Genomic DNA, 55302 nt, shown 5'->3' with positions numbered 1-55302 from the left:
GCGGTCTCGAGCCGGGCCGCCGATATCGCTTCCGGGCCTGCTCCGACGGCGAAACCGCTGTTCCCGGCCGTACCTGGGTGACTCGACGCCCGGGAACTCCGGAGGTCACGGGCGTTTTCCTGACCGCGCCGCCACCGCCGGGGCGACTGCTGCGCACGATCGCCCTCGCCAACGACCTGCACTGGGGCGAGGACCGCAGCGGCTTGATCGTCGCCGGGCTGCCGCCGGGTCTGCGCCACGACGACGGCCACTACCCGCAGGTGATGACCGAGGCACTGCTGCACGACATCCGCCGACCCGAGCGCGCGGCAGATCATCTGGTGGTCGCGGGCGATCTCACCGATTGTGGCACCGCCGAACAGTGCGCGGGCATCGCGGCGCGTCTGGACGCCTGGGGCAGGGCGGGCAGCGATCACCTCGTCTGCCGTGGCAATCACGACGTTCCGCGCGGCGCGCATGATCACTGGGGCCAGGTGTTTCAGCCGTTCGGGCAACTCACCTGCCATGAGCTGGGTGGCTTGCGCCTGATCGGTCTCGACACCACGCGCAGGCGTGGTTCCGGCGGCACGATCCACGCCGACCAACTCGCCGAGCTCCGCGCGACCCTCGCCGCCGACCCCGACCGCCCGACGCTGATCTTCGGCCACCACCCCGCGACCCGCTATGCGGCACTGAGCAACCCCGGCGGCCCCGGTTTCGTTCTCGATCGTGCGAGCGTGGCCGCACTGCAAGCCTGCTACCGAACGGCCCCTGGCGTATTCCTGCACCACAGCGGCCACACCCACCGGAATCGCCGCAGCCGCCCCGATTCCGGCCGCGTCGAATACCTGGAGGTAGCGGCCGTGAAGGAATACCCCGGGGGCTACGCCCTGCTGCGCATCTACGAACACGGCTACACCGTCCACTTCCACCGTATCGCCGCAGCGGCGGCGCTGGCCTGGACGAGCAGGACCCGCAGGCAATACTTCGGCCTTCACCCCGACCACGCTCTCGGCAGCCTTTCCGATCGCAATCACCATGCACCCCAGGACTTCTCGGGAGTCACCGCGCTGCGTTGAGGCAGTCGACGGACCTCGCTCATGAGCTCGTCGAAATCGACTTCGGCATCCACGCTTCGACCGCCGGTGGCGATCAGAACATCCGCACCGCGACCAAGCGCCAGCTGTCCTTGGTCGACTCGATGCGGCCGGCGATAGCGAGAGTTCGCGGCCCACGCTGATACGAAGCGAAGACTTCGGCGGCACCCTCTTGTGTCGCGGTCAGTTTCACGCGGGTCAGGGTGGCGCTGCCCAAGCCCCGGCCGGGGACCAAGTCCTGCGCGAGCATGGTGTTGATGGCGGCGAGTACGCGCGCGTCTGTGTGAGCGCGCAGGTGAGTCGACGATCTGCGCCGATCGACCACCTCCAAGAGCAGCCGGAGCACCTGCTCGGCAAATCGTTTTGCGGTCGCGACAGATTCGCCTGTCGGCGCTGCCTGCGTGCAGGAGGCGCGCACTGCCCTGCGGATACTCGCCGGCGTTCCGCCCGCGGCCCTCGGTCGACCGGAACCAGTAACCCGGTGGGGCACAGCGGTATTCACGGCGACAGAACGCGGCACCTCTTCCCCACCCTCCAACCGCGGCTCGCAATGCGGCGCGGGCGACAACACAGTTCCCTCCGTAGACATGCTCGTCCCCTTCGAGTCAGTCCACCCACTCCCCAGTGGTGGCGCACAGCATGACACGGAGCTCCGACAAGTGTCCGCGAAATCAACGCAGGTCACCTCGAGATGTCCGCTCTGAGCGCACTTGAAACCTGGAACTGTCCTGTGGCTGCGCGTTCAGTGTGGTGTCGGTGGCCTGTGTCACACTCGCTGATGATGAGCCGCCACACGACTGTCGAACGCGGTCCGCAATGTAAGCGGATCGGGTTTCCCCGTTGCGAGAGTAAGGGCAAAACTGTCCCGTCGTTTCGGCTCCGCGGCATCCAGGCGAAAACCGGGCGGGCGTCTGTCCGGGTCGGTGACCACGACACAGCGCGGTCAGTGACTCTGCCGGGGTCAGCCTGACTACCGAATCGTCCGCTCTGCATCCGGCGCACCGTCATGAGCCGCGTGAAAACAGTGATTGCCAGGGTTGGGTCGGGATCGACCGCGCCGCGTTGTGATCACGATCTGCGCTGAACCCACACTCGCAGAGGAACACTCGATCCGCCAACGGCAGGGCCGCACTGATCGTTCCACAGGCAGAGCACCGTTTTGCGAGAAAACGACTTCGCCAGGTGTCGTTCCTGACTCAGCCCAGCGGCCAACGGTTCAGGAGCGGTATCGCAGCGGGCGACCTCCACCCCGTCGGCAATAGCGGCGACAGCAAATACTGTCAGCCCGACGACGCCCGAGAAGGGCGGTGCCTGAAAACTATCGGAGTTTCCAGACATGCTGTAAGAATGGTCCGTGCCGTTCACACCTGTGGTCACCTGCCTGCCTTCGCGCGCCCGGGGCGGTGGTCTGGCATGACGATCGAATCCGGTCTCGAGGACGACGTCAGCCAGCTCGCCCAGCGAGTCGAACGTGCCCGCGGGCGTCTCGCTTACCAATTCGATCCGGCCCTCACCGACGCGCTCTCCGAAGATGAGCTGCGCGCCGAACGCGAACTCGCCGAACGCATCCGTGAACAGGATCGCGAACAGCGCTGGAAGCACACCCAGGCGATGGCGTCCGCATCGGACCGCAGCCGACAGACCACCGAAGCGATCGAGAAGGCCGACATGCGAGATCTGCTGCTCGCCAGGAAGGCGATGGCGTCCCAGCGTCGCGAATCGAGCCCGCACGCGAAGCTCGCTTCGCTGTACCGGCACCGGTCGTGGTCGCTGAAGGCACTGGCCGGCGTGGTCGGCGCGGGCATGCTGTGGTCCGCGGTGAACGTGCAGCAGAACATCGCGCCCGGTGGGCCGAGCGATCCGCTGTTCTGGTTCAGCTATCTGCTCGAAGCGATGATCAGCGTGTGTCTGATCATCATCATGGTCGGGACGAACAAGGTCGCCGAGTGGGGCGTGATCGACAACCGCCGCCAGGTCGCGCTCGCCGAGCTCGCGCTGCTGGGGCTCACCGTCACCCTCAACACCTATCCCTACGTGCGGGAAGGGCGGTGGTACGACGTTGCCGTGCACGCGGTCGCGCCGGTGATGATCGGTGTCGCGCTACTGATCCACGACGCGGTCAGCGCCCGGTACGGCTTGGCCATCACCCGCGCGACCAGCCAGGTCAGGGACCTGCCCGACCCCGCCGACAACATCCTCGGCCGCCAGGCCACCGAGGGTATCCGCCTCACCTACACCCCGCCGATGACGGGCGCGGCTCGCGCCGAGGCGATCGCTGCCACCGAAACGGCCGCTACCACGCCGATCACCCGCGAACCCGCCTGGACCCCCACCGAGCCGGTTGCCAACGGCAACGGCCGCTCGCCGGAGAAGCGCAAGCGCTTCGGCATCGGCAAGCCGTCTTCCGCGGACAAGGCCACCGCCAAGAAGTCAGCTCCCGCGCCCGTGGTGGCACCGGAGCCCGCCAAGGAGCCGGCCAAGCCGGAGCCGGCCACCGATTCGGTTCCCGCCGCCCGCAAGAGCGCCATCTCCGACATCGAGGCCCGGGTCGAAAAGGCTTTCGCCGAAGCCAATTTCGGCTACGAGGCGATCGAGCCGACCAGCATCTACGACACGGGCCAGTTCCGCATCGCGGAGAGCCTGGAACAGGAACTCAACGACATGCGTGAGGCCCGCCGCCAGGCCCGCAAGGAGCGCGCGAACTAGCAGGCAGGACACAGGCCGATACCCGCGACCGCGCGGGTATCGGCCTTTTCCGTGTTCGGGTCAGCCGAAGATGCTGCCGCCGGTGCCCGCTTGCTGGCCGCCGCCGGTGCCGCCGATGAGGCCGCCCGGGGGAAGTTCGGAGGGCTGGACGATGACGAAGCCGCGGCCGGAGAAGGCGAGGGTGCTCGCTTCGCCGGTGCTGCGGCCCATCAGTCGGCCGAGGCCGAAGGAGTCGTTGCGCTTGATGCCGGTCTGCAGGCTCGACGACCACGCTACGGCGGCGTTCGGGTCGGCGTAGGTGGCCTGGTCGACGGTGAGGACGACCGGGGTGCCGTGGGTGGTGATGGCGATGCGGCCGCGGCCGGTGAAGACGCAGTTGAACAGGCCCGCGTTGGAGGCGTAGCCCGCGGCGCCCTGGACGCGGCCGATGTCGTAGCGCAGCGTGGAGTCGAAGGCGAGGACGTTGGCGCCGTTGATGGTGAGCCCGTCGGTGCCGTCGAGGTCGATGATGTGCACGTCGGCGGCGCTGTTGGCCAGGAACAGGTCGCCGCGGCCGGTCACCTTCATCAGCGGCACGCCTTCGCCGGTGAGATGCTGGCGGATGGCGCGGCCGATGCCGCCGGAGCCGAGCGCCTCGAACTTCAGGTCACCCTGGTAAGCCACCATGGACCCGGATCGCGCCATCACCTCCCCGTTCATGCCGACCTTCACCATCTTGCCGCCCTGCTTCTGGATACCGAGGCCGTTGACCTCGGCATGCGAGGGGTCGAACAGGTCGCTGTGCACGGGCTGGGCTCCTTGCTGAGATGCATACGTTGGCTGTTGAGCGGGTCCGCCGGGCTGTCCGTAGGCGGGTGGCGGGTAGGCCGGTGTGGGCGCGGCCGGGTAGGCAGGTGCGCCCGGCGGGGGTGCGGCCGGGTAGCCGGACGGCGTCCCCGGCTGACCCGGAACAGGGGGTGCCCCAGGGGGCGGCGCGAATTGACCGGGTGGCATCGGGGCGTGGGAACCGGGAGGGTGCGGCGGCAGGTGACCTGGGCCGGGTGCGCCTCGGGAGTCGCCGACAGTGCCCGCCACGGCACCGGAATTACCCTGCGCCGCAGCGGGTTCGGGGTCGTCGTCGAGGTTCACCCCGTAGGCCGATGCGATGCCCGCGAGCCCGTCGTCGTACCCCTGACCGATCGCGCGGACCTTCCACGCGCCGTTGCGGCGATAGATCTCCACACACACCACACCACTCTCGGTGGTGAGTCCGGGGATCGGGAAAGTCAGTGCGGTGGAGCCGGATTCGATGGTGGTGGTCAAGGTGCCGACGGCGGCGAACGTCGCGGGTCCGCGACCGTCGAGGCTCGCGGTGACCACCACCTTGTCCACATCGGCGGGCAATGCCGAGGTCTGCACGCCCACCACGTCGGGTCCGCCGTTGCCGTGCCGGTACACCACGCCCGGCCCGGTCGGCTGATTGAAGAAGACGAAGTCGGCGTCGGAGCGCACCTTGCCCGCCGCGTTCACCAGCAGGGCCGACACGTCGACCGACGCCGAACTCGCGACCGTGACGGTCAGTTGGTCACCGGGCGCGGGCCGGTTCTCGCCGGGAGCCAGCGCGGTCACGACACAGCGCCCGAACGTCGCGCGATTCGCAAGTGTTCCACGCGTTCGATAGTGCCGTGTATGCCGTCACCGCGCCAGCAGGGAACCGTCAGACCGGCTGTTGATCGCCGCGATCCAGCGGAATCTCCAGGTGCACCGTCTGGAAGCCGCCGTGTGGCCCTCGGGCATCGCACACGATGTGGCCGAAGGTCAGCCAGAATTCGAGCGCACCGGGTGTCCGGGCGTCGGTGTGCAGATACAGCCGCTCGAAAGCCGGGGTGGCGCGCACGTGCTCGACCGCCGCGGTGACGAGCCGGGTGGCCAGTCCGCGTCGATGGTGCTCGGGCCGCACATAGACCCGGAACAGCTGCGCGGTGGTCTCGTCGGGGTAGCGGCGCGCGAGCTCGGCCGGATGTGGGGGATGGATGGGCCCCTGCGCCCGGATCGCGGTGGTGCCGACGATGACGCCCTCGTGCGCGGCGACCCACAGCCGGTGGCGCGGATGCCGCAGATAGGCGGTGTCCGGGTCGATCACGTCCTGGTGATATTCGGGCAGATAGCCGATGCCGAACACCTGGTAGAAGGTGTCGAGCATGACGCTGCGCGCGCCCGCGAGATCCGCGGTGCCTGCCTCGCGGACGAGGTAGCCGGTGGTGGCGGCGGTCATCGCAGCTGCGCCAATTCGCGGTCGAGCACTTCCAGACCCTCGACGGCTACCGGTCCGGGCCCGGTGTAACCGAAGGGCGCCACGATGATCCGGTTCTCCCGAATCGCGCGCAGCCCGGCCAGTTCGGGACGTTGGCGCAGGGCGGTGCGCACCGAGTCGGGTGTCTGGTCGCCCTGGGTGAGCAGGATGATCACTTCGGGGTCGGCGGCGATGAGTGTTTCGGTGTTGGCTTCGAAGTTGCGCTTGTCGATCTGGCCGTAGACATTGCCGAGGCCGAGGATCTTCAGCTGTTCGTGGACTGTGCTCTTGGCGCCATAGGCTTTGAGCTGGGCGCCGTCGCGCGACAGGATCAGCGCGGCGGCGGGACGGGGAGTCGTTGTGCCACTGTGCCGTTCGGTCACCGCCTGTACTCGCTGCTTCAGTGTGGTGACTTCGGTGTCGGCCGCGCTCTCGGTGCCGAAGAGCTTTCCGTAGAGGGCGATGTCGGCGAAGACGTCCTCGAAGGTGCCGGCCGCGTCGCGGCAGTAGCCGCGGGTCACGATCAGCGGTATGCCCACCTGGGCGAGGTCGTCGGGGGCCACCGAGAGACCTTCGACGCTCACGACCAGGTCGGGGGCCCGGCTGATGATCTCCTCGCGGGCGAGTTCGGCGGTGGGCGCGGTGATTTCGATGCCCTGCAATGCCTCGCCGTACTGGCCGGGGAAGGCGGCGGCTTCGAAGGTGCGGGTGACGATGCGGTCCGCGGCGCCCGCGGCCGCGATCAGCGGTGCGGCGATGGAACCGACCGTGACGACGCGCTGTGGGGGCGAGGAGAAGGTGACGTCGCGACCGCAGCTCGAGATCGTCAGCGGGAAACCGCTTGCCGAGGGTGCGGTGGCGGGAGTTGTTGTGCCGCAACCGGTAACGATCGCGCTGGTGAGGAGGGCGAGTACGGGAACGGCGGAGCGGCGGGCGGAGATGACACGGGTGAACACGGTGATGGTCCTCATCGATCGGTGGGGGGATTTCGCCCGGTCGTCGTGACCGGGACAGCGGGGGTGGAGTGCGGGTTTCAGGACTCGCCGGTGGCACGGAAGCGGCGGATCAGGACGAGGAGCAGTGGGGCGCCGACGGCGGCGGTGACGATCCCGATGGGCAGTTCGCGTGGCGCGAAGACGGTGCGTGCCGCCACATCGGCGATCACCAGGAAGAGCGCGCCGATCAGCGCGCTGACCACGAGTAGGTGCCGATGTGTGCCACCGGTACACAGCCGGGCCACGTGCGGCACGATCAGCCCGACGAAGCCGATCGCCCCGGCGACGGCGACCACCGCGCCGACCGCGAGTGCGACGATCAGCAACGCCCACAGCCGAATGCGATTCGGTGCGATGCCGAGCGTGCGCGCGGTGTCGTCACCGGCGGCCAGTGCGTCCAGCCGGGGCGCCATCAACAGCACCGCGACCAGTGCCACCGCGACGACGGCGACGGTGGTCGCCACCGAGGACCAGGCGGCAGGCGCGAGCGAGCCGAGCAGCCAGAACAGCACGGTGCGCGCGCCTTCGGGCCGGTCGGAGGCGAAGATCAGGAAGCTGGTCGCGGCCGAGAAGATGTAGCCGATGGTCACCCCGCCGAGCAGCAGCCGCAGCGAGGTGAGCTGGCCGTTGATCCGCGAGATCACGAACAGCAGGGCGGTGGCGATCAACGCGCCGATGAACGCGCTCGCCGCGAGGGCGGTGGCGGTGGTCGCCGCGGCGACCCCGAACAGCAGATACACCGCCGCGCCGGTCGACGCGCCCGAGGTGACGCCGAGGATGTGGGGGTCGGCGAGCACATTGCGCACGATGGTCTGCAAGACGGCGCCGGTGATCGCCAGGGCGGCGCCCACGAGTGCGCCGAGCAGCACGCGCGGCACCCGCACCAACCAGACGATGGAGTCCTGGGCGGCGCTCCAATCGACGGATACCGGGTGACCGAAGACATGGTGGCCGATGATCCGCGCCACGGTGCCCGGCGGGACGGCGACCGGCCCGAGCCCGGCTGCGACCACCAGCGTGCAGGCGAGCGCGATGGTGAGCCCGGCGGTCAGCAGCACTGCGCGGCCGCGGTGGCGGGCGTGATCGAGGTCGTCGATGGCCGGATCGGCCACCAGGGTCGCGGTCATGTGGTGGCCGCCTCTCTGGTCTCGGACGGAAGTGTTGTGGCGGGAGGTTCGGCAGCCGGGCCGAAGAGGAGTTGGACGGCGCCGAAGGCCGACGTTCGGCGAACGGGGATCTTGTAGACGGGTTCGAGGATCCGCGGGGTCAGGACTTCGGCGACAGTGCCTGCGGCGGCGACGCGCCCCTGGTCGAGCAGGACTAGGCGGTCGCAGTAGCGGGCGGCCAGGTTCAGCTCGTGCAGCACCACGATCGTGGTGGTCGCGGTGAGACCGCGGACCAGGGTGAGCAATTCGTGCTGGTAGCGGATGTCGAGGTGGTTGGTGGGTTCGTCGAGGAGCAGGTGGTCGGCCTGCTGGGCGAGTGCTCTGGCGATCAGGACGCGCTGGCGTTCGCCGCCGGAGAGCGTCGCGAAACGGCGGTCGGCCAGCGCCCGCGCCCCCACGTGTTCGAGCGCGGCCGCGGCGGCGATCCGGTCGGCGCGCGAATACCCCTGGAACGCACCGACCCACGGCGACCTGCCGAGCAGCACGGTCTCGGCCACGGTGACCGGCGTATCCGGCGGCGCTTCCTGGGCGACGACGGCGAGGCGACTCGCGAGCTCGCGCCCGCGCAGCCGCTCCACCGGCACCGCGTCGACGACGACGGATCCGCCCGCCGGGCGCAGTGCCCGGTACATCAGCCGCAGCAGTGTGGACTTGCCCGAACCGTTGGGGCCGATCAGTCCGAGCGTGCTGCCGGGTGCCACACCAAAGCTGATGTCGTCGAGCGTGATTCGGCCGTCGTAGGTGAAGCGGATCTGGTCGACGGTGATCATCGCGGAGAGCTCTCTGTTCGGGGAATCGTCACCGGGTGTGGGTGATCGACGGTGGGAACGCGCTGTATGCCGGGTCGCCACGAGTGATGCACCGCCACCGAGCAGGCGAAGGCGGCGCAGATCTCGTGCGCGGCGAGGACCTGCTCGCGCAGACGTGGATCGTTGTCGGCGAGCAGGATTCCGGTGGTCGTGCCGCTGTGGGCGACGACGACTCCGGCCGCGCCGATGGCGCGCGCCGCCCGGATGGTCGCGTCCAGATGCGGACGGTCACGCGATGCGGCGCTCAGCACGGCACTGCGGGTGGCCACCGCGCCGATCGCGGCGATGTCACCGTGGGTGATCGCCGGGCCGAGTTCGCCGAGCAGCCTGTCGAATTCGCGTTTGTCGGCGGCGCTGAAGCCGGGTTCGCCCCGGTTGAATTCGACGGTGTCGACCGAGCCGCCCTCGTCGCCGGTGACGATCGTCAGTGCCGGGAGGGTGCCGAGGCGGGCGAGTAACCGCACCTCGCGATGGAAATAGGCGACGGTGCCCGGGTACATGACGCCGTCGGACGGTTCGATGGCGCGCAGGTCGGCTTCGAGTTCCGCGACGGGCACCGAGCGACCCTCGGCGTCGGCGACCGCGCGGGCGGTGGCGACGAGATCGGCGGTGGAGCTGGCCAGCCCCTTGCCTTCGGGAAGTTCGCTGTGCAGGGTGAGTCGCCCGCCACCCAGCACGCGCGATCGGCCGACCATCCCGCTCGCGAGTCGCGCCGCCTTCGACTTGCCCTCCGGCACAACATCTATGCGGTCACCGCCCGGCTCGAAGACGGCCACCGTGCCGCGCCGAATGGGGAGCGTGACCAGGAAATGCCGATTCTGTTCGGTGACGCCCTGGAGCAGTTCGCCGCAGCTTCCGTAGGCGCGGCCGACACCGATTCCCGGCGTGGCGAGTTCAATGGTCATCGGAGTCATCGCCTTTCGCTGGGGGTGTTGTCGTCGGTGACCGGTGCGAGTTCGGGCCGGATCGCTGCGGGGCCGGGCAGCAGGTTCCGGCGGTGTAGCCGCAGCAGCGCGAGGGCCGACAGCACACCGGCCGCGGCGCACAGCAGCGAGGGCGGCCAGCTCAGGGGGCCGCCGGTGTGGTCGAGGACGGCGCCGGTGATCGAGGTGGCGACGACCGTGAAAATGCCGGACGCCAGATAGAACGCGCCGAAATAGGTTCCGGTCAGCCGAGTTCCGGCGAAGCGGCCGATCGCCTCGTTGACGAAGGGTTGCACCGCGGTCACGCCGATCGCGAGCAGCACCGCGGCCGCGACCACCGGAGCAATCCGGATCACTGTGCCCACCACGCTGTTTCCCTCGAACGGCACCACCCCCGCGACGGCGGGAGGCAGGAGGAACGCGGCTCCCATGACGGCCATCCCGAGCGCCATCGCGGGCCCACGCTGTGGTCGGCGCGCCAGCACCGTGGTGACCCGAACCTGGAGCGCCACCACGGCGATCGTCTCGACCACGAACAGCGCCGCCACCGCCGCCGGACCGTGACCGGGCCCGGCACTGTCCTGCGCTTGCAGGGTGAACAGGAAGTAGATCTGGCTCTGCAAAGCGAACATCGGCATCAGCGCGAGGGTGAACGCCCAGAACCGGCGATCGGTGAACACCGTCGCGAAGTCGGTACCGACCCCACCCTCGTGCGCGGGCACCGGTCGCGCGGGCAGCAGCAGCCATTGCACCACGGCCAGCACCGCGAAGATCGCCGCCGCGACCAGGGCCGATATCCGGAAGCCCGCCGCTGTCAACACGGTGCCGAGTACCGGTCCGATCGCGGAGCCCGCATTGCCGAAGACGTTGAACAGCGCGAAGGCCTGCGCCGATTGCGCACCGCTGTCCCGGGCGATGAACGCGCGGACCGCCGGATTGAACAGTGCCCCCGCGAAACCGGTGAGCACCGAGGCCGCCAGCACCACCGGCAGCGAACCGCCGACGGCGAACAGCGAGAAGCCGAGTGCCCTGATCGCCAGGCCGACCATGATCACGCCGCGCGCGCCGAGCCGGTCGGCCGCCGAGCCGCCGACGAGGAACAGACCCTGCTGGCTGAGATTGCGCACCCCGAGCACGATGCCGACAACGGCCGCCGACAGCGCGAGGTCGTCGAGGAGGTAGTCGGCCAGAAACGGTACGAGGAGATAGAAACCGATATGCCCCACAAGATGATTCACGAGCAGTAGCCGGACGGCGCCCGGTAGCGCGCGGAAGGTGTCGATGCCGTTCATCTGCCGGTTCCGGGCTGGAAAGCCGTTGCGGGGGTCACGCGCTCACCTCGGCGGCAGGGTCGCGGACGATCGAACATCGGCCCCAGCCGAGCACTTCGGCGCTGTCCGGGGCGGCGATCGTGGTGGGTGCGGTGGCGGGCGCGCGGAAGAGACCGTTGGTTCGGCACCAGTCGTCGTTGTAGATGGTGCCCAGATAGCGGTGTGGCCCGTCGGGGAACACGGTCAGCACGCGGGCGTCGGGTTCACGCTCGGCGACCCAGCCCGCGACCAGGGCGGCGGCGCCGGTGCTCCAGCCGCCCGCGATGCCGGTGGCCGCCGCGACCCGGCGACACGACGCGACCGCCTCGGCGGCGTCGACCCAGTGCACCTCGTCGAAGTCGGCGTAGGCGACATTGCGGGGCAGGATGCTGCTGCCGAGACCGCGCATGAGCCGGCGGCGATCTGGTTGGCCGAAGATCCGGGAGCCGACGGCGTCGACCCCGATCACCCGCAGCCGGGGCCACCGTGTGCGCAGCACCCGGGCGAGCCCGGCGCAGTGCCCGCCGGAACCGATCGAGGCGACCAGCACATCGACGCCGTCGACCTGGGCGAGGATTTCCTCGCCCATCGCCTGGTAGCCGCCCGCGTTGTCGGGGTTGTCGTACTGGTCGGGCCAGTACGCACCCGGTGTGGCGGTGAGCAATGCGGCCAGCCGATCCAGCCGCGCCTGCTGCCAGCCGCCGGAGGGGTGTGGTGCGGTGACCACGTCGAGCGGGATCTGAAACGCCGAGAACAACGCGCGCAGATCGGGTTCCAGCTCGTCGTCGACCACCAGCAGCACCGGATGGCCCAGTGCCTTGCAGGCCAGCGCCAGGCCCAGTCCCAGTGTGCCGCTGGTGGATTCGATGATCGTCGCGCCCGGCGCGAGCTCACCTCTCGCCGCAGCGGCGCGCAACATCGACACTGCCGCACGGGCTTTCATGCCCGCTACGCTCGCTGCCTCGAGTTTCGCTGTGTACCAGCTGTTGCCGGACGGAATGGGCACGGCGGGTGTGCCGCCGATCAACTGCAGAAGCGCGGGTTGCGGGGGTGTCATGACAGCTCTCGGTAGGTGACGACGGCACTCGGCCCGCCGTCGAGGGAGAAGAACGGGTAGGGCTCGGCCGAGACCGCGTGTACGCCCGCGCCCAGGAACCAGGGCAGCACCGCGCTGCCGGTCTGGGCGAACAGCACCAGCGGCAGGCCGCGCCGGTTCGCCACGGCCCGGAATTCGTCGAATGTCTCGTTACCCAGCGACATTCCGGTGACCAGCAGCGCGTCGTAGTCCGACGGAGCGTCGGCGACCGACTCGAAGACCGGCTCACCCCATTCGGTGACGCCACCGGCGAGGTCGCACGGCAGATACGTGATGGCGCGCGCCCGCAGTTCGGCGAGCAGCGAACCGACGACGCCCACCACCAGTACCCGCGACACCCCGGCGGGCAGCAGGTCGACGACGGTGCTCGCCCGGCGGCGCGACTTCGTCAGCGAGGTCGGCCCCTCGATCACCACCTGTTCGCCCTGCACGCCACCCGCGTGCGGATGCGGACGCACGTGCATCAGATAGGCATCGAGCGCGGCGATCCGGACCGCGGGCACCGGATGCGCGAGCAGTTCGTCGATCGTCGCCGCGACACAGCTGTCGACCAGATCGTCGGTGGCAGAGCCGGGTTCGAGACCACATGAGCCCACCGCCGCGCCGACCCGCAGGCTCAGCACCTCGTTGCGGTATCCGCGAGAGCGGCCCGCGTGCCGGGTGCCGTAGGCGGTGCGAAACGCCGTGGACGCGTGCAGGGTTGCGGGTTCGGGTCCGAGCTTGCCCCGGCGCGCCCACGTGATGAGCTCGGCGACGGAGTCGGGGCGCACGTCGGCGGCGATCATCGCGCAGCGTCGAGGTCGAAACGGAGATCGGCGATCAACCGCTGTGCGAGATCGCCGGTGGTGCCCTGCGTGTCGTCCACCACCATGACGTGACCGAGATAGGTGTTGTTGTCGGTCGCGGGACGCACCTCGGTGCCGGGATCCGCCAGTTTGCGCTCCACGATCCTGGGGTCCGCCGCCCAGTTCTGTGCTCCGTCCACCGTGGTCAGCAGGCCGGCGTCCGTCGGCACGGCGAACGCGACGGCCGCGCTGGCGATACCGGTCTCCCGGGGTGTGACATCGGGCTCGCCGCCCGCGACAGCTTCGGCGTGCACGGCGGTGAGGTCGATTCCGGTGACCCGTCGCACCAGTTCGGTGATGCGATTCCCGGCGGGGCGGGGGTTCACCTCGATCAGGCGGGGGCCGTGCGCGCCGAGTTTGACCTCGGTGTGGGCGACGGTCGCGTCGAGACCGAGCGCGGTGATCGCCGCGACTGCCAGCTCGGCCACCGCGGCGGAATCGCCGGGCTCGAGGGCAGCGGGGAACATGTGGCCCGACTCGATGAAGGCGGGGGCACCGGTGATCCGTTTGTCGGTCACTCCGATCACCGTCGTCCGCCCGGCGACGGTGACGGTTTCCACGCTGAATTCCGGCCCGTCCACGCACTCTTCGAGCAGGACGAGTGGTGAGCGGTGCTGTCCTCTGGCGTTGATCGGGAATCCGGCGATGGCGTCCGCCGCGACGCGCAACTCGGCCTCGTCGCCGACCCGGCGGACGAACATTCCGCCGCAGAGGTCGACCGGCTTGACCACCAGTGGATAGCCGAGTTCGGCTGCGGCGCCCACGATCTCATCCCATTCCCGCGCGACGGCGAAGGCGGGACCGGCGACACCGGCGGCACGGCAGATCAGCCTGGTCCGGTACTTGTCGCAGGCATCGGCCACCGCGGTCCGGCCGGGCCCGGGCAAGCCGAGATCGGCGGCGATCGCGGCGACGGTCGGCAGATAGTAGTCGCACGAGGTGAGCACACCGTCGAAACCGAATGCCGCCTGCAGTTTTCGCACGTACGGCAGCAGTGTCGACTCGTCGTTGGTGTCGGCGGTGAACACGTTGGCCGCCCCGAGCAGGGGATGTGGCAGGGGTGTTCCCGGCCGGAGGTAGTGCCCGAGATCTCGGGTCAGGAAGCTGAATTCGTGGCCACTGTCCTCGATTCCCGCCGGGAGCAGGGTGCTCATCGAACCGACCCAGCTCTCCACCATCAACAGGTGTCCCACATGTCCTCCAACCTCGAGCAAGATGCTAATGATAACCATTATCAATAGAAATGCGATAGTCGAGAAGGGCCAGCACATTCGTTACTGCTGCGAAGGGACCCGGGCTCGCATTACGCTGCGGATATGAGCTCTGCCGTGCACGGATTCACCGACGATGCCCTGGGAACGCTGGACGCGGTCGGTGTCGCCGCGGCGTTGCGCGCGGGGGAGGTGAGCCGGTCGGAGGTTCTCGAGGCCGCCATCGCCAGGACGCGGCGGGTCGATCCGAGGCTGGACGCGGTGCAGGTGACGTGCTTCGATCGCGCGGCGTCGGCGCCCGAGACCGCGGGGGTCTTCGCCGGTGTGCCCGCGTTCGTGAAGGACAACACCGATATCGCGGGGCTGCCCAGCTGCCACGGCTCGGCCGCGTTCACACCGCATCCGGCCACGGTGACCAGCGGTCCCGGCGCGCAGTTCCTGCACTCGGGCGTGATCGTGCTCGGTAAGTCGACGCTGCCGGAATTCGGGCTCACCGCGAGCACCGAATTCACCGATCGCGCGCCGACCCGCAACCCGTGGAATCCGGAGTACTCGGCGGGCGCCTCCTCGGGCGGTTCGGCGGCGCTCGTGGCGGCCGGGGTGGTGCCGATCGCGCATGCCAACGACGGTGGCGGCTCGATCCGCATTCCCGCCGCGGCCAACGGTCTCGTCGGCCTGAAAACCACCCGCAACCGCCTGCTCGACCAGCCCGGCGCCCGCAAGCTGCCGGTGCATCTGGTCGCCGAGGGCGTGGTCACCCGCTCGGTCCGCGATACCGCGCACTACCTGGCCGCCGTGGAACGATTCGGCGCGAATCCGGCGCTGCCGCCGGTGGGGCTGGTCGAGGGGCCGAGTGCGCGACGGCTGCGGATCGGCCTGATCACCGCCGATGTCCTCGGCCGGCCGGTGCACGCCGACAACGGCGCGGTCCTGGCCTCGGCGGCGAAGGTACTCGAGGGTCTCGGCCACGAGATCGTCGAGATGCGGCTGGATGTGGATCCGCGCTTCGTCGAGGACTTCAAGCAGTACTGGGCGGTGATGGCCGCGGCGATGGCGCTGTCGTTCCGGCTGGGCCACCGCGGGTACTTCGATGCGCGCAAACTCGACCCGTTCACCACCGGTCTGATCGGGCTGGCCAAGCGCAATCCGCTCGCGGTGGCCGCGTCGACGTGGCGGTTGCGCGGGGGAGTCGCGGCCTATGACCGGCATTTCGCCGAGGTCGACGTGCTACTCACCCCGGTGCTCTCGCATCCCGCGCCGCGCATCGGCGAGCTCGCGCCCGGCCAGCCGTTCGACGCGCTGTTCGCCAAGCTCGCCGACTACGTCGGCTTCACCCCGCTCAACAACGTCGGCGGGGGACCCGGCATTTCGCTGCCGCACGGCCTGGTGCCCAGCGGTCTGCCCGGATCGATCCAGCTGGCCGCGCGCCGTGGTGACGAGCGGACGCTGCTCGACCTGGCCTACCAGCTGGAAGCGGCGAGCCCGTTCCCACGGATCATCGATCGGGCTGCTGCCGCGGGTGCCGCCTGATCATGTGGTGCGCACCGCGCTGATCAGGCGCTCGTCACCGCGTTGATCAGTTGTTGCGCGCCGCGACATTGATCGGGCGCAGCCGGCCCGGGCTGTCGGTGCCCGCGTCGAACGCCCAGTGCTCGCCGTCCCAGCCGGGGTAGTCGGCGCGCCATCGATCCACGAGGCGGGCGTCCTCGAGCGAGGCGACCACGCCGGCCGAACCGGTGTACTGCAGCCGCTCGTACTTGTGCCGAGTGACGGTGTCGACGGTGTGAACGGTGACCAGGGCTGACATTGACCCTCCGGGATCGAGACGAACGGTGACGTGACGAGTGCGCTACCCGGACCGTCGGCCCGGGTGCTGCGGTGGCGCGTCACCGCTCGATCCGAGAGTATGCCGCTCGCCGTGACACCGCGCAGGTTTTGAAAATCCAGTTCTTCGGATTGTTGGGTACCCGTTATGCACATCGTCGGTTTGCAAGATTTGGTTACGGCGGTGGTGGCAGTTCACCAGCTCGGGCGGACTCGCCCCGGGGTGACGACGCGACCCAGCGCCTTGCTGACCTGGGTGAGGGTGGTCGCGCCGAGGGTGTCCGACCAGGTCTGGGTGAACTCGGCCATGGCGGCGTCGGCGGCTCGCGTGCATGCCCAGCCGCGTTCGGTGAGGGTGATCAGGCGGGCGCGCGCATCGCGCGGGTGTGGATTGCGATCGGCATAGCCCTTGGTGACCAGCTCGTCGACCAGTTGACTGGCTGCCTGTTTGGTGACGCCGAGGTGGTCGGCGATCTCTCCGACCGTCGCGCCGTCGGGCGTCATGCGGACGAACGCGAAGCCGTGCGTCGGCCGGATGTCGGTGAATCCCGCCGCGGCGACCCTGGCGTGCACCGCCTCGGTCACCTCGGCCGCTGCCGCGAGCAACAGGAGGGGGAGGTCTGCGTTCACGGGCACGACAGTCATTCTGACACTTGACACAATAGTCAATCTACTTGACTATATAGACAAGTTGCTTGACCTTATGGAGGTTTCGAATGCCGGTGATCCGTTCCGCAGACGCGCAGGTGCACGAGGTGCACAACGCCCGCTTCACGTCCCTCGTCCGACCCGGCACCGGCAGTGCCGAGCTGTGTGTCTGGCAGACCGAGGTTCGGGCCGATTCGGTCGGCGTGCCCCATCGCATCCTGGGCGAGGAGGCGTTCGTTGTGCTGTCGGGCGAGGTGACCATGACGATCGACGGCGAATCCGCGCCGATGAAACCCGGTGACGCGGCGGTCGCGCCCGCCGGTTCGATGATCGCCCTCGCGAACTCGGCCGACGAGATCGCCAGGCTGCTGGTGACTGTGCGGGTCGGCTTCGCGGCCGAGCTCCCCGACGGCTCTACCTTCACCCCGCCCTGGGCATCCTGAGCCGTCCTCGCGACTGTTTCTAGCCCTGAACTTGAAAGTTCGGCTACCCGAACAATATAATTCTGGAATGAGGGTTGGGTTCTACCGTTCGCCGGCGCGCCGCCGGGTGCTTGCGGCATGTGTTCTGAGTGTCATGGCGTTCGCGCTCACTGCCTGCGGTGGGATCACCTCCGATGACGACGGGAAGAAGGTGGTTCTCACCACCTTCACGGTCCTGGCCGACATGGCACGGAATGTGGCAGGCGAGCATCTGCGGGTCGAATCGATTACCAAGGTGGGGGCTGAGATCCATGGGTACGAGCCGACGCCGGGCGATATCAAGAAGGCCGCCAAGGCTGATCTGATCCTGGACAACGGGCTGAACCTCGAGGCCTGGTTCACCCAGTTCGTCGCCGACCTCGATGTGCCGCACGCCGTGGTCAGCGAGGGGGTGGCGCCGATGGACATCAGCGAGGACGCCTACCGGGGCAAGCCCAATCCGCACGCCTGGATGTCGCCGGTGAACGCGCAGATCTACGTCGGCAACATGGTCCGCGCGTTCACCGATCTCGACCCCGAACACGCCGACGCCTACCGTGCCAACGGCGATGCCTACAAGACGCAGCTCGGCGCCGTGCGCGACGATCTCGTCGCCGCGGTGAACACCCTGCCCGCCGACCAGCGCGCCCTGGTCACCTGCGAGGGCGCGTTCTCCTACCTGGCTCGCGACGCGGGGCTGACCGAGAAGTACATCTGGCCGGTCAACGCCGAACAGCAGGCCACCCCGCAGCAGATCGGCTCGACCATCGACTTCGTTCGCCAGCGCGGCGTGCCCGCCGTGTTCTGTGAATCGACGGTGTCGGACGCGCCGATGCAACGCGTGGTCGAGGCGTCCGGCTCACGGTTCGGCGGCGTGCTCTATGTCGACTCGCTCTCCGAGACCGACGGACCGGTCCCGACCTACTTGGACCTGATCCGCCACGACGCGAAGACCATCGCGACCGCACTCGCCGGAGTCTCGAAATGACCGCACCGGTAGTCGAAATCCAGGACGTGACAGTCCACTACGGTGATGTGCTCGCGCTCGACACTGTCGAACTGACCCTGAAATCGGGCCGGGTGTGCGGGCTGATCGGTATGAACGGCTCGGGCAAGTCGACGCTGTTCAAGACCGTGATGGGGCTGGTCACGCCCGATCGAGGCCGGGTGCTGATCAACGGCCGCCCCCCGGCCGCCGCGCGCAAGGCGGGCAGTCTCGGTTACGTGCCGCAGTCCGAGGACGTGGACTGGAGTTTCCCGCTGTCGGTGCGCGATGTGGTGATGACCGGGCGCTACGGGAAAATGGGTTTCACCCGCCGGGCGAGCAAGGCCGACCGTGCCGCCGTCGACGCCGCGCTGGCCCGCGTCGAGCTCACCGACCTGGCCGACCGGCAGATCGGGCAGCTGTCGGGTGGTCAGAAGAAGCGCACGTTCGTGGCTCGGGGCATCGCCCAGGAGGCCACGATCCTGCTGCTCGACGAGCCGTTCGCCGGTGTCGACAAGCGCTCCGAGGCGACCATCACCGCGCTGTTGCGTGAGCTCGCCGCCGACGGGGCCACCATCCTGGTGTCCACCCATGATCTGCACGCGCTGCCCCAATTGGCCGACGAGGCAGTGCTGTTGAACCGCCGGGTGCTCGAGCACGGCGACCCCGATGTGGTGTTGCGCCCCGAGAACCTGGCCAAGGCCTTCGGCCTGGATGTGGACGGAGACCGATGAGCCTCGAGGAATTCTTCATCGACCCGCTGCGCTACGAATTCATGGTGCGCGCGCTGGCCACCACGGTCACGGCCGCCGTGGTCTGTGCGGTGCTGTCGTGCTGGCTGGTGCTGATCGGCTGGTCGCTGATGGGTGACGCGGTGTCGCACGCGGTGCTGCCCGGTGTGGTGCTGGCCTACATCGTCGGCTGGCCGTTCGCCGTCGGCGCGGTGATCTTCGGGTTCCTCGCGGTGGCGTTGATCGGCGTGGTCCGCGATACGAGCCGGGTGAAGGAAGACGCCGCCATCGGCATCGTGTTCACCACCCTGTTCGCGTTCGGCTTGGTGCTGGTGTCGGTGACGCCGAGCCAGACCGACCTGAACCACATCGTCTTCGGCAACCTGCTCGGTGTGAGCCGCGGCGAGATGATCCAGATCATGATCCTGGCCGCCATCGTCCTGGTCGCCCTGGTCCTCAAACGCCGTGACTTCACCCTCTACGCCTTCGACGCCACCCACGCCCACGCCATCGGCCTCAACCCCCGCGTGCTCGGCACCGCCCTGCTGGCCCTGCTGGCCCTGACCTCGGTGGTCGCGTTGCAAGCGGTCGGCGTGGTGCTGGTGGTGGCCATGCTGATCATCCCCGGCGCCACCGCCTATCTCCTGACCGACCGCTTCTCCCGCATGCTCGTCATCGCCCCCACCATCTCGGTGCTGTGCGCGGTGACCGGCCTCTACATCAGCTACCACCTCGACACCGCCGCCGGCGGCATGGTCGTGGTGACCCAGGGCGTCGCCTTCACCTTCGTCTACCTCTTCGCCCCCCGCCACGGCGTGATCGGCCGCCGGATCACCGCCTCCCGCGCCAGGAAAACCGTCGCCACCCTCGGTGCCGTCGACTAGCGGTCCCGCGGCGATGGATCCGATCGTGTCGGTGTGTGGTGTCAGGATGTGGGCATGAATGTCACCGGGGAGGACGTCCGCGCCTTCGTGCTGTCGCTGCCGCAGACGACAGAGCATTTCGCCTGGGGCATGCCGATTTTCAAGGTCGCGGGCAAGCTGTTCCTCACCCTGCCCGAGGACGAGACCTCGATGGCGGTCCGCTGCCCGATTCTCGATCGCGACGAACTGGTCCTCGCCGAACCCGGCAAATTCTGGATCGCCTCGCACGAGTCCGGTAACCCCTGGGTCCGCGTCCGCCTGGCATCACTCGACGATCGCGAGGAACTGGAAGCCATCGTCACCGACTCGTGGTGTCAGGCCGCCCCGCGGGCCTTGCTGGATGCGGATCAGTGAGCGCGCGACAGCTCGTCGGCCGCGAGGTCGTTACAGCACCGGCGTGATCGTGGCCTCGATCGTCTGGATGGAGTCCACCGGGATGACGAAGGTCTCGGTGATCTCCACGGTGGTCAGGCGGATGTCGGCCACTCCGGCGTCGAGGAGGTAGTGGGTGGTGACCGTGTCGCCGGATTCGGACATGGTGAGGTCGCGAATGCCCTGGATCACGCGGTACTGGAGGCCGTTCTCCAAGTCGGCGCTCAGCTGGGGGCCCGAGTAGCCGGTTCGGAGGCCGACCTCGACGCGGGTGGCGTCGGGGGCGAAGGGGACCGCGCTCGCGTCGTGGGACACCAGGGCGTCGAGGTAGGCGCGGGCAATGGCCTGACGGGGTGAGTCGGCCGCATTCGGTTCTGCCGCAACGGTTGCCGTGCCGAGTGCGAGGAAAACGGCGGCCAGAGCCGAAACGTGAGTGATTCTCATGTACAGATGCTGGCGGTCCGGACCGGTCAGCGCAACCGGGAGTGCGCGAGTAGTCGACGTCGCGGCCCGGTAGGGTCGGAGCTCCTATGGCACTCAGCGCAACACTGCACAACTTCGCCGTCCAGCTCGCCGATGTGGATCGGGGGGTGTACGAGGATCTCGAGTTGCGGGTTGCCCGGCACCCGTCGGAGACGGCTGAGTACATGATCACCCGGATCCTCGCGTACTGCTTGCAGTACGAGGAGGGGATCGTGTTCAGCGACGGCGGGATCTCGGCCACCGATGAGCCCGCGGTGCAGGTTCGGGATATGACCGGCCGGACGACCGCGTGGATCGAGGTCGGCGCGCCCGACGCGGACCGTATTCACCGCGGGAGCAAACTCGCTGGTCGGGCCGTGGTCTATACCCACCGCGACCCGGCGAAGGTGCTCGCGCAGTACGCGGGCAAGAAGATTCACAACGCGGCGCAGATTCCGCTGGTCAGTTTCGATCGCGCGTTCATCGATGAGGCCGCGGGACTGGTCGACCGTCGCAATACCGCCACCCTCTCGGTCACCGAGGGCGTGCTCTATCTGGACCTCAACGGCACCAGCTTGCGCACCGATATCACCGAGCAGCCCCTCGGCTGAGGCCGGCACGGAGTAGCTTGGCTGGCACCGGTGACGCTCGGCCCGAGCGCTGTGGACCGCACCGGTCTCGTCGTCGAGTGGAGGTCGCGGTGCCCGGTGTGATGAGTCGGTTCGTGATTCCGGGATTCCTGCGGGTCACCCGGCGCAACCGGAATTACGTCGATGCCGAGCTGGCCGCAGCGCACGTGCGCGAGCGCGCGCTGCGGCCCCTCGCCTACGGTCCGCCGCGCACACTCCGCGGTGTCGAGATCTCGGTGGAGCACGACCGTGGCTGGCCGATCTACACGCTGACCCCGTCGGACGGGATCTCCCGCGGTGGCCTCGTGTACGCGCACGGTGGCGGCTGGGTGGGCGAAATCGCTTCGCAACATTGGCAACTCGCGGCCAGGATCGCCGCTCAGACGCATCTCGTCGTGACGGTCCCGATCTATCCGCTGATTCCGTTCGGCACCGCGGCGGAGGTGATTCCCCGCGTCGCCGAACTGGTCACCGCGGCCGACGAGCGCTACGGTCCGACCTTCCTCGCCGGCGACTCCGCGGGCGGTCAGATCGCGCTGTCCACCGCGCTGCACCTGCGCGACGCGGGTCATATCGTTCCCCGCACGCTGCTGATCTCTCCTGCGCTCGACCTCACTCTCGAGAACCCCGAGATCGACGCGGTTCTGCTGCGTGACCCGTGGCTGGGCCGCGACGGTGGGCTGGTGTTCGGCCGGATGTGGAGCGGCGAACTCTCGATGAAGGATCCCCTGGTCAGCCCCCTGTTCGGCGACTTCGGCGGGCTGGGTCCGATCACCGTGTTCACTGGCACCGACGACATCCTGAACCCCGACGCCCGCCTGCTGGCGGCGAAGGCACGCGCGGCGGGCGTCGACCTCGACTATCAGGAAGAATCCGGACTCGTGCACGTCTACCCGTTGACGCCCAGCCCCGAAGGGGCGGCGGCCCGTCGCCGGATCATCGCCACCCTGCGCGCCGAACTCGATGCGGCACACAGCATCTCGTGAGACGGCTCACCGTTCGGTCAGGTGCACCGTGAACAGGATCGTCAGCTGAGTGACCGCCTGGTCGAACGGATGCGCGGACTTGAGCGCGCGGCTGTGCACGATCGTGCCCTCGATGGTGGTGAGCAGGAACCCGGCCAGCGACACCGCGGTCGATCGCTCGATCCCGGTGGCGACGATCCCGTCGGCGAGCCGGGCGGTCCATTCGGCGAACGCCTGGCCCGCGATGGACTGGACGGCGGGGTCGAGTTCGTCGAGAGCGGCCGCCATCATGAACGAGCCCGCGGTGTAGTCGGATTTCTCCAGCGGGGCGCGCCAGAAGGCGAGCAGGTCGGTGAGCCACTGCTGGGCCGACGGCGCGGTCTGCAGGGCGTCGGCCATGGCGCTCACATGTGAGTACACCAGGCGTGCCACGATCCGTGCCGCTGTCTGCACCAATTCGCCCTTTCCGGACGGGAAGTGCTGGTACAGCGAGTTGCGTGAGGTCCTGCTGCGCTCGAGTAGTTCGCTGAGGGAGGACGCGTGCACGCCGTGTTCCTGGACGGTGCTGATCGTGTGCTCGATGAGTCGGGCGCGTGGTCCGGCGGCCATCCGATCTTCTCCTACCCCTTGATTGAACCGATCGGTTCATGTTAGACCTATTCCTACGTGAACCGATCGGTTCATATGGAGAGGATGTCATGCCCACCCCCATTGCCACCGCGGTTCCGGTCACCCACGCGGGAATTCTCGGCCTCGGCGTGTACCGCCCGCGCCGTGTCGTGCCCAACTCCGAGATCGTCGACGCGATCGAGTCCTCGGACGAGTGGATCAAGACCCGTTCCGGGATCGCCGCCCGGCACTGGGCCGAGCCCGACGAGACGATCGTCTCGATGAGTGTCGCGGCTGCTCGGGACGCGCTCACGGCGTCGGGGGTGAGCGCCGAGCAGATCGACGCGGTGGTGCTGGCGACGTCGTCGCAGATGGTGCTCGGTCCGTCGGCGGGCGCGGTGGTGGCGACCGAACTCGGCATGCACGACACCGCCGCGTTCGACATCTCCGCGGGCTGCGCGGGCTTCTGCTACGCGTTGGCCGATGCGGCGAATCTGGTGCGCTCGGGTCAGGCACGGCAGGTGCTGGTGATCGGTGTGGAGCGATTGTCGGATCTGCTCGACACCACCGATCGCGGGTGCGCGTTCATCTTCGCCGACGGTGCCGGTGCGGTCGTCGTCGGGCCGGCCGAGCAGGAGGGGATCGGCCCGGTCGCGTGGGGGTCGGATGGCGCGCGCACCTCGGCGATCAAGCAGGACAAGGACTTCCTGGAGTATTTCGCCGAAGTCGCCGCGGCGGAGGCCAGCGGTGGCACGTCGCAACGTCCCTACATCCGGATGAACGGCACCGAGGTCTTCCGCTGGGCCGTCACGTTTCTGGAGAAGGCGTGTCGTGACGCGCTCGACCTCGCGGGCCTCACGGCTCACGACCTCGACGCGTTCGTTCCGCACCAGGCCAATATCCGCATCACCGACGCGCTGGTCCGCACCCTCGGCCTGCCCGAAACTGTCGCCGTCGCGCGCGACATCATCGAAACCGGCAACACCAGCGCCGCCTCCATTCCGATGGCCATGGAACAGCTGGTGCGCTCCGGCGCCGCCGACCCCGGCGACACCGCGCTGCTACTCGGCTTCGGCGCCGGTCTGGCCTACGCGGGCCAGGTCGTCCACCTGCCGCCGATCGCCTAGTTCTTCAGCGCACGCAGATATTGGCGGTAGACGCGTTGTGCGACAAAGGAATTCTCTGCTCAGGTCGTCACGCGTTCGCCTTCTCGCGTAGCGACCGCTGGGTCACCGGTACCGCGTAGGCCGCGCCGTCGCGGATGCCGAATTCGAAGCGGCAGGGGAACAGCGAGGGTAGGCCGGTGGCGCGTAGGTCGAAGTTCGCGGCGAGGGTTTGCATGGCCCAGTTCTGCAGCGAATCCGGGAGCTGCAGGGTGGTGCCGTCGACGCAGCACACATAGGCGTGGGCCTGTTCGCCGTCGACGGGGAGGGGGTTGCGCAGACCGACCGCGCCGATTTCCAGAATTCGTCCGGCGTTGTGGGAAGTAGCGACGCTCGGCAAATCCAACTCGATGTCGTCCATGCGGAAAACCGTAGCGCAGCAACTATTCAGGGAACACCGAAATCGCGTGGTCTTGACGAACTTCGCCGATGTCGCAAAAGTGGGAAAGTGCGAGGTCTGTTCGCCGCGTCACGGCGGAGCTCGGCGCACTGCGCGCCGGGCCCTGCCGCCGCGACGTCAGCCGATCGCGAAGCGCAGCAACGCCTGGCGATCGCCCTGCTTGATCTTGCCCTTGCGGTCGAGGACCTCCAGCTGCCACACCGGACCGTTGCGGAAGGTCCGCGCGATCGCGTTGGCGTTCTCCGCGCCGAGCAGTGACGGCCAGATATCGGCGACAGGCTGGGTATCGCCCCCGGTCGCGTCGTAGATCTTGAACGAGACGTTGTTCGCCTTCTCGAAGGAACTGCCCTTCTTGAACGCGACGGCCACGAAGACGATGGAGTCGATCGCGGGGGGAACAGTGGCGAACGTGACGTGTACGGTCTCGTCGTCGCCCGCGGCCGCACCGGTCTGCTCGTCGCCGGTGTGCAGCACCGATCCGTTGCCGAGCGGATCGAGTGAATCCAGGCCGGCGAATCGCACCGGCTCAGCACCCTGGAACAGCACGGCGATCAGATCGAGGTCGACACCGCGCTTGCGCCGGGCCATTCCGAGAATTCCACCGCTGGAACCCGCCGACGGATCCCAGCTCACCCCCACGCTCATTTTGGTGATACCGGCGAGATCGGCCGCGCCGTCTTCCTTCTTGAGAGTAATCACGATTTTCAGGCTACGGACTTCGCTCGCCGCGTGCATGGCGACGGAATGCGCTCGTCAGCCGGAGTGGGTCGCGAGGTAGACGAGGGCCGTGACCGCCAGCGCGATCGCGCCGAGGATGCCGCCCGCGATCGTGTCGGCGCGGTTGGTGGCCACACCGTTCTCGATCCGATCCCAGCCGATGAACGCGGCGGCCACGGCGCCGATACCGGCTGGGGCGGCCACGAACTCGCTGACGACGGGAATGAACGAGACCGCGCAGGCGATGATGCCGAGCACCAACGACGCGAGGCCGACACCGTTGCGTGGCGGCGGAAGGGTCTCTGGACCGGGCATCGCCTGAGCGTAGTCCCGCCGCGGGATGGGTGCCGGTCGCGCCCGGTCACAAGCCCCTCGGTCACAGCTTCGTCATGGTTGATCGAGCAGGGGCCGGGTACTCCATGGAAATGGCAGCCCTGCAGGGATTCATTTCAGCGTCCCGCTTTCCGGGCTGTGGAGTTCGAGGAGGGATAAGGTTTGTCGATTTCAGCTGACGAATCGAAAAGTCGAAACCCGAACAAAGGTTATGTAGCCCTGCTGGGCTGGAGTCTGAATGCGGTCGAGGCGGTTGACCGGTTCGACCGCCGCTATATCGTAGTTGCGCCCGAATGGGCGGAAAGTTATTGCACGGAGCACGGCATACCCTATATCCCCTGGGATTTCGAGCGGCTCAACGATCGTTCGATGGAGATCGCCGAGACCCTGAAGAAAAAGGGAGTCGACGTCGCCATTCCGATCTTCGAGGAGACGGTGGAATGGGCCGGAGCGATCAACTCCGTCCTGCTCGACAATCCTCGCCTGCTCGGGCAGTCGATGCTCCTGCGTGACAAGTCGTTGATGAAGCGGCGCGCGCAGCTCGGCGGTATCCGGGTCGGAATCTTCGAAGAGGCGCACGAACGCGACGACGTGATCCGATTCCTGAAGCGGGTCAATCAAACCCTGCTGAAACTCGACGGTGATCCCAACGATCCGATTCACCTCAAGGCGTTCGACAAGGCGGGCTGCCTCGGTCACCGGATCATCCGGACCCCCGACGAGGTGGACTTCATCCCCGACGACGAGTTCCCGATGCTGATGGAATCGCACCTGGACGGCTGGGAGTTCGCGGTCGAGGCCTGGGTCCACAACGGCCGCATCTGCTTCCTGAACATCTCGGAGTACGTGACGCTCGGATACTCGGTGTTCGTGCCCGCGACGCCGGAACTCGAGAAATATCGGCCCGAGATCACCCGGCAGGTCGAAAAACTGATCAAGACCTTCGACATCGAATTCGGCTTCATCCATCCGGAGTATTTCGTCACCAGCGACGGGGAAATGTATTTCGGCGAGGTCGCCTACCGGCCACCGGGTTTCAAGGTGTTCGAACTGCTGGAACGGACCTATGGTTTCAACGCCTACCACGCGCTGGTACTGGCGTTCGACCCGAAGTCCACCGACGAGGAGATCGACGCGTTCTTCCCGAAGGAAGTGGTGGATGCCACCGGCCACGCCGGGTGCTTCGGCGTGTATCCGCGTCGACGTGTGGTCAGTCGGCTGTCGGTGCCGCCCGAGACCGAGGATCATGATTACTTCGAGACGCACGAGCTCACCGCGCCGCAGGCCGAAAAGGTCACCAAACGCACCGCATTCGGTAATCACTGGGGTCTGCTCTATTTCTTCGGCGAGGACCCGTACACTCTGCGGGATCTGTTGAAGCGACAAGAAGAGCTCGACTTCTATATTTGATCCGTTGCCAGGGGCAGCGGAGTGCGAAGGGATCGGCGATTGAGTCCGGACGGCCACGACCCGGCGAGCTTGGACCGGCGTCTCGCCACGGTGGACCACGCCATACAGTCCCTCGCGGACGCAGGCGATTTCGGTAAGCAGGTCAAGCTGCCCAGGGTGATGGACTCGCTGCGGCGGGTGCTGCTGCTGCCCGGTGGTTGCGCGGCGGTGCGTGAACGGGCCGAAAAGCTGGAGACCGCGGGCCTTTTCCTCGGGACCGACTGGGCGCAGCCGCAGATCCTCATCCCGGCGCTGAGTACCGGCTCCTTGCGCAGTGCCAACGCCGACACCATGGTGTTGGAGGCGGTGAGTGATCTGCGATTGCTCGCGGTCGCCAAGGGCGAATATCAGCATGCGCTGGTGTCGGCCGAAGAGGCCGAGGATCACCTGTCGCAGGTGCTCGCGGTGAATCTGTCGCTGCTGTTCTCCCCGCCCACCGAGGCGGAGCGGGAACAGCAGGGGCGGATGGCGCAGGTCTCGCGCGAGCTGCTGCACTACCTCGTCGCCGAGGTCGGGTACGAGAAGGTGCTGGAGAACCTGGTCGACGAGATCTGGCGCATTCTGCGGCAGCGGCCCATCCAGGTCGACGGGGTCAAACGGATGATCACCCAGATCGCCGTCGCCCGGGCGAATCCCGACGTGGATCTCGGCGCCAGCGGCCTCGGCGCCGACCGGCTGATCAGTAGTCTCTACGGAACCACCGAGGGGTGCCGGGAAGACCCCGGGGTCGAGATCTACCGCACGCGGCTGGAATCGATGGACGACAGTGCGTTGCAGTACGAGGCAACGGGATTCGCGCGGTCCATGCACGACACCGGGCTGGTGTCGCCGTATCACGCTGTGCTGCTGCGCTTTCTGCTCACCAAGGGTGAGTATCTGCTCGGCGAGGCGATGGGCTTGTCCAGCACCGGCCGCGACAGCCTGCTCTGCTATCACGAACTCGTCCACAGTCTCATCGAGCAGGCTGTGCACGTCGAAACGGCGCAGTGCGTGTACGGACTCACCCTGCTGCTCGAACGCGGCATCCTCTATCAGCCGCCGGTCGCGCCCGCGCTGTGGCGCCAACTGGCACTGCGGCTTTCACCGCACTCGCGCCGGCGGCTGACCCAGGTGTTCGGGCCGACGCCGGAGCCGCGGGCGTGGCTGCTGTCGGGGATGCTGTCGGTTCTCGGCCTGCCGCTGGGAATCGGGCAGGGCGACAACCCCACCTGCCAATCGGCGCGAGCGCTGTCGATGTGGGCCTACAACGACCCCGACTATCTGCTGCAGACGCTGGTGTGGGCCGCGCGCGACGACGAGATCGTGATGCACTTCGAAGGGCAGCCGATCTCCTCGCGCGAGACCGAGGACACGGAATCGACCGCGCTGCAACTGGATCTGGACCCGGTCTCGCTGCTGGTGGTACCGCACCTGGACCGGATCTACGCGCAGATGGGACGGCGCTGTATCGGCCGCGACGGCGACCCGCACCGCTGGATCAACCCGGAATTCCACGGCTGGTGGTCCGGCCGCGGCTTCCGGATCAATGTCGATGTCGCCACCGGCTTGCTGACCGACCTCGACGAGTTCCTGCGCCACTTCTACGCGGGCTATCACCCCTTCTACAACGGCAACCAGCCGGTGATCCACCCGCAGCCCGCCGGTATCGCCGTCACCGACAGCGCGGCCCGCTTCGTCGGCTGGCACGCGATCACCGTGCTGCGCGTCAGCCTCGACCCGCAAGACGTGATGCGGGTGTACTTCTACAACCCGAACAACGACAGCGGCCAGGACTGGGGCGACGGGGTCGTCGTCGGAACAGCCGGGCACGGTGAGCGTTTCGGCGAAGCGTCGCTGCCCTTCGAGCAATTCGCCTCGCGGCTCTACATCTTCCATTTCGACCCGCTCGAGCCCGGTGAGCTGGCCGCCGTAGAGCGCGCGGAGCTGGACCGGGTGATCGGCTATCTCCGGCGCAGTTGGGGCGCCGACCGCATGCCCGTGGAAACAGGTGCGGCCGAACAGGATTGATCACAGCAAACGTTCAGAGTCGAACGTTAGGGTGTGGTCGTCGGCGCGCTTCGTGCCGCGATGAGCAAGGGGATTCGATATGGGTGTCAGCTTGTCCAAGGGCGGCAATGTCTCACTGACCAAGGCGGCGCCGAACCTCACCGCCGTCGCGGTCGGCCTCGGCTGGGATCTGCGGACCACCACGGGCACGGACTTCGACCTCGACGCCAGCGCCATCGGCCTCGGCGCCGACAAGAAGGTGGTGTCGAGCGGGCACTTCGTCTTCTTCAACAACCTGAAGTCGCCCGAGGGCGCGATCGAGCACGCGGGCGACAACACCACCGGCGCCGGCGACGGTGACGACGAGACGATCAACGTCGACCTGGCCAACACCCCGGCCACGATCGACTCCATCGTGTTCCCGGTCTCGATCTACGACGCCGCCACCCGCAACCAGTCCTTCGGCCAGGTGCGCAACGCCTACATCCGCGTCCTCGACCGCAGCAACGGCGAGGAACTGGCGCGCTACGACCTCTCCGAGGACGCGTCCACCGAAACCGCCATGGTCTTCGGCGAGCTGTACCGCAACGGCGCCGAGTGGAAGTTCCGCGCCACCGGCCAGGGCTACGCCTCCGGCCTGGAAGGCATCGCCCGCGATTTCGGCGTCAACCTCTGAGGTACCTGCACTGCCGGTCAGCTGCGGGGACCCCCGAAATCCGGGTCGCCCACGCAGCTGACCAGCGCGCTATCTGTACGCCACGGTGAGTTCGGCGCTGTCGACGATGCGCGTGTCGACGAGTTCTGCGAACGGGGGTGGTGTGCGAACCATTCTTTCCTGGTGGAGAATTCGCATCCATCGGTCGCTGGCCTCGGCGTCGATGCGCACAGTGTCCCAGGTTCGAGAATCCTTGATGCGCTCGCAGGAGCGAGCCAGGGTCGCCGGGGCGAGGTGGGGCCAGTGCTCTGCGAGCAGTGGCCCGAGCTCACGGACCGTCGTCGTCCGCAACCGCCGCATCGACTCGCCGAGAGCCGAGGTGAAGCCGACGAGCCGGTCGAAGAGCTCCTCGACGCGGTCGGTCCGGCAGTAATAGACACTGTTCGGGCCGAGACCGCCGACTTCGGCGTAGTCGATCGCGATGGTGCCGGTTCCATTGTCCTGCAGCACTTGCGCGGTGGTCATGTCGAGGACGATCGCATCACCGAGCCCGGCCTCGAACAGTTCGACGAACATCGGGGTGGACAGATCACGCAGGAAGGTGATGCCCGCGGGGTCGACGCCTGACTCGCGGATCAGTCCCGCGGTGAAGGCGTACGGGGCGCTGCCGCCGATCCCCGGCGCGAGGACGGTGCGGCCGGTGAGATCGGCCCAGTCGATGGCGCCGGTACCGGGACGGGTCACCAGCGCCTTGGGGAACTGGTGGTTGAGCTGGGCGAACACCGTGAGTTCGCGCGGAGTTCCCCAGTACATCCCGGGTACCCACAACCCGCCCAGGGCGATATCCGCCGCTCCGCTGTCGAGATCGTCGAGCACCCCTGTCCAGGGATCCTTCGCTGTCGCAGTGACTTTCACGTTGTGCTCCGCGAACAGGCCGAGGTGATCGGCGTAGTACTCCGGCAGGTAGTTCAAGCCGTGTGCGGTCGCGGATATCGTCAGGTCGAGCATGGGTCGGCTCCTCAGCGGGGTTGTTCGGTGACGGCTTCGAGTGACTTACCGAAGGTTTCGGGTCCGAATCGGGCGGCCACCACCAGCAGGGCGTACATGACCGCGATCATGAAGAACACGCCGGGCACGCCGGCGAGGTCGAAGAAGAACAGCGCGGCGAACGGCATGACAGCGCCGGCCACATTGCCGATGCCGTTGACCACCGAGGTGCCCATGGCCCGGACTGAAGTCGGGAACAGCTCCGGCGACCACACCGACAGCATGGTGTTGAGCATCATGGTGAAGAACTGGAAGATCATGCCCAGCACCAGGATCAGCGCGGTCGAGTTCGCGAAAGTGGCGAAGGTGATCGCGGAGACGCAGCCGAGCACCGCGGCGGACATCACCGTGCGGCGCCGTGGCGCCCGGCCCGCGAGATACGACGCCGCGCAGGCGCCCAACAGGCTGCCGACATTCATGATCATCGTGAAGGCCAGCGAGTCCGACAGCGAATATCCGCGCGATACCAGCAGGATCGGCATCAGGAACAGCAGTGTCACCTGCGCGCCGAACGACATCCAGGAGGCAGCGCCGATGGCCACGGTGTTGCGGAGATTGCGACCTCGGAAGACGGTGAGATAGGACGACTTCGTGGGAACCGGAATGTCGGCTTCGGTGACGTACGGGGTGACGACGCCGGGATGACGCAGTCCGGTGACACTGCCGCTGCCCAGCTTCGACAGGCTCACGTTCGCCGCGTGAATGTTGCCCTTCGACAGCAGGAACCGTGGCGATTCGGGCAGGTAGCGGCGGAAGAACACGACCAGCACGGCCGGCACGGCCAGGATCACGTAGGTCCAGCGCCAGGAGCTGTCGTTCCCGCCGAGGACGTTGTTCAACGGGCCGAGCACCAGCCAGAAGAACCCGAACGACGCGATGTTGCCGATGCCACCGGAGGAGATGTTGAGCGTCGCCAGCAGTGTGCCGCGATGACGCGTGGCCACGATCTCGGCGAGAATCGCCAACCCGACGGTGAATTCGCCACCCAGTCCGATGCCGACGACGAATCGGCTGGCGAGCAGCATCTCGTAGTTCACCGCGACCGCGCTGACGAGGCCGCCGAGGGTGTAGACGAGCAGGTTCAGACTCAGCGCGGCGCGCCGGCCCCACCGGTCGGCGAGGTAGCCGCCGATGAGTCGACCGGCCAGGCCGCCGAGCACAGTGACGGTGTTGATCATGGTCAGCTGCGCGTTGTCGATGCCGAAGGATTCCTTCAGCAGCGGACCCATCGCACCGGTCGAATTCTGTTCCAGTGAATCGAAGAACAGGCCCGCCATCAGCAGCGAGATGACGACGATCTGTACTCGGCCGAAACCGATGCGGTCCAAGGCCGAGGACAACCCGGCGGAGACTCCGGGTTCGGTGGCAGGCGACAGAGAGGGGACGGTGACGGCGGTGAGTTCGCCGGGGGCGGTGTGGGACATGTCGGAACTCCGGGTACGGGAGTGTGACGCCGACAACGGTCGTATCGGCGAGCCGACTACAGCGTGGAACTGGAATCGCACTGCCTAATTTGTATACAGTTCCTGTGACGTACGAGTTTCGCTCCTTGTGCTTCATGTTAAGCCATCGATATATTCGACTGGACTGTATACAACTAGTGGCAGTGGCTAACGATCGAACTCCGCCGAGAAGAATTGTTCGTCCCGGCGCAGGTGCTCATCCATCAGATAGCCCGCCTGGACCGCCGCACCGTTACGGATCGCGATCGCCACCGCGCGATGATCGTCGGCCGAGGTCTCCGGGTTGTGGCCGAGACTCCACTGCACCCGCTGGTTCAGCGTGGCGAGCATCTCGCGCAGCTGTTCGTTGCCAGAGGCGGTCGCGATCAACTCGTGGAACGGCGTCTGCGTGTCCGTCTCGCCGTCGGCGACCCGCGAGATGTCGTCCGCGACCACGCCACCCCGTCCTTCCGCCGCGAGCTGTGCCGCCAGGACCTCGAGACCCCGCCGCACCTGAAGTAGCTCGCGACCGTCGTGGATCAACGACGACGACACCGTCGCACCGCGATGGCGGACGATGGTGACGAAACCTTCGGTCTGCAGCCGGGCCAGTGCCTCGCGTACCGGAATCCTCGATACTCCGAACCGTTTCGCCAGGGCTTCCTCGACCAGCCGCTCCCCGGCTACGAGCCGACCGGCCAGGATCTCCGCGCGCAACGCCCGCGCGATCGCGTCTCCCGACGAATTCTCAGCCGATACCGGATCTGCCACACCCGCAGCTTAGGCGGATGCTCGACACGACCCCGCCGTGGCGTTACCGACCGCGCGTGCGCAATTCACCCGCTGCGGGTGAGGTGGCGAGTCTGCGGGACGCCGAGCATCGAGTCGACGCGTCGACCGAGCTGAGGAGCTGATTTGCGATGGCATTGGACTACGACGATCGCACCGATTTCGAGAATGCTGATCGCGGGTTCATCAAGACCCTGACGCCCATGCGGATCGCCAAGGCCGACGGCACGGTCGTTTTCGACACCAGCGGATACGAGTTCCTCGACGGGCCGTGTCCGGAAACGATCAACCCGAGTCTGTTCCGGCAGGCCCAGCTGTGTGTGAAGAACGGGCTGTTCGAGGTCGTGGACGGCATCTATCAGATCCGTGGTTTCGACATCTCCAATATGACGATCGTCGAGGGCGATACGGGCATCATCGTGATCGATCCGCTCATCTCGGCCGAGTGCGCGGCGGCCGGGTTGGCGTTGTATCGCGAGGAGCGCGGCGACCGGCCCGTCACCGGTGTCATCTATACCCACTCCCACGGGGACCACTTCGGCGGTGTCGACGGCGTGCTGCCCGACGGTCGTGGTGACGTGCCGATTCTCGCGCCGGCCGGTTTCATGGCGGAGGCCGTTTCGGAGAACGTCTACGCGGGTGTCGCGATGACGCGGCGCGGCACCTACATGTACGGCATGGGGATGACGCCCGGACCCGAAGGCCAGTGCAGCACCGGGCTGGGCATCCAGGCCTCCCATGGCACGTTCGGCCTGATCCCGCCCACCGTCGACATCACGCGTACCGGCCAGCAGGAGACCGTCGACGGCGTGCCGATCGTCTTCCAGATGACCCCGGGCACCGAGGCTCCCGCGGAGATGAACTTCTATTTTCCCCGCCACCGCGCCCTCTGTCTCGCCGAGAACGCGACCCACAATCTGCACAACCTGCTGACCCTGCGCGGCGCGCAGGTGCGCGATCCGCGGATCTGGTCGCGCTACATCGACGAGGCGATCGAGATGTTCGCCGTCGACGCCGATGTCGCGTTCGCCTCGCACCACTGGCCCACCTGGGGTGCCGAGAACATCATGGGATTCCTGTCGGTGCAGCGCGACCTGTACATGTACCTGCACGACCAGACACTGCGGATGATGAACGAGGGACTCAACGGCCCGGAGATCGCCGAACAGTTCGAGTTGTCGCCGAACCTGGCCGACGCGTGGAGCGCCCGTGGCTATTACGGGTCGGTGAGCCACAACGTCAAGGCGGTCTACCAGCGCTATCTCGGCTGGTTCGACGGGAACCCGACCTCGCTCTGGGAGCACCCGCGTACGGCGAAAGCGGTCCGGTACGTCGAGACCATCGGCGGCATCGACGCGGTGATCGAGAAGGGACGTGCCTACGCCGACGCGGGCGATCTGCGCTTCGCCGCTGAGCTGCTCACCCATGCCGTGTTCGCCGAGCCGGACAACAAAGCCGCGAAAGACGCACTCGCCCAGACCTATCGAACACTCGGCTTCGGGGCCGAGAACGCCACCTGGCGCTGCTTCTACCTCACCGGCGACAACGAACTGCGGCACGGAATCCAACGGACCGAGCTCGACCTCGGCGGCGGGATGGCCGCGGCACTGTCGGTGGACCAGCTGTTCGACTCGATCGCCATCCGGGTGAACGGTCCACGCGCGGCGAAGGATTCGTTCCGGATCGAATGGCATTTCACCGACCAGGACTCTGTCGTGCGTCTCACCCTGTCCAACGGCGTCCTCATCCAGACGCCCGACCCACGGTCCAAGGCCGATATCGACCTCACCGTCACTCTCACCAAGCCACAACTGCTCGGCATTCTCGCGGGCAAGGGCTTGGCCGGGATCGACCACACCGGCGACCCCGGCGTCCTCCAGCGACTGTTCGGTCTCCTGGACATCCCCGACCCGAATTTCGCGGTCGTGACACCGTAACCGTGCGTCGATGCGGCCGCCGCCGAAGCTGGGCGCGGCCGCATCGCCGGTCAGTGCCGCGGGCAGCGCGTTCCATTCGTCCAAGACCGCCGACCGCGCCCAGTCTTAGCGTTGCCGCATGGCAACAACACGAACTTCTTCCGGTCGCACGGTCGATGACCAACTCCTGGCCGTTCTGGACGAGTGGCAGGTGGCGATCGTCGCCAACGATGCGGACCGGATCGGCTCCTATATGGCCGACGAGTGGATCATGGTCTCCGAGAACGGCATGACCACCGCCGAACAGTTCCTGGCCTTCGTCCGATCGGGTGACCTCACACACTCGGCGATGAAGCGCGTCGGTGAGCCCAGAATCCGATACCACGGCGAACTCGCCCTGCTGACGACCAGGGTCACCAATACCGCTCACTACCAGGGCATTCGATTCGACGCCGACGAATGGACCACCGACGCCTTCATCCACGCCGACGGCCGATGGCGCTGCGTGCTGACCCAGATCACCGCTACGAAGACGTAGCCATCTCGGACACGGGGACCACCTGCACGCTCAGGCCCGGTCGGGGGTTCCAGGTGGAGATGGCCCAGATGACGACGAGGTCGATGCCGATGATGATCACCGACCACCACGGGCAGTACGGCAGGGACAGGAAATTGGCGATGATCGAGAGGGCGGCCAGACAGTAGGCGGCGATGCGGGCCCAGGACGCGGTCAGAATCATCCCGACGGCGACGGCTACGAGGAGTACACCCAGCGCCAGGTGGATCCAGCCCCAGGCGCTGACGTCGAGCTGGTAGCTGTATTCGCTCGGGATCAGGAACATCTCGTCCTCGGTGACGTCGGCGATACCGCGCAGGATGCTCAGTGTGCCTGCCACCAGGAGCATGATCACCGCGAGCATGGTGACGCCCGCCGCGAGACCCTGGCGGACGGGATGCGAGGTGATCGTCATGGATTCGACGGTAGGGGCTGTCGGGGACGATCCGGATCCCCCGTTATGGGTGAGGTCGAGCGGTGCGGACGGATTCACCCGATTCGGATGATGTGTGCGGGCACGGGCTTCGCGACGATGGCGGCAAGGGTTGAACCGTAACCGCCGCCCGGTGGTCACGCATCACAGAAGTGAGGTCGAATCATGTCGTCGGTGTGGGACGTTCTCTGGGTCATCATTGTGAGCTTCTGCTTTGTCGCCTACCTGATGTTGATGTTCTACCTGCTCACCGATCTTTTCCGGGACCGGTCCACCTCGGGCTGGGTGAAAGCGGTGTGGGTGGTGTGTCTGATCCTGTTCCCGCTGATCACCGGACTGGTGTATCTGATCTTCCGCGGTAGCGGCATGGCGGAACGGACCGCCGAAGCGCAGAAGCAGGCACGCACGGAGACCGACGATTACATCAGGCAGGCCGCGGGCACCAATTCCGCCGCCCAGATCGCCGACGGGAAGAAGCTGCTCGACGCCGGCGCCATCACCGAGGCGGAATTCCAGCAACTCAAGGCCAAGGCTCTCTCCTGAAATCCGCGAACGACTGCGCGATCCGGCGTCGCTCACAGACAGGAACACCATCTGATGACCAGTCAGCAGGATGCCTCGGCCAGCGTCGAAGCCAACAACGAGACGTTGCTGCGCACGCTACCGTTCGATGACAACCAGGATTTCGCCGATGCCGAGCGTGGGTTCGTCGCGGCGCTGACGCCGGGGGTGGTGAAGAACGCCGCGGGCAAGGTGGTGTGGGACATCGACGCCTACTCGTTCCTCGACGGCGAGTGCCCGCCCACGGTGAATCCGAGTCTGTGGCGGCAGTCGCAACTGTGTGTGAAGCAAGGCCTGTACGAGGTCACCGACGGCATCTTCCAGATCCGCGGATTCGATCTGTCCAATATGACGCTGGTCGAAGGCGACGCCGGCGTGATCGTGATCGATCCGCTGATCTCGGAGGAGACCGCCGCCGCCGGGCTCGCGCTGTACCGCGAGCATCGCGGCGACCGCCCGGTGACCGGGGTGATCTATTCGCATTCCCATATCGACCATTTCGGCGGTGTGAAGGGGGTGACCACCGAAGAAGAGGTGGCGGCCGGGCATTGCCCGATCATCGCGCCGGTCGGTTTCACCGAACACGCGGTCGAGGAAAACGTGTACGCGGGCACCGCGATGGCGCGCCGGGCGGCCTATATGTACGGCGCCGCACTTCCCCGCGGACCGAAGGGGTCGGTCGGTGCCGGCCTCGGGCCGACGAATTCGCTCGGTACCCCGACCTTGATCTCGCCGACGGTCTACATCGACCACACCGGGCAGACCGTGACAGTAGACGGGGTGAGCATCGAATTCCAGATGACGCCGGGCACCGAGGCGCCATCGGAGATGAACTTCTACTTCCCCGACCGGCGGGCGCTGTGCATGGCCGAGAACGCCACCCACACCCTGCACAATCTGCTGACATTGCGCGGTGCGCTGGTTCGCGATCCGCACGTGTGGTCGAGTTACCTCACGCAGGCGATCAACCGATACGCCGCCCGCACCGATGTTGTGTTCGCCTCGCACCATTGGCCGACCTGGGGAACCGATCGGCTGACCGAATTCCTTTCGGTACAGCGCGATCTCTACGGCTATCTCCACGACCAGACTCTGCGGGCATTGAACAAGGGCTCCACCGGCATCGAGATCGCCGAGGACCTGCCCTTGCCGCCCGCCGTCGTGAACTCGTGGTCGACCCACGGCTATTACGGGTCGGTGAGCCACAATGTCAAAGCGATCTACCAGCGATACATGGGCTGGTTCGACGGCAATCCCGCCACGCTGTGGCAGCACCCGCCGGTCGCGAACGCCCGGCGCCATGTGGATTTCATGGGCGGTGCCGACGAAGCCATCGCCAAGGCGCGAAAGTCCTACGACGAGGGCGACTTCCGCTGGGTGGCCCAGGTGCTCAACTACGTCATCTTTGCCGACCCCGATAATGCCGAGGCGAAAGCGCTACAGGCCGACACGCTCGAACAGCTCGGCTTCGGCGCGGAGAACGGCACCTGGCGCAACTTCTTCCTGATGGGCGCCTACGAATTGCGCAACGGCAATGTCGGTACTCCGCTGGCGACGTCGTCGGCCGATATTTCCGCCGCCCTCTCCGTGGAGCAGCTGTTCGACGCGATCGCGCTGCGCGTCGACGGCCCGCGCGCGTGGGACGCGAGGATCGTCATCGATTGGCGCATCACCGATTCCGGCACGGTGCACCGCACCGAGCTGCGCAACGGACTGCTCGTGCACTTCGACGTCGAAGGCGACCTCCCGCCCGCGCAGGCGACGTTCACGCTCACCGAAGCGGACCTGCGCGCGGCACTGCTCGGTGGCCAGGATCTGGCGAAGATGATCGGCGACGGTCGCGTCACCGCCGAGGGTGATCCCACCAAGCTGGCCGAACTGGTCGGCTACCTCGACGCCCCCGACCCGGATTTCGCGATCGTCACCCCCTGATCCACCGGTCCGCCGTCGAAGGAGCTGCGATGGGCGCGAGGGCGACGGTGCGGCGGCGGACCGGTGACTGACATCGTGCGGCGGGTACGACGGTGGTTCGTGACCGAGCGCATGTCGAAAGCCGATGTCGTCGCGGGGATTCCGGGTGCGATCGGCGGGGTGCCGGACGGGATGGCGGCGGGTGTTCTCGCGGGGGTGAGCCCGGTGCACGGGCTCTACGCGAGCATGGCCGGGCGATTCTTCGGCGGGTTCGGCACCAGCACGCAGCTGATGGTGGTCACCACGACGAGTGCGTCCGCGTTGGCGGTGGGTTCGACCCTGACCGATGTCGAACCGGATCAGCGGTCGGGCGCCATCGTGATGTTGACGCTGGTCGCGGGCGCGATGATGATCGTCGCCGCGATGTTGCGGCTGGGCAAGTACACCCGGTTCGTCTCACACTCGGTGATGACCGGGTTCCTGCTCGGCATCTCGGCCAACATCCTGTTCGGCCAGTTGCCGAGTCTGCTCGGTGCGCCGGTGCGGGGGTCGATCGCGGCGGAGAAAGCGCTGCACGTGGTGCTGCATCCGTTGGACTTCGACTGGCGGGCAGCCGTTGTCGGCGTACTCGCGATGATGCTGCTCATCGGGTTGGCACACACGCGGCTGCGCACGGTCGCCGCCCTGTTCGCCTTGGTGGTGCCGATGATCGTCGTGCTCGCTTTCGGCTGGAGCGAAGTCGGCACGGTCGCCGACACAGGCGAGATTCCCACCGGGATTCCGCTGCCGCACCTGCCGGACTCGAGCACGCTGTCGCTGTCGTTGGTCGCCGGGGCGTTGGCGGTGACGCTGATCGTGCTGGTCCAGGGGGCGGGGGTTGCGGAGTCGGCACCCAACCCCGGCGGGACGCGAAGCTCGGTCGATCGTGATTTCACGGCGCAAGGCATCGGCAATGTCTTCGCCGGGTTGTTTCGTGGAATGCCGGTCGGTGGGTCGGTGGGGCAGACGGCGATCAACGTCTCCTCCGGTGCGCGTGGCCGCTGGGGCGGAATGTGGTCGGGGCTCTGGATTCTGGTGATCCTGGTCGCGCTGGCCGGGGCGGTGGGCAGGGTGCCGCTGCCCACGCTGGCCGCGATACTGATGGTCGCCGCAGCGCGGTCGATCGATCCGGACCGCCTCGTCGCCATCTGGAGCAGCGGCGCGATCTCACGGACCGCGCTGCTGGTGACCTTCTTCGCCACCCTGCTGTTGCCCGTGACGGCGGCAGTCGGGGTCGGGGTCGGGTTGTCGCTGCTGCTGCAGCTGAACCAGGAGGCCATCGATTTGAAGGTGGTGCGGTTACGGGTCGAGGGTGAGCATCTCGTCGAGGCGAAGGCCCCGACCTCACTGTCCGACAACGAGGTCGTGATCCTGGATGTCTACGGCAGCCTGTTCTACGCGGGCGCGCGCACGCTGCAGGCCAAGCTGCCCGACCCCGACGGCGCGCACGAGCCCGTCGTCATTCTGCGCCTGCGAGGGCGCACGAGCGTGAGCGCGACCTTCCTGCACGTGGTCGGCGACTACGCGCGCCGGCTGGACTCGCTCGGTGGCCGCCTCTACCTCAGCGGTGTCGACCCGCACATTCGCGACGTCTGGACCGACGACCTGCTGCACGCACAGGGCCTGCACATCGAATTCTTCCCGGCGACAAGCACTCTCGGCGAGTCGACACTGGCCGCCTACGCCGATGCCGAGGTTCGGATCCACCGAGAGCGGAGGGCGTGACGTGGGCGGACTGATGGCATTGCTGTTGCCGGAGATCGTGGGATTGATGGTCACGCCGGGCGCGGTGATCGGCTGTGTCCTGTTGCTGCGCTCGCGCGACCCGGTGCGCAACGCATCGATGTTCGGGCTCGGGTTCCTGGTCGTGTATTCGATCGTCGCGCTCGCCGCGTGCATCGGCGGTGCGCCGGACCCGGGAGCTACCACGGCCCAGACCTCCCACATCGCCGGACTCGTGGTCGGTCTGATCTTTCTGGCTCTCGGCGTCGTCATGCTGGTGCGGCCCCGTCGGCACACCGGCGAAAAGCCACGCGTGCTCGACGAGCTCGCCACCGCGGGCCCCCGCAAGGCCTTCGCGATCGGCGTCGTACTCGGGGTGTTGAACCCGAATCTGTTCATCATGATGTCGGGGATGAGCGTGATCGCCAGCTCCGCCGTCGGCCTGGCCGACGCGCTGTTGGCGACCGCGATCCTGCTCGTCGCGGCGGTCGTCGACTTCCTGATTCCGATCGGGATCTATCTCGCGATGGGCGAACGGGCCGAGCGCAGTCTGGCGGTCGCGCAGGCGTGGATGTTGAGCCACAGCCGGATGCTGACGTTGTCGGTACTGCTCGGATTCGGTGCCCTGTTCACCGCTCGCGGCATCGTCAACCTCGCCGGCTGAGGTGACTCTTCGGAAAGGACGCACCCGCGCTCGCCGGTGGCGCGTTCGTGCTGTTCGCGTCGAATGTGGTCGCGATGATCATCACGTCGACGATCGTGCTGCTCATCGCCGGGTACGCGGGCGAGGCCGATCCGGCGACGATGCGGCGAGGCAGGGCCTACCTGGTGCTCGGCGCGGCGCTGGTGCTGGTGGCGATCCCGATGGTGCTCAACTCGCTGTCGACTCTGTGGGCCGGTCAGATCGCCGACGCGGCAGGCGACTGGCTCCGGGACACTCCGGACGCGCAGGTCATGGACGTCACCCTGCACAGCGATATCGCGACCGTCTCGGTGCTGGGCCCCGCGCAGTTGCCGCCGCGCGAGGAGTTGCAGCGGAAGGTGGACGAGCTCGTGCCGTGGGACCCGAAGGTGGTCATCATCCACACGGTCGGTGGTCGTGTGCAGTGATCACAACCCGCCGCCCCCGGCACCGTGGCCGGGGGCGGCGTTCGCCGGAAACTCAGCTGAGCAGTTTGGCTTTCGCGGCGGCGAATTCGGCGTCCGACAGTGCGCCCGCGGAATGCAGCTCGGCCAATTTGCCGAGCTGGGCGACGGTGTCGTTGCCCGCACTCGGCGCGGCGGGCGGCGGGGGAGCCTGTTGCGGCGGCGGAGGCGGTGCCTGCTGTTGGGCGTAGGCCTGTTGTTCGGCGGCCCGCTGCGCGCCGCGCCGGTTCACCGCGTTCGAGGTGGCGGTCGCGGTACCCGCGACGACCGCGGTTCTGGCGATGGTGCCGATCAATCCCGGTCGCCCGACGCGACCCCGGCGAAGTGGCATATCGATTCCTTCCTAGGCGAGGGCGAGCGCGGCGTCGACGGCATCGCGCGGTACTTGCACGTGCAGCGCGACCTCACCGTCGGCCGCGCGCACCGCGCCTGCCAGGCGCAGCGCCCACGTTTCCTCGAAAACGATGACGACGGCGGTCGTTCCCGGTTCCATCGACGCCCGGACTACGTCGAGGTCGTCGTCGCTGACGAGGTCGATGTCGGCCGCCGTCAGACCCGTCAGACCCACCGCGGAGATGTCGTCGTCGATCTCGCGTTCGGTGATGGCGCCCGCGTCGTCCATGGACAGCACGATCAGATCGAGCAGCGTGACCGTGCCTTTCGCGACGATCTCGGCCAGTGCCGCGGACACGGATTCGTCGATCTCGGTGCCGGGAAAGGTGAGCACAAGGAATTCGACCGGTCCGAGCGTTGCTGGTGATCCCATGGGCAGATCGTGCCCCCGGCGAGTGCTGGGCCGCTTCACCCGATTCGGATGAAACAGCGAGCGCGCAGTTCACCCGGAAAGTGTGAGGCGCGCCCGGATCGGCCCGCTTAGCGTCGTGGCATGGGCTCAGTAATCGGCGGTCTCCTGCCACTGGCGGTGGGTGTGGCGGTCTCGCCGATCCCGATCATCGCCGCCATTCTGATGATCCTGTCGAAGAACGCGGGCGGTGCCGCGAAGGGCTTCGCCGTGGGGTGGGTGGCCGGCATCCTCGTCGTGACCGGCGTGATGACCATGCTCGCCGGGACACTGGGCGGCACGGACAGCGAACCGTCGACCGGCGCCTCGATCGTGAAGATCATTCTCGGCGTCGCGCTGGTGGTCTTGGCGGTGATCCAGTGGCAGGAACGGTCGCAGACCGAGGTGCCCGGCTGGATGAAGGCGATCGACACGCTCACGCCGGTGAAGGCGCTGGGGCTGGGAGCGCTGCTGTCGGGCGTCAATCCGAAGAATCTGCTGCTGTGTGTGTCGGCGGGTGTCGCGATCGGGGCAGGCGGTCTGAGCGCGGGGGGCGACCTGGTCGCGATCGTGGTGTTCACCTTGCTCGCCTCGGTCACCGTGCTGGCCGTGGTCGTGGGATACATGCTCGCGGCCGACAAGCTCGGTCCGATGCTCGACAGCCTGCGGGAGTGGTTGCAGCTCAACAACCATGCGGTGATGGCGATCGTGCTGTTGATCATGGGCGCTGTGGTCGTCGGCAAGGGCATCGGCGGGCTGTAGCGGTGTCGATACCGGTGTTCGAGTCACTGCAGGGGTATCGGCGGGCGTGGCTGCGGCCGGATGTGATCGCCGGTCTCACGGTGTGGGCGGTGCTCGTGCCCGAAGCGCTGGCCTACGCGTCGATCGCCGGGGTGCCGCCGGTGGTCGGCCTGTACGCGGCGGTGCCGTCGCTGGTGCTCTACGCGCTGGCAGGCAGTTCGCGGCACCTGGTGGTCGGCCCGATGTCGGCGACCGCGGCACTGTCGGCGGCGATCATCGCCCCGCTCGCGGGCGCGGACAACGGCCGCTACATCGCGTTGACGGCCGCCCTCGCCATCGCGACCGGCCTCGTCGGTCTGCTCGCCGGTCTCATCCGGCTCGGCTTCATCGCCGCGTTCATCTCCGAACCGGTGCTCAAGGGCTTCATCGTCGGACTCGCCCTGGTCATCATCATCGGGCAGGTGCCCAAGTTGCTCGGCGTCGACAAACACGACGGCAACTTCTTCCGGCAGGCGTGGGGCATCATCACCGAGCTGGGCCATGCCCAGTGGCGCACCGTGACGGTCGGCCTGATCAGCCTCACGCTGGTGCTCGCACTGCGCCGCTGGCTGCCGTTCGTTCCGGGCGCGTTGGTGGCGGTGGGGTTCGGCATCATCGTCGTGACCTTGTTCGGACTCGACGACAAGGGTGTCTCGATTGTCGGTCATATCGACTCGGGACTGCCCACGCTCGGCCTGCCGTCGGGAGTGTCGTTCGGTGACTACCTCGATCTGCTCGGACCCGCCGTGGGGGTGTTGCTGATCGGCTTCGCCGAGGGCCTCGGCGCCGCGAAAACCTATGCGGCCAAGGCGGGTTACCCCATCGACGCGAATCGGGAGCTGCTCGGCCTCGGCGCCGCCAATCTCGGCTCGGGGCTGAGTTCGGGGATGGTCGTCAACGGCAGCTTGTCGAAGACGGCGGTCAATGGTGGCGCCGGGGCGAAGACCCAGCTCAGCGGGCTTGTCGTGGCCGGGCTCACCGTCGTCACGCTGCTGTTCCTGACCGGGTTGTTCGAGAAGCTGCCGGAGGCCACCTTGGCGGCGGTCGTGATCGCGGCCGTCATCGAGCTGGTCGACATCGCCGCCCTGCGCCGCCTCTACCGGGTCTGGACCCACATGCTCGCCAGCATCTACGGCAAGGCGGCACGCGCCGACTTCCTGGCCGCGATGGCCGCGATGCTGGGCGTGCTGATCTTCGATACGCTGCCCGGCCTGCTCATCGGTATCGGCGTGTCGATGCTGCTGCTGGTGTACCGGGCCTCGCAACCGCATGTGGCCGAGCTCGGTAAGGAAGGGTCGTTGTGGGTCGCCGCCGTCCGGCACCCGGACGCGGCGACGCGCCCCGATCTGCTGGTCGTCCGGGTCGAGTCGGGGCTGTTCTTCGCCAACTCCGGTTATGTGAAAGACCAGATCGAGGGGCTGTGCACCGACCGCACCCGGATGGTCGTCCTCGACGCCGAGACCTCGCCCTCGGTCGACGTGACCGCCGCGGCGATGCTGCTCGCCCTGCGTGACACGCTGGCCGCCCGGCGCATCGGGTTCGCGATCGCGCGACCGGTCGCCCAGTTCGGTGACGCCCTCGGCTCGGCCGAGCACGGTGACGTCCCGGTCCCGATCTATCCCACCGTCGCCGCCGCGGCTGCGGCACTGTCCGGCTCATGAACATGCTCGCCTGCCGAAAGGAACGCAGATGAACGGCATTCTGGTCGCGCTCGTCGGAGCGCTGTTGTGCTTCTACGGGATTCGCTCGGTCCACCTGGGCTTGCTCGCGATCGGGTTCGGTCTCGGCTGGCTGATCGCGGACCTGTTCAACGCGAGCTTCTGGTGGCTGTTGCTGGCCGCGCTGATCGGAGCGGTGTCGGTCTGGGTGGTCACCTCGCTGGTGTTCCGTTTCGCCTCCTATTTCATCGGCGGTCTGACCGGCGTGATGATCGGCACCAAGCTGGCGACGGTGTTGCAGCCCGGCGACAAGAACGTCGCCCTGAGCATGATCGTCGCGCTCGCGGTGGGCGTGTCAGGCGCGTTCCTGGCACAGAAGTTCCGGGCCCGCGCACTGCTGTGGTTGACCTCGATCGGCGGCGCGAGCATGATCTGCAGCGGTGTCGCGCTGTTCAGCGACTCGCTGTCGTTCCTGCGCGACCCCGAGCCCGGCTGGCAGCAGGTCACCGCCACCCTGGCCTGGGTGGGTCTGTCGATCCTCGGCTGGATCACCCAGCGCCACCTGTTCGCCGAGAAGCTCGGCATCCAGCACCTGGTCGGTGACGACGACGAGCCGGACATGAGCGACCGCAACGGCGGCTGGCCCACGAGGTGACCAGCCGGCGGGAGGCACCGTCGGCTGGTCGAACCCGGATCAGTGGGCGGTGCCGCCCGTGGCCGGGGTGCGGCCGTGCTTCATCACCAGGGCGAGGGTGAGGGCGACGGCCGAGGCCGCCGCGCAGACCCAGAAGCCCAGTTGGTAGCCACGATCACCGAACAGGTCGGGCAGCGGGGTGGCCGGTTGAGCCTGTCCGCCGACGCTCACCAGGGCGCTCATGCCGTTGCTGTGCAGGAAGGCGGTGACGATCGCGAGTCCGATCGCGACGCCCATGGACTGCATCACGCCGAGCATGCCCATGCTGATGCCCTGCTGTTCCTGCGGAACCGCCTCCACCAGCAGGATCGGCATACAGGCGTAGTACATACCGAAGCCGATGCTGAAGATCGAGTTCACGATCAGGAAGTTGGTGGCGGTCAGCGGCAGGACCGCGAACGCTACGGCCGCTGCGGCGAAGATGACCAGTGCCGCGACGAGCGGCAGCCGGGCACCGACCCGCCTGGCCAGCAGGCCCGCGACCGCGCCGAAGATCATCGTGACCACCGAACCGAGCAGCGCGATCCGGACGGCGAACTCGAGCAGGGTGTATCCACTGCCGTAGGTATAGCCGGGATCGAGGGTTACCTGCACGGCCTCGATCGGCAGCGCCTGACCCGTCAGCTGCTGGATCTGGGCCAGGGTGCCCTGCGCAACACCGTCGACGACGGTCGACTCCGGCGGGGTCTGGGACATGTAGGCGATGGCGTAGGACACGATGCCGATCTGCAGGGACGCGAAGAGCGCACCGGCGAGGACCAGCGCCACGCGCGGATGGAACAGCAGCTTCATGTCCATGATCGGTGTGGTGGCCCGCTTTTCGACGAGGACGAACAGCACGAGCAGCACGAGGCCCGCGATCAGCCAGGCCAGCGTGGTCGGCTTCGACCAACCCCAGTCGTGGCCTTTGTCGACGTAGATCAGGGTGAGCGCGGCACCACCGGCGAGCAGCGCGGCGCCGACGATGTCGATGCGCTCGGTCACGCGGAGCTTGGACTCGGGCACGATGAACCACACCAGCGGCAGCATCACCACAGTGAATGCCCCCAGTACCCAGAAGATGGCACGCCAGCTGTGGTTGTCGACGAGGTAGCCGCCCAGCAGCGGGCCCGCGATGGAGGCGACGCCGAAGCCGGTCGCGGTGAGACCCAGCGCGAGCGGAACCATCTTGCGCGGCATCAGATCCCGGATGAGGCCGTAGGCGATCACGGCGGTCGCGATGGCGGTGGCTTGCAGGCAGCGACCGAACAGGAACACACCCCAGTTCGAGGTGGTCGCGTCGAGTACGCAGCCGATCACGAACAGGGCGCCGCAGATGAGGAACATCCGCTTCTTGCCCCAGACATCACTCATCTTGCCGATCAACGGAGACGCGGCCGCGCCGATCAATCCGAAAACGATGATGGCCCAGTTGATGTTGGCGCCGACGCCGGGGAAACTCGGGGCGATCTTCTGTAGCGCTGCCGCGACGATCGTGTACTGCATGGGTGCGATCTCGGAGAAGAGAACGATCACCGCTAGCACCGTGAAAATTCGTGCGCGCGAGGCGCCTTCGAGCCTTCCGGTGTCGTTGTCGGGCTGGATGGTGCTGGTGGACATGGCCACGCTCCGTTGTTCGAGCTGATAGAGATTTCGAGCTGGTAGATCCGCACGGCGAGCAGGGTTGTGCTCACAATCGTGGACGTTAGGTCCGTCCAGGGCAGGAGGAGCTCGGCCACGCCCCTTCTGCAGACAGTTGCAGACCCCGCACGCGGACCAGCACGGCGACGTACGCTTCCAACGATGATCGACCCGACTCATGCCGCGAGGCCGACCTCATGACCGAGGTCGGGCGCGCGCTGCGGGCCGCGCGCACGGCGGCGGGCCTGAGCCTGCAGGCGATGGCCGCGCGGACGAACTATTCGAAGCCGTACCTGGGCCAGCTCGAAACCGGCGTGCGGATGGTGCGAGCCGAGCATGTCGCCGCGTACGAGTCCGTGCTGCACACGTCACTGTGGGACTTGCACGACCGGCTCGCCGTCGAATCGGTCGGCGTCGCGCGAGACCTGCCCGCCCAGTTGGCGCCGCTGCTGTCGTTGTTGCCCGACGCGGACCTGCCCGCGCAGTTCAGGCAATTGTTGCGGCAGCCGCCGCCGACCCGTTCGCGCGACGGGTTCGCGCCCGAGGAAGTCGACGCGGCCGAGGAGCTGGCGCGGTGGGCCCGCGCCAGACAGTGGGACGACGAGTCACCGGTGCGAGCGCCGGTGACCGCTTGGTTGGCGATGAACATTCCTCGGTTACGACGCCTTTCGCCGGGAACCTCGAATGCGCCTGCGCTGCTCATTGGTGCCGAACTGGCCGATATCGCGGCCACCATGAGCTGGGATGTGGAGGACAACCGGGCCGCGCGGCGCTACTTCGTCACCGCCGCGCGGCTGGCGCACGCCGCCGGCGACCCGGCGCTGACCGGCGCCGTCCTCGCTGAGACAACCTGGCAGTGCCTCGACAACGGCTGTCCTGCGGAGGGGCTGGAGATCGTCCAGCTCGCGCAGTACATCGCGCGCCGCACCGCGACTCCACATCTGCGGTCGATCCTCGCCGAACTCGAGGCCTGCGCGCACGGCATCCTCGGTGACCGGGCCGCTTGCCTGCGGGCCAGCATCGTCGCCGCCGAATGTCGGGCAGAGGCGAACGAGGTGGTACGTGAGCCGGTCCCGGGCGATACCAGTCTCGCCGCCGTCGCGTTCAGCATGGTGCTCGGCCCACGCCGCGATTGGCCGGGCCCCGGCCGGCAGTCCCAATTACTCGGTCCGACCTACCGGGACCTTGCCGTCACCCGCCCGGATCTGGTTCGCACCGCCTCGGCCCATATTCGAGCACCGCGGCTCGACAGCTTCATCCCGGCCGCGATGGCGTTGATCTTCTCGGCCAGACTCCAACTGATGCTCCGCGAACCAGAGCGGGCCGCCGCACAGATCGAGCAGGCACTGGCGACGCACGGGGCCGCGATGCCTGCCCGCACTACCGCCCGCCTGCGCGACTTCCATTACGAAGCAGCCGAATTCGCCGCGGTTCCCGCCGTGCGCGGGGTCCGTACGACCATCGCCGAACTGGCCACTCACCGTTGAGTTGCGGCGATGGCGCGCTCACTCGCGTTGCCGCCACTGCCGGGGGCTGACTCCATACCTGGTACTGAACCACCGCGAGAAGTTGCTCACCGACGAAAAGCCGAGCAGGTCACCTACTTCGGTGAGGGAGTGGCGGCGGTTGGCCACCATCCGCTCGGCCAGTGCCCCGCGGATCTCGTCGACCATCGAGGTGAACGTCGTGCCGTCCTGGGCGAGCTTGCGGTGGACCGTGCGCCGGTCGACCCCGAGGCTGCGCGCCACCTGTTCGACGGTGCACCGGCCGGTCGGCAACAGCAGTTCGACGAGTTCGCGGACCCGGTCGGCGACCGTGGCCTCCCGCGAGGGCGCCATCGCGCCGAGCAACTGCTGCGTGTAGGCGTGCAGCAGCGGGTCGGCCATCGCGTTCTCCGCGTCGAGATCGCTGCTGTAGGTGAGGATTCCGTCGAAATCCTGATCGAACTCGACATGCGGGCCGAACATCTTGAGGTAGGTGGTGCTCTCGCGCGGGGCGGGGTGGGAGAAGCACACCTGCATCGGCCGCCAGGTGGGTCCGACGAAACCGCGGAGCAATCCGTGCAGCACCCCGGTGGTGAGTTCGACGGCCTGCCGCACGGGCACCGCTCGGCCGACGTCCACGCTCACCCGAATAGTGGCCATGCCGTTCGCCTCGATGACCTCGGTGTGCAGCGCCTCGTTGTACATGTGCTCGTGGCGCGACAGCAACCGCAGCGCGCTGCGCACGTCCGGTTCCTCGCGGATGACCAGGCTCAACGGGCCGAGGTTGGAGAAGCGGCGCAGCTGCGCCAATCGCACACCGAAGTCCTCGCGGCCGGATTCGGCGGCCGAGCGTTCCAGTAGCTCGGCGACGGCTTCGGCCGGAATCCAGCGGTCCTGCGTGCCGAAACCGGCCGGGTCGAGTCCGCAATCGCGGATCAGCCGGGCCGGTTCGAGCCCGAGCGAGCGCGCCAGTTCGACGTAGTCGTTCAGTGACGCGTACCTGGACAACGGCTTCATCCGACACCTCCTCGCTGTCCCGAAATGAATAGTTTTCTGTCCCGTGAGGGCAAATATCTCGGTGTGACCCACCCTACAGTTAGCTGCATCACACAGGAGGAGATGGCAGTGGCACACGCAATTCGATTCGCTGAAACCGGTGGTCCCGACGTGATGCGGTGGGAGTCCACCGAGGTCGGTGAGCCGGGGCCGGGCCAGGTCCGGATCCGGCACGAGGCGGTCGGTCTCAACTTCGCCGACACGTATTTCCGCACCGGTCTGTACCCGGCGGCGTTGCCTGCGGGCCTCGGCGTAGAGGGGGCGGGCGTCGTCGAAGCCGTCGGCCCCGGCGTCGATTTCGCGCCCGGTGACCGCGTCACCTACACCGGCAGTCCGCTCGGCGCGTACAGCACCGAACGGATCATGCCCGCCGAGCACCTGATCGCCCTGCCCGATGCCATCGCGTTCGACACCGCGGCCGCGACCACGATGCGCGGCCTGACCACCGCCTACCTGTTGCGCCGCATCCATCCGCTGCGCGCCGGCGACACGGTGCTCCTGCACGCGGCGGCGGGTGGGGTCGGTCAGCTGTTCACCCAGTGGGCGAAACTGCTCAGGGTCAGTGTGATCGGCACCGTCTCCAGCGAGGAGAAGGCGGCGGTCGCCCGCGCCAACGGCTGCGACCACGTGGTGATCTACACCCGCGAGGACGTCGCGACCCGGGTCCGTGAAATCACCGACGGCGCGGGCGTTCCCGTGGTCTACGACAGCATCGGCAAGACCACCTACCAGTCCTCGATCGACTCCCTCGCCCGGCGCGGGCTGCTGGTGTGCTTCGGCACCGCCTCGGGTCCGGTGCCGCCGATCGAGCCGATGCAGCTGGCCGTGAAGGGCTCGCTGTACGTCACCCGGCCCGCGCTCGCGGACTACATCGCCGACCCGGCCGAACGCGCCGAACTGGCCGGTGAACTGCACGACCACCTCACCGCGGGGCGCCTGCGGGTCGAGATCAACCAGCGCTACGAACTCCCGAACGCCGTCCAGGCCCATCGCGACCTCGAAGCGGGCCGCAGCGTCGGCGCGTCGGTCTTCGCGATCTGACGCGCCCACCGGAAAGGAACAAGCCAATGACCGTTCGAACCGCGATCCACGCGGTGCCGCTGACCGCGACCATCGGCGCGCAACTGCACGGGGTGGACCTCGCCGAGGCCGCCGTCGACGACGCCCTGTTCGCCGAACTGCGCACCCTGCTGCTGCGCCACAAGGTGCTCTTCGTCCGCGACCAGGACATCACTCGCGCCGAACACGTCGCCCTCGCTGAACGTTTCGGCCCGCTCGAGGACCACCCGGCCCTCGGCAGCGATCCCGACCACCCTGGTCTCGTCCGCATCTACAAGGACCTCGACAGTGCGCCCGAGCACTACGAGAACGCCTACCACTGCGATGCCACCTGGCGGGTCAATCCGCCGATGGGCGCCGTGCTGCGCTGCGTGGAAACGCCGCCCGTCGGCGGCGACACCATCTGGGTGAACATGGTCGAGGCGTACAAACGGCTGCCGCAGTCGGTGAAATCCCAGATCGCGCATCTGCGGGCCCGGCACAGTATCGAGGCGAGTTTCGGCGCCGCGCTCACGGAGGAGAAGCGGCTCGCCCTGCACGAGCGTTTCCCCGATGCCGAACATCCGGTGGTGCGCATTCATCCGGACACCGGCGAGGACATTCTGTTCGTCAATTCCTTCACGACGCATCTGGTCAATTACCACACGCCGGAGAACATCCGATTCGGCGCCGACTACGCGCCGGGCGCGAGCGAACTGCTCAATTACCTGATGCGCCAGGCGAGTATCCCCGAATACCAGGTGCGCTGGCGCTGGACCGAGAACAGCTTCGCGATCTGGGACAACCGGTGCACCCAGCACTACGCGGTCCAGGACTACTGGCCCGCCGTCCGCAAGATGGAACGTGCCGGGATCGTCGGCGACCGTCCCTTCTGACATTCCCTTTTTCGATAACCCCCGCAATTCCGATCGGAGTACCCCCATGCATTTTCACGACGACGCACTGTTCCCCGAAAACCAGGAAAAGCTGGTTATCACCGTCGCACCGTACGGCCCGGAATGGGAACTCGACGACTTCCGCGACGACCTGCCGCTGACCATGGACGAGCACGTCCAGGCGGCTGTGGACTGCTATGAAGCCGGCGCCACCGTGCTGCACATCCATGTGCGTGAACTCGATGGCAAGGGCTCCAAGCGCCTGTCGAAGTTCAACGAGCTGCTCGGCCGCCTGCGCGAGGCCGTGCCGGACATGATCCTGCAGGTGGGCGGCTCGATCTCGTTCTCGCCCGAAGGTGAAGGCGCCGACGCGAAATGGCTCACCGACGACGCCCGGCACATGCTGGCCGAGCTCGATCCCAAGCCCGATCAGGTCACCATCGCGATCAACACCAGTCAGATGAACATCGTCGAGCTGATGACCGACGACGATATCGCGGGCACCTCCTTCGAGCGGCCCGAGGTGTACGAGGCCTATCGCGAGATGTTCGTCCCTGCGGGTCCGACCTGGGTCGCCGAACACCTGAAGCGATTGCAGGCCAACGGCATTCAGCCGCACTTCCAGCTGTCGAGCATCCCGCAGCTCGAGACCGTGGAGCGGCTGATCCGGCGCGGCGTCTACACCGGCCCGCTCATGCTCACCTGGGTCGGCATCGGCGGCGGCTTCGACGGCCCGAATCCCTACAACATGATGGAGTTCATCCGCCGCACCCCCGACGGCGCCGTGCTCACCCTGGAGACGCTGATGCGCAGCGTGCTGCCGGTGAACACGATGGCCATCGCCATGGGTCTGCACGCGCGCTGCGGCAACGAGGACACCCTGTGGGGTCGCAAGGGCGAGAAGATGACCTCGGTCCAGCAGGTCCAGCAGCTGATCCGGATCGCCGGTGAGCTCGGCCGTGAGGTCGCCACCGGCAAGGAAGCGCGCGAGATCTACAAACTCGACGAGCACTACGCCGACGCCGACGAGACGCTCGCCAAGCTCGGGTTCGCCCCGAATCGCCAGCCGGGCCAGGTCGGGTTCACCCACCACGCCTGACCCTTCCCCTTCTCGACAACCCGGTGGACGTCAGCGACGACGTCCACCGGTTCGCAGGAGCACCCATGGACCTCACCACCACCGCCGCGAAGCCCGCGCCGGCGCCGAGCCGTTCCTCGACCATTCGCCGCAACTATCCCTGGCTGGTGTTCGCACTGGCTTTCGGCCTGCTACTGGCCGACTACATGTCCCGACAAGTGCTGAGCGCGGTCTTTCCGTTCCTGAAAACCGAATGGATGCTGTCGGATTCGCAGTTGGCGTCGCTGAGCAGCGTGGTCGCGCTGATGGTCGGGTTGCTCACCCTGCCGCTGTCGGTGCTGGCCGACCGATGGGGCCGGGTCAAGAGCCTGGTGCTGATGGCGGTGGTGTGGAGTATCGCGACGCTGGTGTGCGCACTGGCCGACAACTATCCGCAGATGCTGGCCGCGCGTTTCTTCGTCGGCGTCGGGGAGGCCGCGTACGGCAGCGTCGGCATCGCGCTGGTGCTCAGTGTGTTCGCCGCGCGGCGGCATGCCGCGCTGAGCGGCGCGTTCATGGCCGGTGGTTCGTTCGGATCGGTGCTCGGTGTCGCCGCGGGCGGTGTGATCGCCGTGCACCTGGGGTGGCGGTGGTCGTTCGCGACGATGGCGGTGTTCGGGCTCGTGCTGGCCGTGGCGTTCTGGGTGGTGGTCAAGGAGCAGCGCAACGCCGAACACGCGGCCGAACCCACTCCCGAAGTCGCCTTCCGGGCGCCGATTTCGACGCTGTTCACCAATCCGGCGGTGCTGTGCGCCTATGTGGGCAGCGGGTTGCAGATGTTCACCGCCGCGGTGCTGCTGTCGTGGATGCCCAGCTTCTTCAACCGCTACTACGGGCTGGCCCCGGACCGGGCCGCGGGTCTGGCGGCCGTGATCGTGACACTCGTCGGCACCGGCATGGTGGTGTGCGGGGTGATCACCGACCGGGTCGGGCGTTCGGAGATGGCCCGCAAGTGGACCACCGCGATCGTGTTCTGCCTGACCTCGCTCGTCGCCCTCGGCATCGGATTCAGCCTGAGTACCGGTGCTCCGCAACTGATTCTGCTCGGCATCGGCGCGTTCTTCTCCGGCGGCTCGGCCGGTCCCACCGTCGCCATGGTCGCCAATCTCACCCACCCTTCGGTCCGGGCCTCGGCGTTCGGCACCCTCACCCTCGCCAACAGCCTGCTCGGGCTCGCGCTCGGCCCGTTCGTCGTCGGCGTCCTCGCCGATCATCTCGGGCTGCGGGACGCGCTGCGCATCACCCCGGTCGTGTCGGTGCTCGCCATCGCCGCCCTGCTCCTCGGCCGCCGGATGTACCCGATCGGTCTGCGCAAGCTCGCCTCCGTCCATGCGTCGGCTCCGCACTGATCCCGTCGAAAAGGATTACCGCACACATGAATTCCCTCCCCGAACCCACCGTCGTGATCGTGCCCGGTCTGCGCGACCATGTCGCCGGCCACTGGCAGACGCTGCTCGCCGACACCCTCGACAAGGTGGCGATCGTGCCGCCGCTCGAGCGCGACGGGCTGAGCCTGGCCGCGCGGGTCGCCACACTCGAGGCAGTGCTCGCCGAGATCGACGGCCCTGTCGTCCTGGTCGCGCACAGCGCGGGCGTGATGATCACCGTCCACTGGGCTCAGCAGTCCGACCGGCCGGTGCGCGGCGCGCTGCTCGCGACACCGCCCGACTTCGAAACCCCGCTGCCACCGGGCTATCCGACCGCCGAGGAACTGGCGGCCAACGGCTGGACACCGATCCCGCGGCGGCAGTTGCCGTTCCCGAGCATCGTGGCCGCGAGCAGCACCGATCCCTTGGCCACGACGCGTCGCGTCGCGGGCCTGGCCGAGGTGTGGGGGAGCAGGCTGGTCGACCTCGGCGACGTCGGCCATCTGAATCCGGCGGCGGGCTACGGTCCGTGGCCGCGCGCCCAGGAACTGCTCGACGAACTCCTCGACCTCACCGGGGAGCTCGCCCGATGACAACCGTGTTCGCCACGGCCGCCACGGCGGTCGCCGATATCGGGTCCGGATCCTCGCTCGCCGTCGGCGGTTTCGGGGTGTGCGGCATTCCCGACGCACTCGTCGCCGCACTGGCGGCGGGCGCGGCCGACGAGCTGGAGATCTTCTCGAACAACTGCGGCACCGACAGTCATGGGCTGGGGATCTTGCTGGCGCAGAAGCGTATCCGTCGGATCACCGCGTCCTATGTCGGGGAGAACGCCGAGTTCGCGCGCCAGTATCTGTCCGGTGAACTGGAAGTCGAACTGACACCGCAGGGCACCCTCGCCGAGAAACTGCGCGCGGGCGGGACCGGGATTCCGGCCTTCTTCACCGCGGCGGGTGTCGGGACGCCGGTATCCGACGGGGGATTGCCGTGGCGGTACCGGTCCGACGGGTCCGTCGCGATCGCCTCGCCCGCCAAAGAGGTCCGCACCTTCCATGGTCGCCGGTTCGTGCTCGAGGAATCCATCACCGCCGACTACGCGCTCGTGCACGCCCTGATCGGCGACACCGACGGAAATCTGGTGTTCAACAAGGCCGCCCGCAATTTCAACCCGCTCGCCGCGATGGCGGGCACGGTGTGTATCGCCCAGGTCGAGACGCTGGTGCCCGCCGGTTCCCTCGATCCGGCGCAGGTGCATCTGCCCGGCGTGTTCGTCGACCGGATCGTGCACACGGGGCCGCAGACCAAACTCATCGAAAGGCGGACCGTGTCATGACCGCATCGACGGTGGCGCTCGGCTGGACGCGCACCGAGATGGCCGCCCGCGCCGCGCGGGAACTACGGTCCGGCGAGTACGTCAACCTCGGTATCGGGCTGCCGACCCTGATCCCCAATTTCCTGCCCGAGGGTGTGGCGGTGACGCTGCATTCGGAGAACGGGATCCTCGGCACCGGTCCCTACCCCCGCGACG

The 55302-nt window shown here is 67.6% G+C and carries 58 protein-coding genes and 1 pseudogene (2 of these 59 only partly in view); 32 read left to right on the top strand and 27 right to left on the bottom strand.

The window, feature by feature from the left end; genetic code table 11:
- Positions 1–1058 carry the 3' portion of a metallophosphoesterase gene (locus ACFQ9R_RS28415; RefSeq protein WP_378994747.1) on the top strand. It extends 322 nt beyond the left edge of the window, so only the last 1058 of its 1380 coding nucleotides appear in the window; the start codon falls outside the window, past its left edge; it ends in the stop codon at positions 1056–1058.
- 73 nt (positions 1059–1131) lie between these two features.
- Here ACFQ9R_RS28415 and ACFQ9R_RS28410 read toward each other — a convergent pair whose 3' ends face one another.
- Entirely contained in the window at positions 1132–1665 is a 534-nt protein-coding gene (locus ACFQ9R_RS28410) for an Rv3235 family protein (RefSeq protein ID WP_378994745.1), read from the bottom strand.
- 415 nt (positions 1666–2080) lie between these two features.
- Positions 2081–2224, bottom strand: a pseudogene (locus tag ACFQ9R_RS28405) (zinc ribbon domain-containing protein); the annotation flags it as partial.
- A 265-nt stretch (positions 2225–2489) separates the two neighbouring features.
- Here ACFQ9R_RS28405 and ACFQ9R_RS28400 point away from each other — a divergent pair.
- Entirely contained in the window at positions 2490–3782 is a 1293-nt protein-coding gene (locus tag ACFQ9R_RS28400; protein ID WP_378994743.1) for a hypothetical protein, read from the top strand.
- Positions 3783–3842: 60 nt separating this feature from the next.
- Here ACFQ9R_RS28400 and ACFQ9R_RS28395 read toward each other — a convergent pair whose 3' ends face one another.
- The 10 genes from ACFQ9R_RS28395 to ACFQ9R_RS28350 all read right to left on the bottom strand — a co-directional run bounded on the left by ACFQ9R_RS28395 (position 3843) and on the right by ACFQ9R_RS28350 (position 14412).
- Complete coding sequence (locus tag ACFQ9R_RS28395; RefSeq protein ID WP_378994740.1) at positions 3843–5390, bottom strand: AIM24 family protein; 1548 nt, start codon at positions 5388–5390, stop codon at positions 3843–3845.
- 88 nt (positions 5391–5478) lie between these two features.
- Positions 5479–6036 (bottom strand): GNAT family N-acetyltransferase, encoded by a 558-nt coding sequence (locus ACFQ9R_RS28390; protein WP_378994738.1) that lies wholly within the window; start codon positions 6034–6036, stop codon positions 5479–5481.
- Complete coding sequence (locus ACFQ9R_RS28385) at positions 6033–7010, bottom strand: ABC transporter substrate-binding protein (RefSeq protein ID WP_378994736.1); 978 nt, start codon at positions 7008–7010, stop codon at positions 6033–6035. The genes ACFQ9R_RS28390 and ACFQ9R_RS28385 overlap by 4 nt, the downstream gene beginning before the upstream one ends.
- Positions 7011–7087: 77 nt before the next feature.
- Positions 7088–8176 carry a FecCD family ABC transporter permease gene (locus ACFQ9R_RS28380; protein ID WP_378994734.1) on the bottom strand — a complete coding sequence of 363 codons (1089 nt, stop codon included), beginning with the start codon at positions 8174–8176 and terminating at the stop codon, positions 7088–7090.
- Positions 8173–8985 (bottom strand): ABC transporter ATP-binding protein, encoded by an 813-nt coding sequence (locus ACFQ9R_RS28375; protein ID WP_378994732.1) that lies wholly within the window; start codon positions 8983–8985, stop codon positions 8173–8175. Before ACFQ9R_RS28375 ends, ACFQ9R_RS28380 begins: the two co-directional genes overlap by 4 nt.
- A complete protein-coding gene (locus ACFQ9R_RS28370; RefSeq protein ID WP_378994730.1) occupies positions 8982–9929 on the bottom strand; it encodes a hypothetical protein in 948 nt (315 codons plus the stop codon). The genes ACFQ9R_RS28375 and ACFQ9R_RS28370 overlap by 4 nt, the downstream gene beginning before the upstream one ends.
- 5 nt (positions 9930–9934) lie before the next feature.
- On the bottom strand, positions 9935–11239 hold the full coding sequence (locus ACFQ9R_RS28365; protein ID WP_378994728.1) for an MFS transporter: 1305 nt from the start codon (positions 11237–11239) through the stop codon (positions 9935–9937).
- 34 nt (positions 11240–11273) lie between these two features.
- Entirely contained in the window at positions 11274–12314 is a 1041-nt protein-coding gene (locus ACFQ9R_RS28360; RefSeq protein WP_378994726.1) for a PLP-dependent cysteine synthase family protein, read from the bottom strand.
- Positions 12311–13138, bottom strand: coding sequence for a hypothetical protein (locus tag ACFQ9R_RS28355; RefSeq protein ID WP_378994724.1), 828 nt, complete (start codon positions 13136–13138; stop codon positions 12311–12313). Before ACFQ9R_RS28355 ends, ACFQ9R_RS28360 begins: the two co-directional genes overlap by 4 nt.
- A complete protein-coding gene (locus ACFQ9R_RS28350; RefSeq protein WP_378994721.1) occupies positions 13135–14412 on the bottom strand; it encodes an ATP-grasp domain-containing protein in 1278 nt (425 codons plus the stop codon). The genes ACFQ9R_RS28355 and ACFQ9R_RS28350 overlap by 4 nt, the downstream gene beginning before the upstream one ends.
- A gap of 102 nt (positions 14413–14514) precedes the next feature.
- Here ACFQ9R_RS28350 and ACFQ9R_RS28345 point away from each other — a divergent pair, with 102 nt between their 5' ends.
- The gene (locus ACFQ9R_RS28345) at positions 14515–15939 is read left to right on the top strand and encodes an amidase (protein ID WP_378994719.1); all 1425 of its coding nucleotides are present in this window, start codon (positions 14515–14517) and stop codon (positions 15937–15939) included.
- 46 nt (positions 15940–15985) lie between these two features.
- Here ACFQ9R_RS28345 and ACFQ9R_RS28340 read toward each other — a convergent pair whose 3' ends face one another.
- The gene (locus ACFQ9R_RS28340) at positions 15986–16216 is read right to left on the bottom strand and encodes a hypothetical protein (protein ID WP_378994717.1); all 231 of its coding nucleotides are present in this window, start codon (positions 16214–16216) and stop codon (positions 15986–15988) included.
- A 212-nt stretch (positions 16217–16428) separates the two neighbouring features.
- Entirely contained in the window at positions 16429–16869 is a 441-nt protein-coding gene (locus ACFQ9R_RS28335) for a MarR family winged helix-turn-helix transcriptional regulator (RefSeq protein ID WP_378994715.1), read from the bottom strand.
- 80 nt (positions 16870–16949) lie between these two features.
- Here ACFQ9R_RS28335 and ACFQ9R_RS28330 point away from each other — a divergent pair, with 80 nt between their 5' ends.
- The 5 genes from ACFQ9R_RS28330 to ACFQ9R_RS28310 all read left to right on the top strand — a co-directional run bounded on the left by ACFQ9R_RS28330 (position 16950) and on the right by ACFQ9R_RS28310 (position 20335).
- A complete protein-coding gene (locus ACFQ9R_RS28330) occupies positions 16950–17324 on the top strand; it encodes a cupin domain-containing protein (protein WP_378994713.1) in 375 nt (124 codons plus the stop codon).
- Positions 17325–17457: 133 nt separating this feature from the next.
- Positions 17458–18330 carry a metal ABC transporter substrate-binding protein gene (locus tag ACFQ9R_RS28325; RefSeq protein WP_378994711.1) on the top strand — a complete coding sequence of 291 codons (873 nt, stop codon included), beginning with the start codon at positions 17458–17460 and terminating at the stop codon, positions 18328–18330.
- On the top strand, positions 18327–19061 hold the full coding sequence (locus tag ACFQ9R_RS28320; RefSeq protein ID WP_358116468.1) for a metal ABC transporter ATP-binding protein: 735 nt from the start codon (positions 18327–18329) through the stop codon (positions 19059–19061). The genes ACFQ9R_RS28325 and ACFQ9R_RS28320 overlap by 4 nt, the downstream gene beginning before the upstream one ends.
- On the top strand, positions 19058–19942 hold the full coding sequence (locus tag ACFQ9R_RS28315) for a metal ABC transporter permease (protein ID WP_378994708.1): 885 nt from the start codon (positions 19058–19060) through the stop codon (positions 19940–19942). The genes ACFQ9R_RS28320 and ACFQ9R_RS28315 overlap by 4 nt, the downstream gene beginning before the upstream one ends.
- A gap of 54 nt (positions 19943–19996) precedes the next feature.
- Positions 19997–20335 (top strand): MmcQ/YjbR family DNA-binding protein, encoded by a 339-nt coding sequence (locus tag ACFQ9R_RS28310; RefSeq protein ID WP_378994706.1) that lies wholly within the window; start codon positions 19997–19999, stop codon positions 20333–20335.
- A 30-nt stretch (positions 20336–20365) separates the two neighbouring features.
- On the opposite strand, the gene ACFQ9R_RS28305 is transcribed toward ACFQ9R_RS28310, so the two are convergent.
- Positions 20366–20797: a hypothetical protein gene (locus tag ACFQ9R_RS28305; RefSeq protein ID WP_378994704.1), complete on the bottom strand. Its 432-nt coding sequence runs from the start codon at positions 20795–20797 to the stop codon at positions 20366–20368.
- Positions 20798–20883: 86 nt separating this feature from the next.
- Here ACFQ9R_RS28305 and ACFQ9R_RS28300 point away from each other — a divergent pair, with 86 nt between their 5' ends.
- On the top strand, positions 20884–21426 hold the full coding sequence (locus ACFQ9R_RS28300) for a YaeQ family protein (RefSeq protein WP_378994702.1): 543 nt from the start codon (positions 20884–20886) through the stop codon (positions 21424–21426).
- A 101-nt stretch (positions 21427–21527) separates the two neighbouring features.
- A complete protein-coding gene (locus tag ACFQ9R_RS28295; protein ID WP_378994700.1) occupies positions 21528–22430 on the top strand; it encodes an alpha/beta hydrolase fold domain-containing protein in 903 nt (300 codons plus the stop codon).
- A 6-nt stretch (positions 22431–22436) separates the two neighbouring features.
- Here the strand turns inward: ACFQ9R_RS28295 and ACFQ9R_RS28290 are convergent, their stop codons facing one another.
- Complete coding sequence (locus tag ACFQ9R_RS28290; protein ID WP_378994698.1) at positions 22437–23018, bottom strand: TetR/AcrR family transcriptional regulator; 582 nt, start codon at positions 23016–23018, stop codon at positions 22437–22439.
- Between the two features lie 89 nt (positions 23019–23107).
- On the opposite strand from ACFQ9R_RS28290, the gene ACFQ9R_RS28285 reads away from it, so the two are divergent.
- Positions 23108–24145, top strand: a complete 1038-nt coding sequence (locus ACFQ9R_RS28285; RefSeq protein WP_378994695.1) for a beta-ketoacyl-ACP synthase III — start codon at positions 23108–23110, stop codon at positions 24143–24145.
- A 67-nt stretch (positions 24146–24212) separates the two neighbouring features.
- Here the strand turns inward: ACFQ9R_RS28285 and ACFQ9R_RS28280 are convergent, their stop codons facing one another.
- From ACFQ9R_RS28280 to ACFQ9R_RS28270, 3 genes are all read right to left on the bottom strand, one after another.
- Positions 24213–24542, bottom strand: a complete 330-nt coding sequence (locus ACFQ9R_RS28280; protein ID WP_378994692.1) for a hypothetical protein — start codon at positions 24540–24542, stop codon at positions 24213–24215.
- 156 nt (positions 24543–24698) lie between these two features.
- On the bottom strand, positions 24699–25280 hold the full coding sequence (locus ACFQ9R_RS28275; RefSeq protein ID WP_101464103.1) for a TerD family protein: 582 nt from the start codon (positions 25278–25280) through the stop codon (positions 24699–24701).
- Between the two features lie 54 nt (positions 25281–25334).
- Positions 25335–25613: a hypothetical protein gene (locus ACFQ9R_RS28270; protein WP_378994690.1), complete on the bottom strand. Its 279-nt coding sequence runs from the start codon at positions 25611–25613 to the stop codon at positions 25335–25337.
- Between the two features lie 387 nt (positions 25614–26000).
- On the opposite strand from ACFQ9R_RS28270, the gene ACFQ9R_RS28265 reads away from it, so the two are divergent.
- The 3 genes from ACFQ9R_RS28265 (at position 26001) to ACFQ9R_RS28255 (ending at position 29742) form a co-directional block, all read left to right on the top strand.
- Entirely contained in the window at positions 26001–27041 is a 1041-nt protein-coding gene (locus ACFQ9R_RS28265) for an acetyl-CoA carboxylase biotin carboxylase subunit family protein (protein ID WP_378994688.1), read from the top strand.
- Positions 27042–27080: 39 nt separating this feature from the next.
- Entirely contained in the window at positions 27081–29087 is a 2007-nt protein-coding gene (locus tag ACFQ9R_RS28260; RefSeq protein WP_378994686.1) for a hypothetical protein, read from the top strand.
- Positions 29088–29166: 79 nt separating this feature from the next.
- Positions 29167–29742: a TerD family protein gene (locus ACFQ9R_RS28255; RefSeq protein WP_067457219.1), complete on the top strand. Its 576-nt coding sequence runs from the start codon at positions 29167–29169 to the stop codon at positions 29740–29742.
- Positions 29743–29811: 69 nt separating this feature from the next.
- Here the strand turns inward: ACFQ9R_RS28255 and ACFQ9R_RS28250 are convergent, their stop codons facing one another.
- The 3 genes from ACFQ9R_RS28250 to ACFQ9R_RS28240 form a co-directional block, all read right to left on the bottom strand.
- Complete coding sequence (locus tag ACFQ9R_RS28250; RefSeq protein WP_378994684.1) at positions 29812–30729, bottom strand: ABC transporter substrate-binding protein; 918 nt, start codon at positions 30727–30729, stop codon at positions 29812–29814.
- 11 nt (positions 30730–30740) lie between these two features.
- Positions 30741–32192, bottom strand: coding sequence for an MFS transporter (locus ACFQ9R_RS28245; protein WP_378994682.1), 1452 nt, complete (start codon positions 32190–32192; stop codon positions 30741–30743).
- Positions 32193–32378: 186 nt separating this feature from the next.
- Positions 32379–32981, bottom strand: a complete 603-nt coding sequence (locus ACFQ9R_RS28240; protein WP_378994680.1) for a GntR family transcriptional regulator — start codon at positions 32979–32981, stop codon at positions 32379–32381.
- A 149-nt stretch (positions 32982–33130) separates the two neighbouring features.
- Here ACFQ9R_RS28240 and ACFQ9R_RS28235 point away from each other — a divergent pair, with 149 nt between their 5' ends.
- Both ACFQ9R_RS28235 and ACFQ9R_RS28230 read left to right on the top strand, forming a co-directional pair.
- Positions 33131–34936, top strand: coding sequence for an alkyl/aryl-sulfatase (locus tag ACFQ9R_RS28235; protein ID WP_378994678.1), 1806 nt, complete (start codon positions 33131–33133; stop codon positions 34934–34936).
- Positions 34937–35054: 118 nt separating this feature from the next.
- A complete protein-coding gene (locus ACFQ9R_RS28230; protein ID WP_378994675.1) occupies positions 35055–35453 on the top strand; it encodes a nuclear transport factor 2 family protein in 399 nt (132 codons plus the stop codon).
- Here the strand turns inward: ACFQ9R_RS28230 and ACFQ9R_RS28225 are convergent.
- A complete protein-coding gene (locus ACFQ9R_RS28225; protein ID WP_378994673.1) occupies positions 35440–35886 on the bottom strand; it encodes a hypothetical protein in 447 nt (148 codons plus the stop codon). The two genes, ACFQ9R_RS28230 and ACFQ9R_RS28225, sit on opposite strands and share 14 nt — an antisense overlap.
- 183 nt (positions 35887–36069) lie before the next feature.
- Between ACFQ9R_RS28225 and ACFQ9R_RS28220 the strand changes: the two genes are divergently transcribed.
- The 5 genes from ACFQ9R_RS28220 (at position 36070) to ACFQ9R_RS28200 (ending at position 41247) form a co-directional block, all read left to right on the top strand.
- Positions 36070–36447: an SHOCT domain-containing protein gene (locus ACFQ9R_RS28220; RefSeq protein ID WP_378994671.1), complete on the top strand. Its 378-nt coding sequence runs from the start codon at positions 36070–36072 to the stop codon at positions 36445–36447.
- Positions 36448–36501: 54 nt separating this feature from the next.
- Complete coding sequence (locus ACFQ9R_RS28215; RefSeq protein WP_378994669.1) at positions 36502–38397, top strand: alkyl/aryl-sulfatase; 1896 nt, start codon at positions 36502–36504, stop codon at positions 38395–38397.
- A gap of 99 nt (positions 38398–38496) precedes the next feature.
- On the top strand, positions 38497–40140 hold the full coding sequence (locus tag ACFQ9R_RS28210; protein WP_378994667.1) for a SulP family inorganic anion transporter: 1644 nt from the start codon (positions 38497–38499) through the stop codon (positions 40138–40140).
- Position 40141: 1 nt separating this feature from the next.
- The gene (locus ACFQ9R_RS28205; RefSeq protein ID WP_378994665.1) at positions 40142–40801 is read left to right on the top strand and encodes a GAP family protein; all 660 of its coding nucleotides are present in this window, start codon (positions 40142–40144) and stop codon (positions 40799–40801) included.
- Positions 40802–40848: 47 nt separating this feature from the next.
- Positions 40849–41247, top strand: a complete 399-nt coding sequence (locus tag ACFQ9R_RS28200; protein ID WP_378994663.1) for a hypothetical protein — start codon at positions 40849–40851, stop codon at positions 41245–41247.
- A gap of 52 nt (positions 41248–41299) precedes the next feature.
- On the opposite strand, the gene ACFQ9R_RS28195 is transcribed toward ACFQ9R_RS28200, so the two are convergent.
- Together ACFQ9R_RS28195 and ACFQ9R_RS28190 are read right to left on the bottom strand one after the other, a co-directional pair.
- Positions 41300–41614: an SHOCT domain-containing protein gene (locus ACFQ9R_RS28195; RefSeq protein WP_378994661.1), complete on the bottom strand. Its 315-nt coding sequence runs from the start codon at positions 41612–41614 to the stop codon at positions 41300–41302.
- Positions 41615–41626: 12 nt separating this feature from the next.
- Entirely contained in the window at positions 41627–42049 is a 423-nt protein-coding gene (locus tag ACFQ9R_RS28190) for a DUF6325 family protein (RefSeq protein ID WP_378994659.1), read from the bottom strand.
- Positions 42050–42169: 120 nt separating this feature from the next.
- Between ACFQ9R_RS28190 and ACFQ9R_RS28185 the strand changes: the two genes are divergently transcribed.
- From ACFQ9R_RS28185 to ACFQ9R_RS28175, 3 genes are read left to right on the top strand one after another with little or no spacing between them, the layout of a single operon-like run.
- Entirely contained in the window at positions 42170–42826 is a 657-nt protein-coding gene (locus tag ACFQ9R_RS28185; RefSeq protein ID WP_378994656.1) for a GAP family protein, read from the top strand.
- Positions 42827–42840: 14 nt separating this feature from the next.
- On the top strand, positions 42841–44505 hold the full coding sequence (locus tag ACFQ9R_RS28180) for a SulP family inorganic anion transporter (protein WP_378994654.1): 1665 nt from the start codon (positions 42841–42843) through the stop codon (positions 44503–44505).
- Between the two features lie 28 nt (positions 44506–44533).
- On the top strand, positions 44534–45157 hold the full coding sequence (locus tag ACFQ9R_RS28175) for a DUF4203 domain-containing protein (RefSeq protein ID WP_378994651.1): 624 nt from the start codon (positions 44534–44536) through the stop codon (positions 45155–45157).
- Positions 45158–45196: 39 nt separating this feature from the next.
- Here ACFQ9R_RS28175 and ACFQ9R_RS28170 read toward each other — a convergent pair whose 3' ends face one another.
- The gene (locus ACFQ9R_RS28170) at positions 45197–46795 is read right to left on the bottom strand and encodes an MFS transporter (protein ID WP_378994648.1); all 1599 of its coding nucleotides are present in this window, start codon (positions 46793–46795) and stop codon (positions 45197–45199) included.
- Between the two features lie 218 nt (positions 46796–47013).
- Here ACFQ9R_RS28170 and ACFQ9R_RS28165 point away from each other — a divergent pair, with 218 nt between their 5' ends.
- The gene (locus ACFQ9R_RS28165; protein ID WP_378994645.1) at positions 47014–48303 is read left to right on the top strand and encodes a helix-turn-helix domain-containing protein; all 1290 of its coding nucleotides are present in this window, start codon (positions 47014–47016) and stop codon (positions 48301–48303) included.
- A gap of 18 nt (positions 48304–48321) precedes the next feature.
- Here the strand turns inward: ACFQ9R_RS28165 and ACFQ9R_RS28160 are convergent, their stop codons facing one another.
- Positions 48322–49317, bottom strand: coding sequence for an AraC family transcriptional regulator (locus ACFQ9R_RS28160; RefSeq protein ID WP_378994642.1), 996 nt, complete (start codon positions 49315–49317; stop codon positions 48322–48324).
- A gap of 108 nt (positions 49318–49425) precedes the next feature.
- On the opposite strand from ACFQ9R_RS28160, the gene ACFQ9R_RS28155 reads away from it, so the two are divergent.
- The 7 genes from ACFQ9R_RS28155 to ACFQ9R_RS28125 form a co-directional block, all read left to right on the top strand.
- The gene (locus tag ACFQ9R_RS28155) at positions 49426–50397 is read left to right on the top strand and encodes a quinone oxidoreductase family protein (RefSeq protein ID WP_378994639.1); all 972 of its coding nucleotides are present in this window, start codon (positions 49426–49428) and stop codon (positions 50395–50397) included.
- A gap of 26 nt (positions 50398–50423) precedes the next feature.
- Entirely contained in the window at positions 50424–51290 is an 867-nt protein-coding gene (locus ACFQ9R_RS28150; protein WP_378994636.1) for a TauD/TfdA dioxygenase family protein, read from the top strand.
- A 46-nt stretch (positions 51291–51336) separates the two neighbouring features.
- On the top strand, positions 51337–52389 hold the full coding sequence (locus tag ACFQ9R_RS28145) for a 3-keto-5-aminohexanoate cleavage protein (RefSeq protein ID WP_378994633.1): 1053 nt from the start codon (positions 51337–51339) through the stop codon (positions 52387–52389).
- 65 nt (positions 52390–52454) lie between these two features.
- Positions 52455–53756, top strand: coding sequence for an MFS transporter (locus ACFQ9R_RS28140; RefSeq protein ID WP_378994630.1), 1302 nt, complete (start codon positions 52455–52457; stop codon positions 53754–53756).
- A 26-nt stretch (positions 53757–53782) separates the two neighbouring features.
- Positions 53783–54367: an RBBP9/YdeN family alpha/beta hydrolase gene (locus tag ACFQ9R_RS28135; protein ID WP_378994627.1), complete on the top strand. Its 585-nt coding sequence runs from the start codon at positions 53783–53785 to the stop codon at positions 54365–54367.
- Positions 54364–55107 (top strand): CoA transferase subunit A, encoded by a 744-nt coding sequence (locus tag ACFQ9R_RS28130; protein ID WP_378994624.1) that lies wholly within the window; start codon positions 54364–54366, stop codon positions 55105–55107. Before ACFQ9R_RS28135 ends, ACFQ9R_RS28130 begins: the two co-directional genes overlap by 4 nt.
- A protein-coding gene (locus tag ACFQ9R_RS28125) for a CoA transferase subunit B (RefSeq protein WP_378994621.1) crosses the window boundary here: on the top strand, positions 55104–55302 show its beginning. It continues 455 nt past the right edge of the window; the window shows 199 of its 654 coding nt (coding positions 1–199); it begins with the start codon at positions 55104–55106; the stop codon falls past the right edge of the window. Before ACFQ9R_RS28130 ends, ACFQ9R_RS28125 begins: the two co-directional genes overlap by 4 nt.

The sequence above is a fragment of the Nocardia sp. NPDC056541 genome (assembly GCF_042794235.1).
In the GTDB taxonomy this organism is placed as follows: Bacteria; Actinomycetota; Actinomycetes; order Mycobacteriales; family Mycobacteriaceae; genus Nocardia.
This window is presented reverse-complemented; position numbering and strand designations above follow the sequence as displayed.

Coding starts and splice junctions, on each gene's coding strand:
- ACFQ9R_RS28380 (WP_378994734.1), bottom strand. CDS start 8,176: ATGACCGCGACCCTGGTGGCCGATCCGGCCATCGACGACCTCGATCAC.
- ACFQ9R_RS28330 (WP_378994713.1), top strand. CDS start 16,950: ATGCCGGTGATCCGTTCCGCAGACGCGCAGGTGCACGAGGTGCACAAC.
- ACFQ9R_RS28265 (WP_378994688.1), top strand. CDS start 26,001: ATGGAGATCGCCGAGACCCTGAAGAAAAAGGGAGTCGACGTCGCCATT.
- ACFQ9R_RS28225 (WP_378994673.1), bottom strand. CDS start 35,886: ATGACGATCACCTCGCATCCCGTCCGCCAGGGTCTCGCGGCGGGCGTC.
- ACFQ9R_RS28130 (WP_378994624.1), top strand. CDS start 54,364: ATGACAACCGTGTTCGCCACGGCCGCCACGGCGGTCGCCGATATCGGG.
- ACFQ9R_RS28285 (WP_378994695.1), top strand. CDS start 23,108: ATGCCCACCCCCATTGCCACCGCGGTTCCGGTCACCCACGCGGGAATT.
- ACFQ9R_RS28355 (WP_378994724.1), bottom strand. CDS start 13,138: ATGATCGCCGCCGACGTGCGCCCCGACTCCGTCGCCGAGCTCATCACG.
- ACFQ9R_RS28195 (WP_378994661.1), bottom strand. CDS start 41,614: ATGCCACTTCGCCGGGGTCGCGTCGGGCGACCGGGATTGATCGGCACC.
- ACFQ9R_RS28365 (WP_378994728.1), bottom strand. CDS start 11,239: ATGAACGGCATCGACACCTTCCGCGCGCTACCGGGCGCCGTCCGGCTA.
- ACFQ9R_RS28175 (WP_378994651.1), top strand. CDS start 44,534: ATGAACGGCATTCTGGTCGCGCTCGTCGGAGCGCTGTTGTGCTTCTAC.
- ACFQ9R_RS28190 (WP_378994659.1), bottom strand. CDS start 42,049: ATGGGATCACCAGCAACGCTCGGACCGGTCGAATTCCTTGTGCTCACC.
- ACFQ9R_RS28300 (WP_378994702.1), top strand. CDS start 20,884: ATGGCACTCAGCGCAACACTGCACAACTTCGCCGTCCAGCTCGCCGAT.
- ACFQ9R_RS28215 (WP_378994669.1), top strand. CDS start 36,502: ATGACCAGTCAGCAGGATGCCTCGGCCAGCGTCGAAGCCAACAACGAG.
- ACFQ9R_RS28145 (WP_378994633.1), top strand. CDS start 51,337: ATGCATTTTCACGACGACGCACTGTTCCCCGAAAACCAGGAAAAGCTG.
- ACFQ9R_RS28305 (WP_378994704.1), bottom strand. CDS start 20,797: ATGAGAATCACTCACGTTTCGGCTCTGGCCGCCGTTTTCCTCGCACTC.
- ACFQ9R_RS28345 (WP_378994719.1), top strand. CDS start 14,515: ATGAGCTCTGCCGTGCACGGATTCACCGACGATGCCCTGGGAACGCTG.
- ACFQ9R_RS28250 (WP_378994684.1), bottom strand. CDS start 30,729: ATGCTCGACCTGACGATATCCGCGACCGCACACGGCTTGAACTACCTG.
- ACFQ9R_RS28280 (WP_378994692.1), bottom strand. CDS start 24,542: ATGGACGACATCGAGTTGGATTTGCCGAGCGTCGCTACTTCCCACAAC.
- ACFQ9R_RS28230 (WP_378994675.1), top strand. CDS start 35,055: ATGGCAACAACACGAACTTCTTCCGGTCGCACGGTCGATGACCAACTC.
- ACFQ9R_RS28315 (WP_378994708.1), top strand. CDS start 19,058: ATGAGCCTCGAGGAATTCTTCATCGACCCGCTGCGCTACGAATTCATG.
- ACFQ9R_RS28270 (WP_378994690.1), bottom strand. CDS start 25,613: ATGCCCGGTCCAGAGACCCTTCCGCCGCCACGCAACGGTGTCGGCCTC.
- ACFQ9R_RS28165 (WP_378994645.1), top strand. CDS start 47,014: ATGACCGAGGTCGGGCGCGCGCTGCGGGCCGCGCGCACGGCGGCGGGC.
- ACFQ9R_RS28310 (WP_378994706.1), top strand. CDS start 19,997: ATGAATGTCACCGGGGAGGACGTCCGCGCCTTCGTGCTGTCGCTGCCG.
- ACFQ9R_RS28235 (WP_378994678.1), top strand. CDS start 33,131: ATGGCATTGGACTACGACGATCGCACCGATTTCGAGAATGCTGATCGC.
- ACFQ9R_RS28170 (WP_378994648.1), bottom strand. CDS start 46,795: ATGTCCACCAGCACCATCCAGCCCGACAACGACACCGGAAGGCTCGAA.
- ACFQ9R_RS28245 (WP_378994682.1), bottom strand. CDS start 32,192: ATGTCCCACACCGCCCCCGGCGAACTCACCGCCGTCACCGTCCCCTCT.
- ACFQ9R_RS28290 (WP_378994698.1), bottom strand. CDS start 23,018: ATGGCCGCCGGACCACGCGCCCGACTCATCGAGCACACGATCAGCACC.
- ACFQ9R_RS28390 (WP_378994738.1), bottom strand. CDS start 6,036: ATGACCGCCGCCACCACCGGCTACCTCGTCCGCGAGGCAGGCACCGCG.
- ACFQ9R_RS28255 (WP_067457219.1), top strand. CDS start 29,167: ATGGGTGTCAGCTTGTCCAAGGGCGGCAATGTCTCACTGACCAAGGCG.
- ACFQ9R_RS28185 (WP_378994656.1), top strand. CDS start 42,170: ATGGGCTCAGTAATCGGCGGTCTCCTGCCACTGGCGGTGGGTGTGGCG.
- ACFQ9R_RS28220 (WP_378994671.1), top strand. CDS start 36,070: ATGTCGTCGGTGTGGGACGTTCTCTGGGTCATCATTGTGAGCTTCTGC.
- ACFQ9R_RS28400 (WP_378994743.1), top strand. CDS start 2,490: ATGACGATCGAATCCGGTCTCGAGGACGACGTCAGCCAGCTCGCCCAG.
- ACFQ9R_RS28340 (WP_378994717.1), bottom strand. CDS start 16,216: ATGTCAGCCCTGGTCACCGTTCACACCGTCGACACCGTCACTCGGCAC.
- ACFQ9R_RS28150 (WP_378994636.1), top strand. CDS start 50,424: ATGACCGTTCGAACCGCGATCCACGCGGTGCCGCTGACCGCGACCATC.
- ACFQ9R_RS28160 (WP_378994642.1), bottom strand. CDS start 49,317: ATGAAGCCGTTGTCCAGGTACGCGTCACTGAACGACTACGTCGAACTG.
- ACFQ9R_RS28320 (WP_358116468.1), top strand. CDS start 18,327: ATGACCGCACCGGTAGTCGAAATCCAGGACGTGACAGTCCACTACGGT.
- ACFQ9R_RS28135 (WP_378994627.1), top strand. CDS start 53,783: ATGAATTCCCTCCCCGAACCCACCGTCGTGATCGTGCCCGGTCTGCGC.
- ACFQ9R_RS28375 (WP_378994732.1), bottom strand. CDS start 8,985: ATGATCACCGTCGACCAGATCCGCTTCACCTACGACGGCCGAATCACG.
- ACFQ9R_RS28140 (WP_378994630.1), top strand. CDS start 52,455: ATGGACCTCACCACCACCGCCGCGAAGCCCGCGCCGGCGCCGAGCCGT.
- ACFQ9R_RS28360 (WP_378994726.1), bottom strand. CDS start 12,314: ATGACACCCCCGCAACCCGCGCTTCTGCAGTTGATCGGCGGCACACCC.
- ACFQ9R_RS28325 (WP_378994711.1), top strand. CDS start 17,458: ATGGCGTTCGCGCTCACTGCCTGCGGTGGGATCACCTCCGATGACGAC.
- ACFQ9R_RS28410 (WP_378994745.1), bottom strand. CDS start 1,665: ATGTCTACGGAGGGAACTGTGTTGTCGCCCGCGCCGCATTGCGAGCCG.
- ACFQ9R_RS28370 (WP_378994730.1), bottom strand. CDS start 9,929: ATGACCATTGAACTCGCCACGCCGGGAATCGGTGTCGGCCGCGCCTAC.
- ACFQ9R_RS28295 (WP_378994700.1), top strand. CDS start 21,528: ATGAGTCGGTTCGTGATTCCGGGATTCCTGCGGGTCACCCGGCGCAAC.